This window comes from Streptomyces sp. NPDC000878, from assembly GCF_053599695.1.
The window spans coordinates 55,945-113,136 of record NZ_JBSFMT010000027.1 but is presented as its reverse complement, the minus strand read 5'-3'; the positions used below and the strand labels follow the sequence as shown (position 1 = coordinate 113,136).

Sequence of the window (57,192 nt, the reverse complement as noted above, 5' to 3'; positions counted from 1 at the left end):
CTCAACTGGGCTGTCGCCATTGGGTGTAGAAGCTGGCCGGGTTCATCAGGTACCGGACGGTGGGATACGGCAGATGCAGCACCCGGTGCCGACGCCCGTACCGCCGGATCAGCTCCCAGTCCTCCCGGGGCAGCACCTCCGGTGTCCGGCGCAGCCGGCTGAAGTACAGGGAGCGATTGCGGCGGGCGACAAAGGCGTTGGTGTCCAGGAAGGCCTCGCGGGCGGCGCGCCGCCGGTCATAGGGCACCGACAGGACGTCCTGCTCGCTGCCGTCGGGCAGGACACGGCGCAGTGCCGTGTAGACGCCGTCGGGCCTGTCGGACCCATCGGAACCCCCGGACCCATCGGAACTCCCGGACTCATCGGCACCCTCGGAGGCCTCCAGCACCGCCAACGCCCGTTCCAGATGGTCCGGTTCCCACAGGTTGTCGTCGTCCAGGAACGCCACATACCGCGACCGGGTGAGCCGGATGCCCACATTGCGCACGACACCTGCCACACCGGTGTTGTGGGCCAGCGAGACAGCGAACAGCCGGGGATCGTCCGGGAGTTCGGGCAGCCCTGCCCCGTCGTCGACCACGATCACGACCTGGCCGCGGACGGTCTGGTCCAGGGCCGAGCGAACCGCCGCACACAGCGCCTCGGGACGCCGGTGGGTGGCGATCACCGTGGCGACCAGCGCCGAGGGCGGCGATGGCAGGACACCGGCCAGCCGTCGGGTCTCGGCGTCCTCGAACCGGCGCAGCCGTACCGCGCCGGGGGCCAGCAGGACCTTGTTCCTGGCCTCGAACAGCACCAGCCAGCCGAACACCGACTTGAGCAGCGTCCAGGGCGCCCGCGCGACCCGGCGCGTCACGACGCCGACGCCGCTCACGAGGCGGGCTCCGGCGTGATCAGACGGCCGTCGGACATGCGGTTGTTCCGCCACACGTTCCCGGCGCCGCCCGCGTTCCAGTGGGCGACCACTCCGTATCCACCGGACGCGGGGTGGTACTCCGTGGAGAAGATGTTGTCGGTGACCCTGATCCCGGTGGCGCCGGTGCTGCCGCCGTAGAGGGCGTACGCGCCCCCGGCCACCCAGTTGTTGTCCACGGTGACGTTGCGGACCACCCCGGTGTCCGCGAACAGGCCGATGCTGCCCGAGGCACCCTGCTTGAGGCTGGTCGGGTTCAGCAGGGTGTTGTGGCGGATGATCAGATGCCCGGTGTTGCCGCCGCCGCTGATCACCGTGTTGGTGTGCTGCCACTCGCCGCCCAGGTTGATGAACGGCTCGATGTCGTGCACGTAGTTGTCGTGCAGGTTCCCCTGCCCCATGGACAGGGCGTCGCCGAACACCGAGACGTCGCACCAGCCGACCTCGATGGAACTGCCGCCCATGTTCGACACCGCGTAGTCCACGCCGCCGTTGTCAGGACCCTTGCCGGGCACGGCCGTGATCTCCGAGTGCAGGACCTTCAGACCGCTGAATCCGGGACGCAGGTTGATGCCCCACCAGTTGTCCGAGGTGATCTTCGTGTCGATGACGGTGACGTTGTTCGCGTAGATGTCCAGCGAGCCGGTGATGTCCTGGCCCCGGATGACGAGCCCGTCGGTACGGATGGCCCAGTACCCGGCCTTGTGGGGCTTGAGGGCGGTCCGCGGGCCAGTGGTGTCGGCGTCGGGGAAGCCGCAGTCGCCGGGGGACGCGCAGTCGGTCCTCGCCGCGGGTGCGCCGGACGCACTGCCGGTGCCCGCTGTCGCGGTGGGCTTGCCTGTCGGGGTGGGCTTCTGCGTCGGGGACGGCGAGGCGGTGGGGCGGTCCGTCGCCCCACTGGTCGCGGTCGACGGACCGGGTGTCGTCGGCGGGCCGGTGCTCGGTGACGCCGGGGGCCCGCTCGTACGGCAGGTCGGCGCGTCGTCCGGGCAGTCCGCCGACGCGGAGCCGTCCGACGATCCCGAGCAGGCCACGCCCAGGACCGTCAGCAGGGCCGCGAGCAGCAGTCCCGCGAGGGAGTTCCGGCTGATGTGCGGTGACATCAGGTTCACCTCAAGTCCTGTTGGGTGGGCCGGACAGGTGCGGCGGACCCGGGCGGGCCGCCGTGGGGCCGGTCGCCGCGCCCGACACCGCGCAGGAAGTCGCGGCTGGGCAGGACGCACAGCGCGTAACCGGCCAGGGCGACGGTGCTGATGGCGAGGAGTGCGAGCGTGCCGTCGCCGAGCAGGTGCTTCAGGCCGACGACGATCACGGCCATCACGGCCCCGCCGAGGAAGGGCCACGCACAGGCCCTCGCGATCAGGCCGACCCCGATGCCGCCACGGCTCAGGGCGACCAGGAAGACGGGCACCACCAGGCCGCCGGCGACCAGGACATGGGCCTGCGAGGCTCCGACGATGCCGTTCGTCCGGGCGCCGACGAGGAGCACCGGGATCAGGGCGACCAGCCACAGACCCTGCACCAGGAAGAGCGACCTGCGCTGTCCGATCGCGACCAGACAGTCGTACGCGAGTTCGCTGCCGATCCGGATCAGGCCCAGGGCCATCAGCCAGGGCAGTGCCGCGGCGGCGGGCGCCCAGTCACTCCCGTAGATCAGCTGGACGGCAGGACCCGCGAGGCCGGCCAGCAGGACGCACGCCGGGACGGTGCCCGTGACCACCACGCCCAGGGCGCGGCTGAAGCCCTGGGCGAGCGCCTGCGGTGAGTCCGCCAGACGGGAGAAGCCGGCGAAGGAGACCCGGCGGGCCGCCTCGGAGATGATCCGCACGGGCCAGCCGGAGATGTTGAAGGCGAGGACGTAGAAGCCCAGGGCGACATTGCCCAGGGTCGCGCCCACCACCATGGTGTCGACGTTGACCACCGCGAGGGCCAGCATGCTCGCCCCCGCCAGCGGAAGCCCGAACCGGAGCAGCGCCCGGGCCTGTTCGGGGTTCCAGCCGAACTTCAGGGTGCCGGGTGCGGCCAGCCAGCAGCCGATCAGTGTCACGACGTTGCCCGCGACGGCTCCCACGGCGAAGCTCATCGCGCCCCAGCCCTCGAAGGCCAGCAGCAGCGTCACCGAGGTGCTGACCAGGAAGTTGAGCGCGTCGATGATCATCCGCTTGCCCTGCGCGAACTCCCGGGTGAGGAAGTTGGCGGGCACCTGCGCCACCCCGTCGATCACCACGCAGAGGCACATCACCCGCAGTACGCCCGTGGCGTCCGGCGAGCCGAGCAGACTCGCCACCGTTGGCGCCGCCGCGAACAGCGCCACGTACAGCAGGCCGCTGGAGAGGGCGCTGAGGGTCAGTACGGTCGGCGCGAACCGCCGTGCGTCCCCTTCCCAGCGCACGATGGCCAGGCCCACGCCCAGCTCGTTCGCGGACAGCAGGACCAGCAGGACGGTCTGAGCGATGCCGTACACGCCCCATTCCGCGGGGCCCAGGGCGAAACGTGCCAGCACGATGCCGGTCGCGAAGTTGCCCAGGCGCATGACAACGGTGTTGATCAGACTCCAACGGGCCGCCGAACGGACCTTCCCGCCGAGGGAGACGGCAGCCGCAGGAGCGGGGGAGTCGCCAGGCTCAGCGGTCCCGCTGTCCGGTGTGCGAACGCTGTCCACTGGTCGGCTCCTCGTCGAGCGGCTCGGCGGCGGGGGCCACGGCCACGGCGGGCCGTCCCGCCCTCGGCTCCGCGGCTGACCTGTTCCCGGCGGACCGCGCCCAGGCGGGCGGTGTGCGCAGAGCGATCGTCTGTTCCGCGACCGACTCCTCCGACACCGACCGGGGGGCGGCGACGGCGGAATCGGTCGAATCCGTTGGATTGGCTGATTCAGCTGATTCAGCTGAATCCGTTGAACCGGTCGTGGACTCGGGGGTGTCGACCGGCTCCGCGGGCTCTTCCGGTCGCGCCGGGGGGTGTGACCGGCGGCGCGCCTCCACGTAGAAGACGGCGGCCAGGCTCAGGACCAGACCCAGACCCCCGGCCATGATCATGTACTGGAGCCGGGTCTTGGTCTGTGCCACCGGAGGCTGCGGGGCCACGATCGTCGTCAGCCGGATCATGGCCTGCGGGGCGACCGACTGCTGTTCCTGGAACTGCTCCAGCCGGTCCTTGGCGTACGAGGTCAGGATGCGGTCCGAGGCCAGGACGACGGCCTTGTCGGTGCCGGTGACGGTGAGCCACATCAGCGGCCCCTGGGCGTTGTCGGCGAGCTTGGCCTCGAACGTACCGGTGGCACCACGGGACTTGAGTTCCCGGACGGAGGCGTCGGAGTTGAGGTTGCGGGCCAGGCTGTCGGCCATGCCGGTGAGCGAGGTCTGGGTGCTGAGGAAGGGGTTGCCGTCGTAGGCGCGGGTGGCCTTCTCGGAGTTGAGAAGGACCACCGTGCTCTGCGACTGGTAGGTGACCGGGACCAGCACCACCACGGCGGCGATCAGACCGCCGGTCAGCAGCAGTCCGGGCAGCAGGACGTACCAGCGCCTGCGCATGACCCGGAAGATCTCAGCGAGATCCATGGCGGTCCCCCCTTGCAACCAAACGTTCTGCGACCAAACGTTCGACGAGCGTGTATTTCAAGCGGATCATATGGGGAACGTTCGATCCTCGGGTCTCGGCTGGTCGGTCGGTCTCGGCCGGCTGCTCGCCGTGCCTCCCGCCAACAGCACATCGGCGATACGGTCGCTCGCCCGGCCGTCCCACAGCTCGGGCCGGCGCGGCGCGGGCGGAGCGTCCAGCACCCGGTGCACGGTGGACACGATCCGCTCCGGATCCCGGCCGGCCAGCACATTGGTGCCCTGCTCGACGGTGATCGGCCGCTCGGTGTTGTCCCGCAGCGTCACACACGGCACGCCGAGCGCGGTGGTCTCCTCCTGGATGCCACCGGAGTCGGTCAGCACGACCCGGGCGGAGTCCTGGAGGGCGATGAAGTCCAGGTATCCGGCGGGCGGTACGAGCCGGATGCCGCCGGGGACTCCGATCTCGGCCAGCTTGTCCGCGGCCCGCGGATGCACGGGCAGCACGAGCGGGAGGCGGCCGGCGATCTCGCCCAGGGCCTTCAGGAGCCCGGAGAGGACTGCAGGATCGTCCACATTGGCGGGCCGGTGGAGGGTGACCAGGCCGAACTCGCCCTTGGTCAGGCCGTGTTCGTTCAGGACGTCCGAGGCCCTGGCCCGCTCCAGGTTGGCCAGCAGCGTGTCGATCATGACGTTGCCGACCAGGTGGATCTGGTCGTCCCGGTAGCCCTCCGCGCGCAGGTTCTCGGCGGCGTCGGGGGAGGGGGCCAGCAGATAGTCGCTGACCCGGTCGGTGGCGACGCGGTTGACCTCCTCCGGCATGCTCCAGTCGCGGCTGCGCAGCCCGGCCTCGACGTGGGCGAGCAGCGGGCCCGCCTTGGCGGTGACCAGGGCGCAGGCCAGCGTGGAGTTGATGTCGCCGACCACGACGACGATGTCCGGGGCCACCTCGCCGAGCAGCGGCTCGAACGCGGTCATCACGCGTCCGGTCTGCTCGGCGTGGGAGCCCGAACCGACCCCGAGGAAGCGGTCGGGCGGACGGATGCCGAGGTCGGCGAAGAACACGTCGTTCATGGCCGGGTCGTAGTGCTGACCGGTGTGGACGAGGACCACCTCGGCGCCCCGGTGTTCCAGGGCGTCCATCACCGGCTTGATCTTCATGTAGTTGGGGCGGGCCCCGGCGACGCAGACGACTCGCATGGGTCAGAGCACCTCGACAGTGGATCCCGACGACAGCCGACGACGGCAGTCGAGGACGAAGGGGGCGTGTTCGGCGACGAGTTCGTAGTCGAAGCTGTCGTGGTCGGTGAGCAGGACCACCACATCGGCGGCCGACAGCTCCTCCGGCACCGGTTCGACCCGCACCAGCCGGGTGTCCACCGGCAGGCTCTCGACGACGTGCGGGTCCGCCGCCCTGACCTGGGCGCCCATGTCGAGCAGGAGTTGGGCGATGCGCAGGGCGGGCGACTCGCGGGCGTCACCCGTGTTCTTCTTGTACGCCAGACCGAGCAGCAGGATGCGCGAGCCGTTCACGGACCGGCGTCTCTCGTTGAACAGGTCGCTGATGCGTCTCGCCACGTACTCGGGCATGTGGTTGTTGATGTCGTTGGCCAGCTCCACGAAGCGGAAGCTCTGGCCGAGTTCACGCTGCACGCGCCACGACAGGTACGAGGGGTCGATGGGCAGGCAGTGGCCGCCGACGCCAGGACCGGGCGTGAACCTCATGAAGCCGAAGGGTTTGGTGGAGGCGGCGTCGATGGCCTGCCAGACGTCGATGTCCAGGTGGTGGGCGAACATCGCGATCTCGTTGACCAGCGCGATGTTCACATGCCGGAAGGTGTTCTCCAGGAGCTTGGCGAGTTCGGCCTCCTTGGGCGAACTCACCGGCACGGTCGTGTCGACGAGTTGGGCGTAGAAGTCCTGAACTGCCTTGAGGGACGCCTCGTTGACGCCGGAGACGACCTTTGGGGTCTCCTTGAAGCCCCAGACGGCGTTTCCGGGATCGATCCGCTCCGGGCTGTACCCGAGGTGGAAGTCGGTGCCCGCGGTCAGCCCCGAGCCGTCCTCCAGGATCGGCGCGAACAGCTCCTGGGTGGTACCGGGATACGTGGTCGACTCCAGGACGACCGTGGCCCCGGGGCGCAGATAGCGGGCCAGGGCCACCGCCGACTCCTTGATGTAACGGAGGTCGGGAGTGCCCTCGTACAGCGGGGTCGGCACGGTCACCACGGCGATGTCGAAACCGCCGCAGTCGCGCGCCGACTCGCTCGGGCGGTACGAGCCGGCGTCCAGCGCCGCCCGGATCCGCTCGGAGGAGACGTCCTCGACGAAGGACTCACCCGCGGCGAGGCTCTTGACCCGCCGGGAGTCGACGTCGTACCCGATCACCTCGTGTCCGACCTCGGCGGCGCGGATGGCCAGCGGCAGGCCGACGTATCCCTGTCCGACCACGACGACGCGCATCAGTTGCTCCTGTTCGCGGAAGCGGGCGACGGGGTGAGCCGGATCAGCTCCCGCGCCGTCATGAGGACGAAGGCCGCGTTGGTGGTGAGGTAGCGGCGGCCCAGGCGGCGCGGTTCCTGCAGCGCGCGGTAGAGCCACTCGACCCCCCACCGCTGCCAGGACTCGGGGGCCCGCTTGGTGATCCCGGCGAGGATGTCGAAGGAGCCGCCGACTCCATGGACGACGCGGGCGCCGGTGCGGGCGCCGTACGCGGCGGTGAAGATCTCCTTTTTCGGCGAGGTCATGCCAAGGAAGAGCATCTGGGCGCCGCTGTCCGCGATATCGCCCGCGATGGCCTTCTGCTGGGAGTCGTCGAAGTAGCCGTTGCGGCTGCCCGCCACCTTCAGCCCGGGGAAGCGGTCGGCGACTCGGCGCAGCATCTCCTCCAGCACCTCCTCCTTGGCTCCGAGGAAGTACACCGACATGCCCGCAGACTCCGCCTCGGCCAGCAGCCGCAGGAACAGGTCGATACCGGCCACCCGTTCCGGCAGCGGGGCGCGCAGGATCAGGCTCGCCCAGACCACGGCCTGTCCGTCGGCGAGCACGAGGTCACAGCCGGACACGGCGTCCGCGAGGCGCGGGTCCCGCCGCATGTTCACCAGCTTGGCGGCGTTGACGACGCCGATCTCCAACTGCCTGCCGTCCCGCACCGCTTCGAGGCAGCGCTCGACGGTCTCGTCCATGGTCAGCGGGTCCAGCTCGACCCCGAACAGAGTCTGGCGCTCGCTCATATCCGTCCCCCCTGCCAGGCGTGCAGCATCCAACCGAACTCGTACGGACGGCATTCGCGGTCCACGGACAGGGGGCGGTACACCCGGTCCAGGGACTTCAGCCGGAGGTTCGGAGCGAGGCGGGTCCCGAGGCCCCGGGCGGCGCGTACGGCCTTCTTCGGGTCGCCCCGGTAGACCTTGCGCCAGGTGACGCCGAGTTCCTCGCGGATCATCGACTCCTCGTGCCCGGCGGCCAGTTCGGGTACGTCGGTCATCCAGCGCAGGCCCTTGCGGATCGCCGCGCCGAAGTCGCTGCCGCCGGCGTCGGTCAGGTCGAAGAGGGCGGTCGGCGCCATCGCGTGCTGGTGGACGCTGTAGACCGGGTAGCCCTCGACGACACCGCCGGTGCGCGCGTCGTAGTGCCACCACCACTGCCCGCCGTCGCCCTGCAGCCCGCAGATGCGCGCCGCGCACGCCTCGGACGCGGCCAGCGCCTCCGGGTCGCCGCCCCGGTCGTCGCTGGCGTGTGCGCGGGCCAGGGCCTGGAGCGGGTACGTCTGGTCGGCGAAGCAGCTCACATGTGACCGGTACCAGGGCACCAGACCGGGCCCGGTGGCGTGCGGGAACAGCGGGCTGTCGCCGATCCGGGCCCGCAGCAGCCGGTCGCGAGCTGCGGAGAAACGTCTCTCCACGTCGACCGTGCCGCGAGCCGCCGCGAGGGCCGACAGCACCCAGGCCGCCTCCACGGTGTACTGCGGCCGGTCCTCCTCGTCCAGGGCGTCGACCCGTGCGAGGGCGTCGGAGAGTTTGGGGTGCTCGGTCTCGGCGGCGGCCCAGGCGATGAGCGCCGCGTCACCGAGGTTGGTCACCGCGGGCAGCGACTCGACGAGCAGACCCGTGAACTCCTGGGCCGTGTGCCCGCCGAGCACCGCGTGCTGACGGTCCTCGGGGAGAAAGCGGGCACCCAGCACGGTGATGGCCGCGTACCGGGTGCTGATCCCGCGCCGCTCCAACGTCCAGGAACCGCCGGGAGTTTGCCGCCCGGACAGTGTGAAGACGAAGGCCTCACCGCCGGGGAGCAGCATCGACGGGAGCCCCGACTCGGCGACGGCGAGGAGCCGTTGGGCGAGCGGGAGCAGCGGCGGCTCGTCACGACCGAGCGCCGCCAGACGTGTTGTGGTCATCGTTTGGGCACACCAACCCCCCTGTGGGTCCTCTGCTTTTGAACAGCCTGGTGATCGCCGCGGCGCCAAGGGCCGCACGGCGGAAGGCAGACGTCAGACATCACGCGTCGGAGCGGTCCTGGCTCCTCGCTTCAGGCACAACTGTCCCTACCCGGTAACCCCCCCTGGGCACTGGTTTCGTGTGCTCATTGTGCTAGGTCTGCATAGTTCGCACACATGTTATGCCTGAGGATGTTCGAAGATTTGCGTTTTGTGGGAAACATGGGAAACAGGCGTCATGCGCGCTCCATGAGTTCGCCGTCCTTCTCGTCGAACAGCCCGCCTGTCTCGGGGCACTCCCACACGCCCGGCTCGCCTTCCCGTTCGACCAGCCGTACGCCGGCCCGGCCGACCCAGCCGATCCGGCGCGCCGGAACACCGACCACGAGCGCGAAGTCCGGCACGTCCCGGGTCACCACGGCACCCGCCGCGACCAGCGCCCAACGGCCGACGCGCACCGGCGCCACACACACCGAACGGGCCCCCAGCGACGCCCCCTCGGCGACCACCACGGCCACGGCTTCCCAGTCGTCGCCGCGCTTCAACTTGCCCTGTGGGTCGACCGATCGGGGGAAGTAGTCGTTGGTGAGGACCGCCGCCGGGCCGACGAACACCCCGTCCTCGAGCACCGCGGGTTCGTACACGAGTGCATAGTTCTGGAGCTTCACGTTGTCGCCGATCCGCACCCCGGGGCCGACATACGCCCCCCGGCCCACGATGCATCCGGTGCCCAGCCGGGCGTCCTCGCGGATCTGGGCCAGATCCCAGACCGTCGTTCCGTCGCCGACCGTGGCCGCCTCGTCGACCTGAGCGGTCGGCTGGACTCTGAAGCTCACCTGGTTGAACCCTTCTGTTCGTCGAGGCTCGTCGAGAGTCGTGGAGTCTCGTGGAGACGACAAAGGTGCTTTCACGAGATCACCATATGTACGCCGAACTCGGGTGCGGGAGAGCTCAAATGTGAACGTTTGCTGCCTGTCAGTTGGCGACGGTGATCAGCACCCGGCCTCGTCCGCCCGCGTCGACCCGGTCGTGGGCCTTGGCGATGTCGGTGAGTGGGTAGCGGTCGCCGATGTCGACGGTGAGGGCGCCGACCGCTGCCGCCGCGGTGAGGTCGCGGGCGGCCTGGCGTTTGGCGGCGGCGGGGAAGTCGTCGCTGCCGAGCAGGCGCAAGGTGATGTTGTTGAACAGCAGGGGCCAGAAGGGGAGTTCGGTGCGGTCGGTGTGGGTGCCGTAGGCGGCGATGACGGCATCGGGTGCGGTGACGGCGTTGTCGAGGTCGGCGTTGGCGGACAGGGAGACCTCGACGACGCGGTGCACGCCGCCGGGCGCGTACGCGCGGATGGCTGCGGCCGGGTCGGCGGTGTCCAGGGCGACGGCGTGGGAGACGACGGCCGGGTCCACCTGGTCCAGGTCGCCGCCGCGGCGGACGGTGCCGATGACAATGGCCCCGCCCCAGTGGGCGAGTTGGGCGGCGATGGAGCCGACGCCGCCGAGCACCCCGTGCACGAGGACGAGCCTCCCGTCGACCGGGCCGTCCGCGAACACCGCGCGGTGGGCGGTGATTCCGGGGATGCCGAGGCTCGCGCCGAGTTCGTCCCCGAGGTGGTCGGGCAGCCGGACGGCCTGCTGGTCGGGTACGACGGTGTACTGGGCGGCGGTGCCGGACGCGCGGTAGGACTGGGCGCCGTGGACCCATACCCGCTGCCCCACGCGGCGGGCGTCGACCCCGTCGCCGACCTGGTCGATGACTCCGGCGGCGTCGCTGTGCGGGATCACACGGGGGTAGGGCATCGAGGAACCGAGCCAGCCGCGCCGCTTCTTGGTGTCGCCGGGGTTGATGCCGGAGACGGTCACACGGACACGGACCTCGCCGGGTCCGGGCGCGGGGTCGGGAAGCTCGCCGACGTGCAGGACGTCGGCGGCGGGGCCCTGTTCGTCGTACCAGGAAGCCAGCATGGACGTACCTCCAGAGTCTTACGGGGCGGGGATCCAGAAGTTGCCGGGCGGGGGCGCCCCGCACTGCTTCACGGAATGCACACAGAAACACATCGGATCTTTAAGTTTCAAGCGCTACGCTCGGGGCAGTCGAGTGGCCGCCGGAGTCCACCCACCGCGCGGTGCTCGCTCCCCCCACCAGGCACAGGAGACCCGGCGTGCGTGACGGCGACGTAGTGGTGATCGGCGGCGGCTATGCCGGCGTACGGCTGGCGAGACGGTTGGACGAGACGGCGCGGGTCACACTGGTGGATCGCAAGGAGGTCTTCTTCCACCGTATTGCCTCCCTGCGGGCCGGCGTGCACCCGGAGTGGACGGTCGCTCCGTTCATTCCGTACGACCGGCTGCTGCGCCACGGCCGTGTCGCCGTGGGCAAGGCGGTCCGGGTCGAGACCGCCGAGCGGGAGGTGGTGCTGGCCACGGGCGAGCGCCTCCCGTACGACGTGGTGGTGATCGCCACCGGCGCCGACTACCCCGAACCGGCCCGCTTCACCGGCACCACCGTCGAGGAGGCGGCCGAGTCGTTCGCCGGGCACCAGAGGCAGATCGCCGCCGCGGATCATGTCCTCGTCGTCGGCGGCGGGCCCTCCGGTGTCGAGCTGAGCGCCGAGATCCGCCTGGCCCGGCCGGACGCCCGGGTCACCCTCGCCCACTCCGGGCCGGCGCTGCTGCACGCCACGGGCAGCGAACGGGCCGGACGCAAGGCCCGCGCCTGGCTGGAGGCCCACGACGTGGAGGTACGGCTCGACTCCTTCATGTCGCCCGGCAACGACTTCGGCACCTATCGCGACGCGCATGGGAACATCATCGCCGCCGACCGCTCCTTCTGGGCCACGGGCACCACCCCCAACACCTTCTGGCTGCGCATGGCCGGGCACAGCGACTGGCTGAACGCCTCCGGGCATGTGAAGGTCGACCGGACGCTCCGGGTCGAGGGACGGCCGGACGTGTTCGCGGTCGGGGACGTCAACGACGTCAGCGAACTCAAGATCACCCCCGTCGCGCTCGCCCAGGCGGACCTCGCCGTCCACAACATCCGCTCCTACCTTCAGAGTTCGGGCAGACACCGCCGACAGCCCCGCTTCTACCGGCCGATCCACCGCACCCCGCTCGTCGTGCCGTTCGGCTCCGCCGACGGAGTGACCATGGTGCCCGTGCCCGGCGGCGAGACCGCGGTCCTCGGCGGACGCACCGCCACCCTGGCCAAGGCCAAGACCCTCATGACGCCCTACATGAGGCGCCAGCTCGGCTACACGGCGGCCTGAGACCCCACGCGCGGCGACGGCGCCTCCGCCGGGATCGGCGGAATCGGTGGGACTGGCGGAACCTGTGAGTCCGGTGGGGTCGCGACTGTGGATTGCGCCCCCCTTGTTACCGCGCCGTACGCACTGCGGTATGGTCCCCAGCGTTTCCAACTACCGGCTGAACGTAAGCCGGTACGGGGAGTGTTGGAGGGGCGACGCGACGATGGAATCCCAGTGGGGCGACGGCGGATCCGTGGACCTGGACGGCGCACGGTTGGAGGAGATGTCACCTGAACCGTTGCTGACCAGGGACTACGAGACGCGGCCCTCGCTCGTGTACGAACGGCTGAGGCAGCGGCACGGCCCGGTCGCACCGGTCGACCTGCTGGGCGTACCCGCCTGGCTGGTCCTGGGCTACCAGGAGTCGCTCCAGGTCCTCCAGGACGACGACGGCTGGCCGAAGGGGCTGGAGAACTGGCGGGCCCGCTCGGAGGGCCGCGTGCCGTCCGACTGGCCGCTCGGACCGTCCCTTGAGGTCAACCATGTGCTGATCCAGGGCGGCCCCGGATACCGGCCGTTGCGGGCGGCGTGGGACATCGCGCTGAAGCCGTTCCAGGATCCCGGCCACCCCCAGGCGAGGCGGCTGAAGCGGGCCGTCACCGCCTACGCCGACGAACTGATCACCCTCATGGGACAGGGCGGCAGTACGGGCCTCGCCGACCTCTCCGCCCAGTTCTCCCGGCCGCTGCCGCTCATGGTGGCCAGCCATCTGCTCGGTATCCCCGGTTCACAGGGCGACGACGCGCTGATGGACATGTGGCGGGTACTGGACGCCGGTCCGGACGCGGAGCCCGCCCTGGAGCGGCTGCTGGCGACGCTGGCCGAACTGGCGGCGGCGAAACTGGACAAGCCCGGGGACGACTTCCCGTCGTACCTGCTGGCCGCGCACCCAGGGCTCTCGATCGACGAACTGGCGCGCGAGCTGTTCATGCTGCTGGGGATGACCTCCGACCATGTCGGGATCCTCATATCCAACACGGTGGTCGAGGTCATCTCGGGCGAGGGCAGCGTGCGTGCCAGTCTGTCCGCCGGGATGGTGAAGGAGACCATGAACCGGGTGGTCATGCGCAAGCCGCCGCTGGTCAACTTCGTGCCCCGCTTCGCGGCCAGGGACACTCCGCTGGGCAACTACACGATCCGGGCGGGCGACCCGGTGTGGGTCTCCGCTGCGGCGGCCCACGCCGACCCGCTCTTCGCCAAGAACGTGTGCCCGAGCACCACGGTCAGCACCCGGGCACATCTGTCCTGGGGCGCGGGCCCACGCCAGTGCCCGGCGCGCGAACTCGCGTCGACGGTCGCGGCGGTCGGAGTGGACCGGCTCTTCGAGCGCTTCACTCACCTGGACCTCGCGCTCCCGGTCGACCAACTGCCGTGGCGCTCCTCGCCGTTCATGCGCGGCCTGCGGTCACTGCCGGTGCGGTACGAACTCGCCCCGGTGGCTCCCGAGCGACGACTGGCGTACGACCAGTCGACGCCGTCGACGGAGTCGGAGTCGGATCTGCCGGATCCGTCGGCCCGGCAGCGGTCGTCGCTGTGGCGGTATCTGACGGGGCTGATCCGCACGGGCCGGTGAGTCGGGGCGCCGGCGTCGGTTCACCGGAGTGCGTGGTGCGTGGGCCGGGACCGGAAGTCCTGGCCCACACACGTACGTCCACGCACTTGCGTCAGGCCACCGTGCCGGCGATCCCCGTGCGGCCGTCCGGGACGCCGACGATCGTCACGATGATCTGCTTGCGGATGTCCTCGCCAAGGACGCCGACCAGTGCGTCGGTGGTGGTGGCGACCAGGCGGGCGGGAGCGTCCGGGATCGCCGGCAGGTGATAAGCGGCCTCGCGCATGCTGAGGGTGACGAGCGGGGCGTCGATCTCGGCGGGGACGCCGCCGATGCCCCGGCGGTGCTGGGGGATGCCGATCAGGTCCACCCCGACCAGGCGGCGGAAGTCCTCGCCGTAGACGGCGCCGACCGCGTCCGTTAAAGCGCTGATCAGCTTCGGTTCGACCGTCCCGTCGAGGGCTCCTTCGCGGATGTGCACGGTGAAGTGCGGCATGGTGGAATCTCCGTTCGCGTTGGTAGGTACCATGAAGAGAATTGGCTTTGTGGGCAAAGCTAAATGTCTTTGGGGTCAAAGGTAAGTGGGGAGGGGTGTGCGATGTCAACACCCAGGGCGCACGAAGCCGGCCAGAGTGACCAGAGCGACGGGAGCGACGAGACCGGAGTCGATGACACCGTCAGGGCCCTGCTGCTGCTCATGCCCCGGATGGTGGGCCGGGTCAAGAAGATTCCCGTGCCCGAGGCGCTGCGATCCTTCTCGCTGGCGCCGCGTCACCTCTCCCTGCTCTCCTACCTGCTCTTCGACGGGCCGATGACCGTGAACGAGCTGGCCGCTCGACTCCAGGTCGCCCCCACGACGGTGAGCCTGCTGGTCGGCGACCTGAGTCGGCAGGGAATCCTGGAGCGGCGCGAGGACGAGGCGGACCGGCGCCGACGGATCATCGGCATCGCGGCCGACCAACAACCCGCGATCACCTCCTGGCTCGCGCCGGGCGCGACCGCATGGCGCAAGGCGCTGGCTCCTCTGACACCGGATCAGCGGCAGATCTTCGTCGACACACTGCTCGCGTATGAAGCCGCGGTGAGTGGCGAGGAACCGGGCTGAGCCGAAGCCCCGCCCGCAAGGGCGCCATGGCGGGCTGTCGAGCATCGCCGCCCACGGCAGGGGGTGTCTGGCGCGGGGCCGACCGCGACCACCGGGGTGTCGCGTGTCGGGAGGTCGCGGTCGCGGTGACGGGGCGGGGGCGGACAGGCCCTGGCCGCCGGGGCGCTGGGCCGCCGAACGACCGGTGGATGACTGCGTTGGGGGCGCCGACCGGGATCTGTCGGCGCCGCAGGAGGGGTTGGGTCGAACTCTCCACGCACACCAGCCCGCGCGCACCAACCCTGAGCGCACCAGCCCCGCGCACACCAGCCCCGAGTACGCTGGCCGCCGCGCACGCGGGCAGGCGTCCCGGCCGGCAGAGCGCCGCCCAGGGCCGCGCACCCGCAGGCCGCGCTCAGGCTCCGTACACCGGCGCGGGCGAGGCCACTTCGGTGAGCAACTCGCGTACCGCCGGGCCGATCTCGCCGGGGGACCAGCGGCGGTCGCGTATCCGCCGAGGACCGTGCTGCCAGCCGTCGGCGACGGCGATCGTGCCGCCCTCGGCCTCGAAGACGCGCCCGGTGACGTCACCCGACTCGGCCGAGGCCAGCCACACCACCAGCGGGGAGACATTGCCGGGGTGCGGGGCGTCGAAGCCGGACTCCGGGGCGCGCATCTGCTCGGCGAAGGCCGTGACCGCCTCGGTCATCGGGGTGCGGGCGGAGGGGGCGATGGCGTTCACTGTGACGCCGTACCGGGCCAGTTCGGCGGCGGCGATCACGGTGAGCGCCGCGATACCCGCCTTCGCGGCGCCGTAGTTGCCCTGGCCGACGCTGCCCAGCAGCCCGGCGCCCGAGGTGGTGTTGACGACCCGGGCGTCGACCAGCCGGCCCTGTTTGCTCAACTCCCGCCAGTACGCGGCGGCGTGACGCAACGGCGCCGCATGTCCCTTGAGGTCGACCTTCAGGACCAGGTCCCAGTCGGCCTCGGTCATGGAGACCAGCATCCGGTCACGATTGATGCCCGCGTTGTTCACCAGCGCGTGCAGTGCGCCGAACTCGCCGACGGCCCGCCCGATCAGCCGCTCCGCGTACCCCCAGTCGCTGACGTCACCCAGGTCCGCGACAGCGGTACCCCCGGCCGCCCCGATCTCCTCGGCCACCGCCTTCGCCGCCTCGCCCAGATCGTTGACCACGACCCGGGCCCCCTCGGCCGCCAGCGCGAGCGCATGCTCACGCCCCAGGCCCTGCCCCGCGCCGGTGACGACGACGACCCGGTCCCGACAGATACCGCTCACGTGGCTGCTCCTTCGCTTCCTTCACTTCTTTCACTGGCGATGCCGAGTCCGAGCTGCCGCGCGATGAACTCCCGGTGCTGCGCGGGCCCGCCCCAGTCCGTGGCCAGTGCCCAGGCCCGTTTGGCGTACAGATGGAGGTCGTACTCCGTGGTGTAGCCCATGGCGCCGTGGCACTGGATCGCCGTACGGGCCGTCTTGCGGGCCGCGTCCGACGCGAGCACCTTTGCCATCGACGTCCGTACGGCGGCCTCCGTATCCCCGGCCGTCTGCGCCCAGCCCGCTGCGAGGACCGCCGGCCGGGCGAATCGCAGCGCCAACTCCACATCGGCCAGGGCGTGTTTGACCGCCTGGAACGAGCCGACCGGCACGCCGAACTGCTGGCGCTCCCGGACATGAGCCACCGTCAGTTCGAGCATCCGCTCGCCGAGCCCGATCAGTAGCGCGGCCGTGGCCAGCACCCCGTGCCGGTAGGCGACGGCCAGTTCGGTGGGCCCCTCGGCCAGCAACTGCCCGCCGCCCGCCGGGGCGTTGACCCGGGCCAGCCGCCGGGAGCCGTCCACCGAGTCGACCGGCTCCAACTCCACCTCGTCGCGCCTGTACAGGCGCAGCCCGTCGCCGACGGGTACGGCGATCAGGTCGGCCCGTGCGGCGAAGGGGACCGGGGAGCCCGGGGTGAGCGACACCGTGAGCAGCGCCGATCCCCTTAGCACGGACGGGAGTTGAGGGGAGCCCGCTCCGGCGAGCAGCGGGGCGCCGACGGCCACCGTCTCGGCGGCCGGTACCGGCAGGCCGCTGCGGCCGAGGGTCTCCATCAGCGGCGGAATCGCGTTCTCGTCGAGCCCGAGCCCGAGGCCGTCGGAACTCTCCGAACCCTCCGAACCCTCGGGGACCAGCGCACCGGTGACACCGACCCCCGCGAGAGTCCGCCACACCGCGTCCACGGCCTCCACCCGGCCCCCCGGCCACCCCGCCCGGATCTGCTCGGCGCCGGCCTGCTTGGCCAGCACCTCACCGGCCGCCTCGGCGAGAGCCGTGTCCCGTTCCGCTACGGCGAAGCGCATCGCTTCCGGTCACCTCCTCGGCAGGCCGAGCAGCCGCTCGGCGACGATGTTGCGCTGGATCTCGTTGGTGCCGGCGTAGATGGGGCCCGCCAGAGAGAAGAGGAAACCTCGGCTCCAAGGCCCGTCCAGCTCGGCCTCGGGGCCGAGCAGTTCGGCCGCCGTCTCGTGCAGGGCGATGTCGAGCTGGGACCAGAACAGCTTGTTCAGGCTGGACTCCGCGCCGACCGGCCGCCCCTCGACGATCGAGGTGACCTGCTCCAGGGTGAACAGCTCGTACGCCTGCGCCTCGATCCACGACTGCACGACCCGGTCCCGAAGCGCACCCGCACGCACCCCCGCCTCCATCCCCGGCCCCGCACCCGCCCCCGCTTCCGTCCCCGCCCGCATCCCCGCCCCCTTCGCCCGCGCCAGGTCGAGCAGTCGCTCGGCGGTGTGCAGGAAGCGGCCGGGGGAGCGCAGTGTCAGCCCGCGCTCGGACCCGGTCGTCGCCATCGCCACCCGCCAGCCCTCCCCGACCCCGCCCAGCACATCGGCGTCGAGCACGAGGACGTCGTCGAGGAAGACCTCCGCGAACCCCTCGTCACCGTCGAGGCGTTCGAACCCGCGCACTGTGACACCGGGCGCGTCCAGCGAGACGAGGAAGTACGTGAGCCCTCGGTGGCGCTCCGCCTCCGGGTCCGTGCGGAACAGACCGAACAGGTGGGTGCAGAAGGCGCCACGGGTCGTCCACGTCTTCTGGCCGGTCAACCGCCAGCCTCCGGCCTTCTCATCACGGACCGCCCGGCTGCGGATCGCGGCGAGGTCGCTGCCCGCGCCGGACTCGGACCAGCCCTGCGCCCACAGGTCCTGGGCGGCGGCCATCCTCGGCAGGATGCGTCGCTGTTGCTCCTCCGTACCGAACGCGAAGACCGTCGGGGCCAGCAGGAAGATGCCGTTCTGGGTGACCCGGGCGGGCGCCCCGGCCCGGTGGTACTCGTCCTCGAACACCAGCCACTGCCACAACGACGCGTCCCGCCCGCCGTACGCCTCGGGCCAGGACACCACCGACCAACGGGCCTCGAACAGCGCCCGTTCCCACTCCAGATGGGCGGCGAACCCCTCGCGGGTGTCACCCGACGGGAGCGGGTTCCGCGGCACGTTCGCCGCGAGCCACTCCCGCACCTCCTGCCGGAACGCCTGCTCCTCCGGGCTCCAGGTGAGGTCCATGGCTCACCCCTCCCCGTCCGGGCGCCCGCCGAAGGGGTCGCGGACCTCGGCGGCGACGCCCGAGAGGTTGATCTCGAAGGTGAAGCCCTGTTCGTAGCGGTAGCTGCGCTTGACGTCCCAGAGGTCGATGCCGTTGAAGGCCTCCTTGGCGGCGCGGATCACCGTCGGGTTCTTCCCGGCGATGTCGGCCGCGACCTCCAGGGCCCGGTCTCGGAGGCCGTCGGCAGGTACGACGTCGAACACCGAGCCGAAGGCATGCAGTTCGGCGGCGGACGCGGTGGCGCAGGTGTACATCATCGCCCTGGCCCGGTGCTGCGGGACGAGACGGGAGAGGTGCGTCGCGGCGCCCAGCGCGCCCCGGTCCACCTCCGGCAGCCCGAAGTAGGCGTCCTCGGCCGCGACGATCACGTCCGAGTTGCCGACCAACCCGATCCCGCCGCCGAGACAGAAGCCGTGGACCGCAGTGACGACCGGCACCGCACAGTCGTAGACCGCGGCGAAGGCGGCGAAGCAGCCACGGTTCGCCCCGATGAGCGCGGCGTGGCCGGTGTCGGCCTGCAACTCCTTGACGTCCACACCGGCGTTGAAACCGCGGCCCTCGGCGCGCAGTAGCACCACCCGTACGTCCGGATCGCGACCGAGCTGTTCGAGCGTCTCCGCCAGCTGCCACCAGCCCGCCACCGGGAGGGCGTTGACCGGCGGACAGTCGACGACCACCTCGGCGACACCGCGCTCGTCGACGGTGGCCCTGATGATTTCCGTGCCCATGCGCACTCTCCCGTCCTGGTCACCGTTCCCGTCCTGGTCACCGTTTGCTCCGTGCTGCGTCGGCCGTGGTCAGGCGGGTCAGGACCGCGTCTGCCTCCGCGACGATGCGTTCGACGAGTTCCGCGCAGCTGGGCAGGTCGTCGATGACGCCCGCGACCTGGCCGGAGGCGAGGGTGCCGAGGTCCGTGCGGCCGTCGACCATGCTGGCCCGCAGCATCATCGGAGTGTTCGCCGCCATCACGACCTGGGACCAGCCCAGTTCATGGCTGCGCCGCATCGCCAGTCCCTCGCGGACCAGGTCGGACCACGACGTCCCGGAGACCTTCCGGAACGCGACGGCGTGCCGCAGCGAACGGACGAGCCGCGCGGGCGCCCGTTCCCGCAGCAGCCGTTCCACCGCCTCGGTGCGCAGTACGCGTTGGGGTATGCCGTCGAGAACCGGGGTGACGACGGTGTCGGTGACGCCCCGCTTCAGGTACTCGGCCTTGACCGAGTCCCGCACGGTGCTGTCGCTGGTCAGCAGGAACCGCGTGCCCATCGCGATCCCCACGGCACCCTGCGCGAGCGCGGCCACCAGCCCCCGCCCGTCGCGGAACCCGCCGGCCGCGATGACCGGGATGTCCACGGCGTCCACGACCTGCGGGACCAGGATCGAGGTGGGCACGCCACCGGTATGGCCGCCGCCCTCACCGCCCTGCACGACGACCGCGTCCACGCCCCACGCCTGGACCTTCTCGGCGTGCCGGCGGGCGCCGATGGACGGGATGACGACCAGCCCGGAGTCCTTCAGCTCCCGGATGACGCGTTCGTGCGGCGCGAGGGCGAAGGACGCGACCTTCACGCCCTCGCGCACCAGGAGTCGGCCGCGCTCCAGGACGTCGGGCGCGTCACCGCGCATGTTCACCCCGAACGACGCGTCCGTGCGCTCCCGTACGGCCCGGACGGCATCGCGGGTCTCGTCGAGCGAGAGCGTCGCGCTGGCCAGGATGCCGAGCCCGCCGGCCGCCGCGGTGGCCGCCGTCAGCTCCGGGCCGGACACATACCCCATGCCGGTCTGCACGATCGGGTAGCGGACGCCGACCAGGTCGCACAGCGCGGTGTGCAGGGCCGGATGGACGGGGGCGATGGGGGCGCTCATGCCGGGACTCCTTCCGCTTCCAAGGGGTTGTCGGTCGACCCAACGTAACCTAACAATTGTTTGCTAGGTAAGGCTGTGGATAACTTGGACGCTGGGGAGGAACAGCCCATGGGCGACAAGTCGATGTCCCTGGAGGACGTCGCCGGAACCGTCGAGTCGGGCATGACGATCGGTATCGGCGGCTGGGGATCACGGCGCAAACCGATGGCGCTGGTGCGTGAACTCCTGCGCGGAGACGCGCGCGACCTGACCGTCGTCAGCTTCGGCGGCCCGGACGTGGGGCTGCTGTGCGCTGCGGGCCGGGTGCGCAAGCTCGTCTACGGCTTCGTCTCGCTGGACAGCATCGCGCTCGACCCGCACTTCCGCGCCGTACGGGAGCGGGGCGGAGTGGAGACCGCCGAGTACGACGAGGGCATGTTCGTCACCGGTCTGCGGGCCGCCGCGAGCCGGCTGTCCTTCCTGCCCACCCGCGCGGGCCTCGGCTCCGACGTCCTCACGATGAACCCCGACCTCGTGACGATCGCCTCTCCGTACGACGACGAGGAGTACGTCGCGATGAAGGCGCTGCGGCTCGACGTGGCGCTGGTGCATGTCAACCGCGCCGACGCGGCGGGCAACGCGCAATACCTGGGCCCGGACCCGTACTTCGACGACCTGTTCGCGATGGCGGCCGACCGCTGCTACGTCAGCACCGAGCGGATCGTGGAGCCGGGCGGCCTGCTCGCCGGCGGGCCCGCGCAGTCGTTGCTGATCAGCCGCCTCTTCGTCAACGGGGTCGTCGAGGCGCCCCGAGGTGCCCACTTCACCTCCTGCGACCCCGACTACGGGCGCGACGAGGCCTTCCAGGCGCACTACGCCTCCGCGGCGCGGGACGCCGACTCCTGGGAGCTGTTCCGCAAGACCTTCCTCGACGGCGACGAACAGGCGTACCAAGAGGCCGTGGTGGAGTTCCACGCCAACCGCGACGGACGACAGGGGGAGGGGCGATGACGGAGACCACCCGGGCCGGGGCGGGGAGCAACCAGGCCGAGCCGGAGACCACCCGCGCCGATACGGAGATCACCCGCGCCGAAGTGTGCGCCGTGGCCTGCGCCGACGTATGGCGCGGCGCCGGGGAGATACTCGCGCACACGGCCGGTGTGGTGCCCTCGATCGGCGCGCGGCTCGCCCGGCTGACGACCAGCCCGGACCTGGTCCTGACCGACGGCGAGGCCTACTTCATGAGCGATCCGCCACCGCTCGGCCGAACAGCCGCTGACGGAGGCGTAGTTGAGGGCTGGGTGCCGTACCGGAAGGTGTTCGACATCGTCGCCAGCGGTCGTCGGCAGAGCATGATGGGGGCCAGCCAGATCGACCGATACGGGAACCAGAACATCTCCCTCATCGGCGACTGGCGCCGTCCCAGGCGCCAACTCATCGGTGTACGCGGCGCTCCCGGCAACACCGCCAACCACCGCACCGACTACTGGGTGGCCCGGCACATCCCGAAGGTCTTCGTCGAGAAGGTCGACGTGGTCTGCGGTGTGGGCAACGACCGCGCGCGCGGCGCAGGCGGAAAGGGCCTGAGGTTCCACGACCTGGGTGTGGTAATCACCAACCTCGCGGTCCTCGACTACGGGGAGGACGGGCGGTTGCGTGTGCGCTCGCTGCATCCCGGTGTCACCGCGGAGGAGGTCCACGCGAACACCGGCTTCGAGATCGACGCGAGCGGCGCCACGCAGACCCGGCTGCCGGACGAGACCGAACTGCGGCTCATCCGCGAGGTCGTGGACCCGCGCGGCCTGCGCGACCGCGAGGTGAGCCGGAGCACCGGATCGTAGGACCGGCACCCCGGCACCCCGGCACATCACCTGAACCACGAGAACTACCAGAACAACTGGCAGGTCAGCAGGGCGAGTTGGTCTGAGTGAGCAGGCCGAGCCGCCACGGCAGGGTGTTGTAGTCGCCGGTCGCGCCCGGGTCGAGGCCCTGGTACACGTACTGGAGCCTGCAGCCGGGGATCGTCAGCGTCTGGTCGTTCCCCGCGCGGATCATCTCGCCGTGACTGATGTCCCGCGTCCAGGCCCCGGCCGGGAAGGTGACGTTGTTCGCCCGGGCGAACGGGTTGCTCTCCGTGGCGGCCAGCGCCGTCCATGACCCGGCGAGACTGGTGGACGTCCAGGAGCGGAACCAGCGTTTCCCGTCAGAGCCGATCGCCTCGACGAGCAGCAGATACTGGTTGGTGCCCTGCACCTTGTAGACGTTGGCGGCTTCGAACAGGGCGTACCTGTTGGCGTCCTGGGCCGCGATGACCGTGTTGGTGAAACCGTTGGGGAACTGGCCGACGGTCGTCTGCGAGCGGTACAGATGGCCGTTGTCGTCGGAGGAGAACAGATAGCAGTTGGCGCTGTCGCAGATCACCCACATGTCGACCCAGTAGCCGTTGCCGATGTTCTGCTTGATGATGTCCGGCATCGCCGAGTAGAAGTGGCGGGGCGCGGTCCAGCCGTTGGGGTTGCTGATGTCCGGGTTGGTGGAGAAGGAGGCGTTCCCGGTCTGGTAGACGAGGTACCACAGGCCCTGCGGCGCGTAGTAGAACACCTGTGGCGCGGCCCGGTACCCGGTGCCGATCGCGGAGCGGTCCAGATAGTGGTGCGTGGCCGAACCCGCCTGCGACCAGTCGGTGAAGTTCAGATACACCAGGTTGTACCCGGACGCGCTCGCGGTGCTCGCGAACACGTGGTACCTGCCGTTGTGGTACACGACCGACGGGTCCTTGATCCCGGCGATGTTGGGGTGCGTCGAGTCGGACTTCGGAGCGATCAGCGCACTGCTGGAGCTCCAGGTGAAGTTGCCGGGCAGGGCAGCAGCCGAGGCGGCCGATCGGGTGCTCGCGGCGGACTTCGCCGCCACCGTGGCCGCGCTGCCGCCCACCGTGGTTGCGCTGCCGCCCAGCGCGGTCAACGTCGCCTGGTAGGCCGCCTTCTTGTTGCCACTGCCGTCGAACAGCAGCGGATTCTCCCCGGCGCGCCAGGAGTCGGTGTCCCGGATGCCCCACACGGTGATCCCGGTGCAGCGTGACACGTTCATGCACGCCCGCACGGTGTTCGTGTACGCGGCCGACGGCGCCTGCGCGATGTCGAGTTCGGTGATCTGTACGTCCACACCGAGCGCCGCGAAGCTCGACAGCGTGGTCTGGAAGTTCGACGGCGGGCCGCCGGTGCCGAAGTGCGCCTGGAAGCCGACGCAGTCGATGGGCACGCCCCGCGCCTTGAAGTCGCGCACCATGCGGTAGACGCCCTGCGTCTTCGCGGCGGTCCAGTTCTCGATGTTGTAGTCGTTGTAGCAGAGCTTGGCGGCCGGGTCGGCCGTCCGCGCGGTGCGGAAGGCCTGCTCGATGAAGCCGTCGCCCAGCAGGTTCTGGAACACCGAGGCCCGGTGCGCGCCGCTGCTGCCGTCGGCGAACGCCTCGTTGACCACGTCCCAGGAGTGGATCCTTCCCTTGTAGCGGTTCATCACCGTGGTGATGTGGTTGTTCATCACGGTGCGCAGCGTGTTCGCGTCCGTGATCGAGCCGACCCAGCCGGGCAGTTGGGAGTGCCAGACCAGGGTGTGGCCGCGCAGCCGTTGCCCGTTCAACGAGGCGTGGTTGGCGATCCGGTCCGCGGGTGCGAAGTTGAACGTGCCGCGCGAGGGCTCCGTGGTGTCCCACTTCAGCTCGTTCTCGGGCGTGACCATGTTGAACTCACGGTTCAGGATGCCCGTGTAGGTGGCGTCGCCGAGCTTCCCGGCGGCCACCGCGGTCCCGAAGTACCGCCCGGACTGGGCCGCTTGGGCGCCCAGGGTGGAGGCCCGGACGTCCGCCGCGGGCTCGGCCGTGGCGGTGCCGGTCGCCAGCAGCATGGTCGCGGACAGCAGCCCCAGCGCCGGCGCCCGGCGCCACCCCACTCGTGTTTGATGTAGGCATGACATGCGAAATGCGCTCCTCTTGGGTGCGGGTTAAGAGGTGTGCGAGGTCGGCACGGATACTAGGAGGCGCCCGGCGTGCGTCAATCCCCCTCGCATCATTCGCATTTCACATCGAAATGTTTCGACACTTCTGGGCTTCTACGGTCAGCCCTTCCCGGTGAGCAGCCGTCGCGGATTGGCGATACGAAACGCGTAGGCCGCCGCTCCGCCCAGCCCGAACCCGGGATGCAGTGGCGGCTCCGCGTAGGGCCGGTCAGAGCCCTGGACGACGGCGCCGGTGCCGAGAGCGCGGACGACCGCGTCGACGGCACGGGGGCCGTAGGACGACGTGTCGACGAAGACGCCCGGGTCCACGTCCGTCTCCTCCAGACCGCCGGACCGGGCGGCGAAGCGCTCCCCGTGCAGCGGAGCCAGCCCGGCCAGCAGCGCGAAGCACACGCGCAGACGCGGATGGCGCGGCCGGCCGAAGGCACGGAAGGCGAACCAGGCGGCGTGCATCTGCTGGACGTACGGCACCATCGCGGGCCACCAGCCCGGGCCTTCCGACTCGCCGGCCGCCGGTCCCGGGTGGACGAACAGTGGCAGGTCGCGCTCTTCGAGCAGATCGAGCAGCGGGGCGCAGCGCGCGTAACCCGCCGCGTCGACAAGGGCGTTCGCCGGGAGCTGGAGGCCGGCGAACCCCCGGTCGAGGTCCTTGGCTGTCGCGTCCGCGTCGATGCCGCGCACGCAGGCCGCGGCCCAGGCGTCGAACGGTTTCGGAAGAGCGGCCGATCCTTCGTGGTACGCGTCCAGCAGGGGCCGGGCCTCGGCGGCGGGCAACCACTCCACGCCGATCGGGGCGGACAGCGAGACGAGCACCCGGCCCAGTCCGTCGGCGGCGGCGAGTTCCGTACGGCGGGCGATGTCGTGGTCGGCGGGCGGTATCTCGAAGGGCGGCTCACCGCGCAGGTGCAGGGTCCAGCCGTCCAGGAACGGTGGTTCGCGGCGGGCACGCAGGGCCGCCACCAGCGACGGGGTCCACAGATGCTGGTGTACGTCGACGCTGGTCATGACGTTCCTCCCGCCGAGGCTGACGCGTCTCCCAGCAACGCGCGGAGCGCGTCCCGGACGTCGTCGGACCCCAGGATGCCGTCACTCACCGCCGTCACGTCCACCCCGCAGGGCCGGTCGTCGTCGAGACGGGGCACGGCCGCCCGGATCGCCGTGTGCAGAAGGCGGGGTCCCCCGCCCAGCACCGGGGGTGCCGCCAGGTCCACCGCCTGCGCGGCGACCACGGCCTCCACGGCGAGCAGGTGCCGCAGCCGGACCAGGATCGTGGCCAGCCGCCGGGCACCCAGCGACGCGTTGGTCGAGTCGTCCTCGACGGCGTCCGCGCCATGGCGGGGATCGGTGGACACCGGTGTGGACAGCATGCGGATCTCGGCGACGAGTGCCTGCGCGGTCTTGGTCAGGGGCGCGAAGCCCGAACGCTCCGGCCCGTACGGGGAGAGGTTCGCGGGCAGCCCGCTGACACCGGGGTCCAGTAGCCGGCGCATGCGCTCGGCGGAGACCGCGGCCGTCTGGGTCAGGGCCAGCGCGAGCGTGTCGAGGGCGAGGGCCAGCCCGGGGGTGTGGAAGTTGCCGGAGGACAGGATCTCGCCGGTGTCGGGCAGCACCACCGGGTTGTCGCCGCAGCCGTTCAGCTCCGGATCCAGGGCGGCCCCGGCGAAGTCCAGGGCCGCGTACGCCGCCCCGTGCACCTGGGCGGCGCAGCGCAGACTGACCGGGTCCTGCACCCGTCGCGCGTTGCGGGGATCGCCCAGCTCGCCGCCGTCCAGCAGGGCGAGCAGCTCGCGCGCGGCGCGCGACTGGCCGGGGGCGGGGCGCAGGCCCAGTACCCGGGCGTCCAGCGGACTCGTGTTCGCCCGGAAACCCTCGTACGTCAGTGCTGTGACCGCCTGGGCCAGCGCGAGGAGGGCGCCGGCCTCGTGCAGGACGAGCGCGCCCTGTCCGGCCGCCAGCGGGCTCGCGCTGCACAGCACATGCCCGTCCTTCGGGCCCAGCCCGGCAGGCGCGAGACCGGCCCGCCGCAGTGCCGTCGCACCGTCGAGCACCTCCCCGTCGAACTCGGCGCTGCCCTCACCGATGACGACCAGGCCGACATGCGCCAGCTGGCACAGGTCGGAGGCGCCGATCGACCCCACCTCGGGGATCACGGGATGCACGCGCGCGTTGAGCATCGCCACGAGCAGCCGCACGATCTCCGGCCGCACTCCGCTGCCACCGCCCGCGACGCCGTTGACGCGGGCGAGGACGGCGGCGCGCACGACGGGCACCGGCAGCGGATCGCCGACCGAGTTCGCCCGGCCCCGTACCGTACGGACGCTGAACGCCTCCAGCTCGGCGCGCGGCAGGGCGTACGACGAACGGGTGCCCAGACCCGTCGTCAGGCCGTACGTCGGCACCTGGCGGTCGACGATGTCCTCGACGACGGCCCGCTCACGCACCAGCCGTGGCAGCACCTCGTCCGCGAGGGAGACCCGGGCGCCGTGGTGGGCGACGGCGACGACATCCTCGTACGACAGAGTCCGCCCGTCGACGACGACCGTACTGCCGCTGCCACCGATGTCCGTCATGAGAAGCGCAGCTTCTGGCCGAGGCCGCGCTCTTCGGCCTTCTTCAGCATGGCGGCGCCGAGTGCGATGTCGGAGAGGGAGAGTCCGCGGTGCCAGAACAGGTTCGTCTCCTCGGGGCTCTCGCGGCCGGGCTTGTGGCCCGCGACGATCTCGCCCAGCTCGCCGTGCAGGTTGTCCTTGTTGAGCCTGCCCGAGTCGACGTGGGTGCGCAGGGCGCCGAAGGGTCCGGCGTGGGCCTGGCCCCAGTCGTCGACGACGATCTTGTCCATGATGTCCGTGAGGCTGAGTTCGACCGCGCTGTTCGTGCCGTAGGGCACGACCAGGGCGCCGGGCGCGATCCACTCGGTCTTCAGAAGCGGCTCCGGGCGTTCCAGGCGGGACGCCTCCACCACGATGTCCGCGCCCTCCACACAGCTCTGCCAGTCCTCCGTCACGACGACCGGCTTGCCGAGGTCCCGCTCCAGCCGCTCCGCGAAGGCCTCGCGGCTCTCGGGGCGGCGCGAGTGGACGCGGATCTCGGTGAGGTCGAAGATCCGGTCGAGCAGACGGACGTTCCAGTACGAGGTGGCGCGGGCGCCGATGTGTCCGAGCACCCTGGAGTCCGGGCGGGCCAGATGACGCGCCCCCAGCGCGGTGAGGGCGCCGGTTCGCATCTCGGTGAGGGCGGTCGCGTCGACCACGGCCACCGGCATGCCGGTACGCGGGTCGAAGAGGTTCAGCAGGGCCATCTCGGACGGCAGACCGGCCTTGTAGTTGCCGACGTAGTCGCCCACGATCTTGACCCCGGCCAGCGCGAGGGGCGCGACATAGCCGCGCAGCACGTTGAAATGACCGTCGAACGCGGGGTCGGGGACGAGGTGGACGCGCGGTTCGATCACCGTCTCGCCCTGTCCCTGGGCGCGCAGACCCTCCTCGACGGCGTCGAGGATCTCGCCGTCGGTCAGCTCCAACTGGTCGATGTCCGAGCCGTTCAGAAAGGTGAACCAGACCGGATTCATGGAGGTGTCTCCCTATATTTCGGACGTCCCTGGCCTGATTTCGCGTGACTGTAACGTGCCGTTTACAGATGGGCATTGACTGTCATTCAGGCACGGATAACTCTGCATGACCATATGCAGTCGGGTAAGGGGCAGCTTTGATCAGATTCGACGCGGTGAGCAAAAATTATCCAAACGGCACCACTGCGGTGGACGATCTGTCGCTGGAGTTGGCCGAGGGTGGCATCACGGTCCTGGTCGGTCCCTCCGGCTGCGGCAAGACCACCACCCTGCGCATGATCAACCGCATGGTGGAGCCCACGGCAGGCACGGTGAGCCTGCGCGGCCAGGACATCCGGGAGGTGCACGCCCCCGAGCTGCGCCGCGGCATCGGGTATGTGATCCAGCACGCGGGGCTGTTCCCGCACCGCACCATTCTGGACAACATCGCCACCGTTCCGCTGCTGCTCGGCTGGAGCCGGAAGAAGGCGCGGGCGCGGGCGGCGGAACTGCTGGAGCTGGTGGGGCTGCCGGCCGAGATGGCCAAGCGCTATCCGAACCAGCTCTCCGGCGGACAGCAGCAGCGCGTCGGGGTGGCCAGGGCGCTGGGCGCCGATCCGCCGGTGCTGCTGATGGACGAGCCCTTCAGCGCGGTCGACCCGATCGTCCGGGCGGAGCTGCAGGCGGAGTTCATCCGGCTCCAGAAGGAACTCCACAAGACGATCGTGTTCGTCACCCATGACATCGACGAGGCGATCAAGCTCGGTGACAACATCGCGGTGTTCAGGACCGGCGGCAGGCTGGCCCAGTTCGACACCCCCGAGCGGTTGCTCGCCGATCCGGCCGACGACTTCGTGGCCGACTTCGTGGGGCACGACCGGGGCATCCGCCGGCTGTCCTTCGTCGACGCGGCCGACGTTCCGCTGCGCGACGGCCCGGTGCTGCCGGCGACCTCTTCAGTGGCCTCGGCCCGGACAGGCGACGAGCCCTGGGTGCTGGTCGTCGACGACGGCCGACGCCCGCTCGGCTGGGCCGCGGTCGCCGACCTGCCGGAGAGCGGCACCCTCGCGGACGCGACGCTGGCACCGCTCGGCCACACCTTCAGCCTCGTCGGCGACTCGGCCCGGGCCGCCCTCGACTCGGCGCTCCTGTCGCCCGCCCGGCTCGCGGTGGGCGTGGACGCGGACGGCGCGGTCGTCGGCGTCGCGGACGCCCACGAACTGTCCGCCGGGACGGCCGACGCCACCGACTCGGCCGATCCCGCCGGTACGGCGGACGAGGGCGCCGACGGGACGGGCGGTGCGAAACGATGAGTGACGACGAGCCCTTGATCCGGTGGCAGTGGATCGGCGACCACGCCGCCGAGCTGGCCGACTACACCGGAATCCATCTGAGACTCGGCCTGCTGCCGGTGCTGTTCGGGCTGATCATCTCGGTGCCTCTCGGCATCCTCTGCCACCGCTGGCGCTGGCTGTACCCACCGGTGCTGACCGTGGCCAACATCCTCTACTCGATCCCGTCGCTGGCCCTGTTCATGATCTTCGTCCGCTATACGGGGCTCACCGAACGCACGGTGATGATCCCGCTGACGCTCTACACGCTGTCGGTGCTGGTGCCCAACGTGGTGGACGGGCTGGCCTCGGTCCCCGAATCGGTCCGGCTCGCGGCCACCGCGATGGGGTTCGGCGCCATACGGCGTGTCGTCCAGGTCGAACTCCCGATCGCCGTACCCGTCGTGATCGCCGGTGTACGCGTCGCCGCCGTGTCGTCCATCAGTCTGGTGGCCGTGGGGCAGCTGATCGGGCAGGGCGGACTCGGGTACTACATCACCCGTGGCCTGCAACTCGACTTCCCGACCCCGATCATCACGGCGATCGTGCTGATCATGCTGCTCGCACTCGCCACCGACGCCCTGCTGGTTCTTGCCCAGCGGCTGCTGACCCCGTGGTCCCGGAACAAGGTGACGGCGCCATGAACGACTTCCTGAACCAGGTCGAGCTCGTGTGGGACTGGCTGACGTCCTCGCAGCAGTGGCACGGCGACGACGGCATCCCTCATCGGCTTCTCGAACACCTCACCTACAGCGGTATCTCCCTGCTGTTCGCCGCCCTCATCGGGCTGGCCTTCGGGCTGCTCGTCGGGCACACCGGCCGCGGGGCGTTCGCCGTGGCGAGCGTGGCGAACCTGGCGCGGGCGATCCCCACCTTCGGTCTGGTGGTCCTCGTCGTCACCCTCGCCGGGCTCAGCGTGACGCCCGTCCTCGTCGCCCTGGTCGCGCTCGCGGTCCCGCCGATCCTCATCAACACCTTCGAGGGCGTCCGGGGTGTCGACCCCGACACCAGGGACGCGGCACGCGGGGTCGGTATGACCGAGTGGGAGGTCCTGGTACGGGTGGAGGTGCCGATGGCGCTGCCCCTGATCCTCCTCGGCCTCCGGGTCGCCGCGATCCAGGTCGTGGCCACCGCCACCGTGGCCGCCTACCCCGGTCTCGGGGGCCTCGGCCGCTTCATCGTCGACGGGCTCTCCCGCAACGACTACGAACTGGTCATCGGCGGCTCGACCGTCGTCGTCGCACTGGCACTCGTCGTCCAGATCGCCTTCACCGCGCTACGGCGCGTCGTCGTCTCGCCGGGCCTGCGGGTCTCGGCGTCGAAGTCCTGATTTTCTTCCTCTGCAGAGTTGCCGAGCCTCCGGGCTCCGAGAAAGGAAACACCATGAGCACCATGCGAGGCATGTACCGTGGCGCCGCCTTCGGTCTGATCGCCGCACTCTCGCTGACCGCCTGCGGTGGCAGCGACAGCGACAGCAGCAACCCGCTGACGGGCGACAGCGCCGACAGCGGCGGCAGCGGGAAATCCATCGTCGTCGGCTCGGCGAACTTCCCCGAGAACCAGCTGCTCGCCGAGATCTACTCCCAGGCGCTTGAGGCCAAGGGCCTCAAGGTGACGCGGAAGTTCGACATCGGCGCTCGCGAGGTCTACTACGACCAGGTCGTCAAGGGAGGCATCGGGGTCTTCCCCGAGTACAACGGCGCCCTGCTCTCGGTGGCGGTCGACAAGAACAGCACCGCCACCAGCACGGAAGAGGTCAACGCCGAGCTGAAGGCGAAGCTCCCCTCGTCGGTGGAGATCCTCGACTCGGCCGCCGCCGAGGACAAGGACTCGGTGACCGTCACCTCCGAGACCGCCGCCAAGTACAACCTCAAGACCCTCGCCGACCTCAAGCCGGTCGCCAAGGACATGACGATCGGGGCCGGTTCGGAGTTCAAGACCCGCAAGCAGGGCGGTGAGGGCCTGAAGTCGGTCTACGGCGTCGAGTTCGGCAAGTTCCAGCCGCTGGACGCGGGCGCCCAGACCACCCTGGTGAAACTGCTCAAGGACAACGACGTACAGGCCGCGAACCTGTACACCACCGACCCCGCCATCGTCGAGGACAAGCTGGTCGTCCTGGAGGACCCGAAGAACCTCTTCTCCTCGCAGAACGTGACGCCGCTGGTCTACAAGTCGGCGGTCGACGACACGGCGAAGGCGGCGCTCAACGGCGTCTCCGCCAAGCTCACCACCGAGGACCTGCTGGAGATGATGAAGAAGCTCGTCAACGACAAGGAGGACTCCAGCGACGTCGCCAAGGAGTGGCTGACGAGCGCCGGTCTCGTGAGCTGACCCGGTTCGGCATCGGCTGTGGCAATACCGTCCGCCCTCTCTCCCGCCCGGCCCACAGGGCGGGAGAGAGGGCCCCGAACACGACCGGCTGGGGAGCAGATGAGCGACGGCGTCGGCACCGACACGGCCGAGGCGGCCGGTTCCTCCGTACGGCTGCACCAGCTCTTCGAGGGACGTCGGCTCACCCCGACACAACGCCGGATCGCGCACTGTCTGGTCCGGCAGGCGGCGGACGTGCCCTTCCTGTCGAGCGTGGAACTGGCCCAACTGGCAGGCGTCAGCCAGCCGTCGGTGACCCGGTTCGCGGTCGCCCTCGGCTTCGACGGCTACCCGGCGCTGCGCAGGCATCTGCGGGACGTCGCACCCGCCGGCGTGGAGCCGGGGGAGCGGTCGGACAACCCGTACCAGCAAGCCGTACAGGCCGAGATCGACAACCTGCGGCAACTGGCGTCCCTGCTCGCGGACCCCGGACCCGTGGAACGCGCGGGACGGCTGCTGGCCGCCTCCCGGCCGCTGCCGGTGCTCGGGCTGCGCGCCTCCGCCGCCCAGGCACGGGGGTTCGCCTACTTCACGGCCAAGGTCCATCCCGACGTACGGCTGCTCGACGAGGGCGGCTCACTGCTCGCCGACCGGATAGACGCCGCCCGCAAGGCCGGTGCGAGCGCCCTCCTGTGCTTCGCGCTGCCACGCCACCCGCGCGAACTCCTCGACGCCCTCGACCATGCCCGGGACGCGGGGCTGACGGTGGTGACGATCGCCGACGGTACGTTCGCCCCGGTGGCCGCGCACAGCGATGTGCTGCTTCCGGCGGCCGTGGGCACCGGTCTGGTCTTCGACACCGTGAGCGCTCCGATGCTGCTGGGGCAGGTCCTGCTGGAGGCCATGTGCGACGCCCTGCCGGACGCGCAGGCCCACTTGGAGGAGTTCGACGCGCGGGCCGTGGCGCGCGGACTGTTCGTCGAGTGAGCGCCTCATGCCCAAGCACCAGCCACCGAGAGGGAGTTCACACCCGATGACAGCCCACCTCGTCGACTCCTGCCCCCTCGGCGCCGAGACCACCCTCGCCGAACTCGCCGACGACCCGCATGCCCGCCTCGCCCTGCTCCGCGCACACGAACCCGTGTCCTGGCTACCGGAGTTGGGCGGCTGGCTGGTGACCCGGCGCGATCTCGCGCTGACCGTGATGCGGGACTCCGGGACGTTCACCGTCGACGACCCCCGCTTCTCCACCGCACAGGTCGTCGGCCCCAGCATGCTCTCCCTCGACGGCGACGAACACGCCCGTCACCGAGAGCCCTTCAACGCCCCCTTCCGGCCGAGGGAGGTACGCGAGGGCTTCACCGCCTGTATCGAACGCGAGACCGACCGGCTCATCACCGCACTCCCGCCGACCGGCGCCGCCGAACTCCGGCGCGCCTTCGCCGGACCCCTCGCGGTCGCCGTCGTGACCGAGGCGCTCGGCCTCACCGGTACCACCGCCGACACGGTCCTCGCCTGGTACGACGCCATCGTGCGGTCGGTCTCCGACATCACCGCCGGCCACACGGCGGGCCCCGCCGGCACCGCGGCCTACGCCCAGCTGCGGGCCGCCGTGGAAGCCACCGTCGCCGACCGGGACGCCGCCTCTCTCCTCGTCTCCGCCGCCGGACACCTGACCGTGCCCGAGGTGGCCTCCAACGCCGCCGTGCTGATGTTCGGCGGCATCGAGACCACCGAGGCGATGATCACCAACGCGCTGCTGCACCTGTTCCGGAACCCCGACCAACTCGCCCTGGTCCGGGCCGACTTCGACCTCCTCGACGGCGCGATCGAGGAGTCGCTGCGTCTCGAACCCGGCGCGGCGGTCGTGGACCGCTACGCCACCCGCGACACCGTCCTCGGCCCGGCCACGATCCGCCGCGGCGACCTGGTCACCGTCTCCCTGACCGGTGCCAACCGCGACCCGGACGTCTTCCCCGACCCCGACCGCTTCGACGTCCGCCGCGCGAACGCCCGCCTCCAACTGGCCTTCGCCCACGGCCCGCACTACTGCATCGCCGCGCACCTCGCCCGGCTGGAGACCCGTATCGCCCTTCACCGCCTCCTCGAACGCCTGCCCGCCCTGCGCCTCGACCCGGACCACCCGGTCACCCCGCAGGGCCTGGTCTTCCGCAAGCCGTCGACCCTGCATGTGCTCTGGGACGCTCCCGCCTGAAGCGGGGCCGGGCTGGGATGCTGATGGCTCCAGCAGCGTCCCAGGAGGCATCCATGTCCCAGCCGTCCGTCCTCGCTTCGTTGGTGTCGGGTCTGCGCGGCGGGTCGATCGAAGTCGTCGACCTCACCTCGCCGTTGTCGTCGTCCACCCCGGTGATCCAACTGCCTCCGCCCTTCGGCCAGACCGCCGCGTTCGAACTGGAGGAGATCAGCAGGTACGACGACCGGGGACCGGCCTGGTACTGGAACAACTTCCGCAGCGGTGAGCACACCGGCACCCACTTCGACGCACCCAACCACTGGGTCACCGGCAAGGACCTCGCCGATGTCGCCTCGGTACCGGCGGGCCGCCTCATCGCCCCGGCGGCGGTGCTGGACTTCACCGCCGAGGCGGCACAGGACCCGGACTTCCTGGTCGAGGTCGACCATGTGAAGGCCTGGGAGGCCGAGCACGGCCAACTCCCCGACGGGGGCTGGCTGTTGCTCCGTACGGGCTGGGACGCCCGCTCGCACGCCCAGGAGCCGTTCCTCAACGCGGACGAGAACGGCCCGCACACACCAGGGCTGTCCCCGGAGTGCGCCCGTTGGGTGGCCGAGGAGTCGCCGGTGATCGGCCTCGGCGTCGAGACGGTGGGCACCGATGCCGGACGCGCGCATTCGTTCGACCCGGCGTTCCCCTGCCACTCGTATCTGATGGGCAGCGGCAAGTACGGCCTGACCCAGCTGCAGAACCTGGCCGCGCTGCCGCCGACCGGTGCCGTGGTCGTCGCGGGGCCGCTGCCCATCGTCAGCGGGTCCGGGGCCCCGGCGCGCGTGCTCGCCCTGGTGGAGCGGTCATGAAGGTCGCGGAAGCCGTCGGACGGGCGCTGGCCGCCTCCGGGATCGACCATGTGTTCGGCGTCGTCGGCTCGGGCAACTTCCATGTCACCAACGCCCTGGTGGCGGCGGGCGCGCGGTTCGTCGCCGCACGGCACGAGGGCGGCGCGGCGACGATGGCCGACGCGTACGCGCGCATGAGCGGCACGGTCGCGGTGCTGAGCGTGCACCAGGGGCCCGGTCTGACGAACGCCGTCACCGGCATCAGCGAGGCCGCCAAGAGCCGCACCCCGCTGCTCGTCCTGGCGGCCGAGGTCACCGAGCCGAAGTCCAACTTCTACGTCGACCAGGAGGCCCTCGCCCGGGCGGTGGGCGCGGTCACGGCGCGGGTCACCTCGGCCGAGGACGCCGTCGACGTGACCTGCGCCGCCGTCCGACGCGCCCTGCACGAACGACGCACGGTCCTGCTCAACCTCCCGCTCCAGGTACAGAACCTGGACGTCCCGGACGGGGCGGTGGACCAGGTCGCGACACCATCCGAACGGCAGCCGGTCGTACCGTCGGCGGCCGACGTGACCGCGCTGGCCGACCTGCTCGGGCGCGCCCGACGCCCGGTCTTCGTCGCCGGCCGGGGAGCACGCGGGACCGGTGCCCGGGACGCCCTCCTGGACCTCGCCGAACGCCACGGCGCACTGCTCGCGACCTCGGCCGTCGCCCGGGGCCTCTTCCACGGCAGCCCCTGGTCGCTCGACGTCTCCGGCGGCTTCGCGTCACCCCTCGCCGCCGAACTGATCCAGGGCGCCGACCTGATCGTGGGCTGGGGCTGCGCCCTCAACATGTGGACCATGCGGCACGGCGCCCTGATCGGACCCGAGGCGACGGTCGTCCAGGTCGACGACGAGACGTCGGCACTCGGCGCGCACCGGGAGGTACGGCTCGGCGTCACCGGCGACGTCGAACTCACGGCGCTGCGCGTGCTCGACGCGGGAGGTGACGGACGGGAGGGCTACCGCACGGGCGAGGTCGGCGAGGCGATCGCCGCCCGGGTGCGGATGCGGGATGTGCCGTACGAGGACGAGGGCGGCCGGGAGCGGATCGACCCGCGCACACTCAGCATCGCGCTCGACGACCTCCTCCCCGCCGAGCGGGTGATCGGCGTCGACTCGGGCAACTTCATGGGCTATCCGAGCGCGTATCTGTCGGTGCCGGACCAGCACGGCTTCTGCTTCACCCAGGCGTTCCAGTCGATCGGCCTGGGCCTCGCGACCACGATCGGCGCGGCGCTCGCACGGCCGGACCGGCTTCCGGTGGCCACGCTCGGGGACGGCGGCGCGCTGATGGGCGCCGCCGACCTCGACACGGTACGGCGGCTCGGGCTGCCCATGGTGGTCGTCGTCTACAACGACGACGCGTACGGCGCGGAGGTCCACCACTTCGGGCCCGACGGGCACCCGCTCGACACGGTCGTGTTTCCGCCGACGGACATCGCCGCCGTCGCCCGGGGCTACGGCTTCGAGGCGGTCACCGTGCGCGCGCCGGCCGACCTGAAGGCCGTACAGGACTGGGTGGCGGGACCGCGCTCCGCGCCGCTGCTCATCGACGCCAAGGTGACGCGCGAGCACGGGTCGTGGTGGCTGGAGGAGGCGTTCAGGGGTCACTGAGCCCCGCCGACGGTGACGGAGTCCTGCCGAGCCATCAGAACCCGACAACCAGAACCGACCATCAGGATCCAACAGAGTCCGACAAGATTATTGCTTCGGCTGTGTTCGAAGTCCTAGGGTGAGGCTGGCTCGGCAGCTCCCACTGTCACCAGCAGTTGTGTGCTGACCCCATGTCAACTCCCGCACCGCCCAGGTGGGTTGAGCCGCCACCGATGACCACAGCGCTGCCGGATTCCGGGTCGGATTGTCAACAGGAACGAACAGGATCTGACGCTCCCTCAGTCCGTGCGGCGCACTGTCTGTCGTACCGAGGAAGGTCACGGTCATGCCGCACCCCCACGACTTCGCCGTCAGCCGCCGCCGTCTTCTGGAGGGAGGGGCCGCCGTCCTCGGCGCGCTCGCCCTGTCCGGACCGGCCACCGCCCACGGAGCCTCCGCTGCGGATGCCACGGACGTCACCCCCGAGTGGAACGGCCACATCGACGTCTTCCGCCTCGGCACCGAGCCTCCGCACACCACGCTGATGCCGTACGCGACCGTCGCCCAGGCCCTCGCCGCCGACCGCACCCGCTCCCCGTACCGGCTGACCCTCGACGGCACCTGGAAGTTCGCGTACGTCGACCGCCCCGACGACCGGGCCGCCGACTTCTACCGCCCCGATGTCGACGACAGCACCTGGGACACCATCCCCGTGCCCTCCGCCTGGCAACTGCACGGCTACGACAGCCCGATCTACATCAACAGCGACTACCCGTGGTGGGGTCCCAACGGCCGGGGCGAGGACGCGCAGCCGCCCGCCGCCCCGACCCGCCACAACCCCGTGGGCCAGTACCGGCGCATCTTCACGCTCCCGCGCGACTGGTCGGGACGCCGGACGTTCCTCCACTTCGAGGGAGTCAAGTCCGCCCACTACGTGTGGATCAACGGGCAGTTGGTCGGCTATCACGAGGACTCCTACGACCCCTCCGAGTACGACATCACCCCGCACCTGAAGCCCGGCACCAACCAGATCGCCGTGGAGGTCTACCGCTACTCCGACGGCGACTGGCTGGAGGACCAGGACATGATCCGGCTGAGCGGCATCTTCCGCTCGGTGTACCTGTACTCGACGCCCGCCGTGCGGCTGCGCGACTTCCGCCTCGACACTCCGCTCAGCGACGACTACTCGGCGGCGGAGCTGTCGGTCACCGCCAACGTGCGGGACTACGGCGGCCGGGGTGCCGGCCAGTACTCCGTCGAGACCCAGCTGTACGACGCGGGCGGGCACCCGGTCTGGTCGCGTCCGTTGCAGCAGACCGTCGCGCTCGGCGCCGGCGAGGAGACGTCCGTACAGGCCGCGAAGGCCGTACCCGCGCCTCGTCTGTGGTCGGCCGAACACCCCAACCTCTACACGGCAGTTCTGCGGTTGCGCGACCCGGCCGGCAAGGTGATCGAGACCCTCTCCCACCGGGTCGGCCTGCGCGAGTTCGCGCTCAAGGACGGGCTGATGCGCATCAACGGCAAGCCGGTCTCGTTCCGGGGCACCAACCGGCACGAGATGCACCCCGTGCACGGCTCGGCCCTCACCCGCGCGGACATGGTCGAGGACATCGGCATCATCAAACGGCTGAACTTCAACACCGTCCGCACCTCGCACTACCCCAACAACCCGCTGTGGCTCGAACTCTCCGACGAGTACGGCCTGTACCTCGTCGACGAGACCAACCTCGAAACCCACGGCATCCGGGGTGAGTACCCCGGCAATCACGCCGAGTGGACCACCGCGTGTGTGGCCCGCGCCCAGAACATGGTCCACCGCGACAAGAACCACGCCTCGGTCGTCATCTGGTCGCTCGGCAACGAGGCGGGCGGCGGCACCACCTTCAACGCCATGTACGACTGGATCCACTCCTACGACACCACCCGGATCATCCAGTACGAGGGCGACGACCGCCCCGGGATCAGCGACATCCGCTCCGAGATGTACGACAGTCCCGCGCGTGTCGAGCAGCGGGCCAAGGACACCGCCGACACCCGGCCGTACGTGATGATCGAGTACTCCCACGGCATGGGGAACTCCAACGGCAACTTCAAGAAGTACTGGGACCTCGTCCGCCGCTACCCCGTGCTCCAGGGCGGCTGGATCTGGGACTTCGTCGACCAGGCCCTCGCCTGGCCCACCCCGACGCGCAAGCTGTTCACCGAGTCCGGGCCCGCCGCGCTCGGGGGTGAGATCGTCGCCGGTGGCGGCACCTTCAGCCGCGACGAGGGCGTCTCCGGCGGGACCGTCTTCGCCCGCGACACGAGCCTCGACATCACGGGCTCGCTGACGCTGGAGGCGTGGATCACCCCGCACGTCCTCGGCTACCACCAGCCCGTCATCGCCAAGGGCGACACCCAGTACGCCCTCAAACAGTCGGACAGCGGCCTGGAGTTCTTCATCTACGGCGGCGGCCAGTGGATCAGCGCCTACTGGGCGCTGCCCGACGACTGGACCGGCACCGAGCACCACATCGCCGGTGTCTTCGACGCCACGACGGGCACCCTGACCCTCTACGCCGACGGCGTGGCCCGGGCCACCCGCACCACCACCCGGCGCCCCGACGTCAACACCGCGCCCCTGGCCCTGGCCACCGACGTCGACAACCCCACCCGCGAGTTCAGCGGCACCATCCGACGGGCCCGCGTGTACGCCCGTGCCTTGACCGCCGCCGAACTGGCCTCCGACAGCCGGGACCCCGGCGACGACGGCGTGCGGTTCTGGTTCGACGCGGCCACCGTCGGCCTCACCCAGAAGCGGCCCCGCGACAAGACGTTCTACGCGTACGGCGGCGACTGGGGCGACAACCCCAACGACGGGGCCTTCTCCGGCGACGGCATCGTCACCGCCGACCGCGGCCTCACCGGCAAGTCCGCCGAGGTCAAGCGGATCTACCAGGCCGTGCAGGCCACTTCGGGGTCGGTGCCGGGTGCCGTCACCCTCACCAACGAGTACCTGTTCACCAACCTGCGGGAATTCGACGGGCGTTGGGAGCTGGTGAGGGACGGAAAGGTCGTGCGGCGCGGCAGGTTGAGCCGTGCTCAGCTGGATGTGGCTCCGCTGTCCAGCAAGGACATCACCGTGCCCTTGGAGCTGCCGGACGACCCGGCGCCGGGTGCCGAGTACTTCCTTCAACTGTCGTTCACCACAAGGGAGTCCACGAAGTGGGCCAAGGCCGGCTTCGAGGTGGCCCGGCAGCAACTCCCCGTAGACGCAGGCAGTCCCGCCGTCACGCCCGTGCCCCTGGACAGCGTCCCGGTGCTCAGCCACGAGGACGGCGACGCGTCGGTCACCGTCAAGGGCAAGGGATTCTCGGTCACCGTCGACAAGAAGACCGGCGCCATCACCTCGTACAAGGCGGGTGGCGCCGAGCTGATCGCCTCCGGGCCCGTCCCCAACTTCTGGCGGGCGCCCACCGACAACGACCGGGGTAACGGGCAGCACATCCGCAACCAGACCTGGCGCGACGCGGGCGTGCTGCGCACGGTCACCGGCGTCACCGTCCGCGCCCTGCGCGACCGGGCCGTCGAGATCACGGTCGCCGGCACGCTGCCCACGACGACGGCATCGACGTACACCACCACCTACACCGTCTTCGGCAACGGCGAGATCAAGGTCGACAACACCCTGCACCCGGGGGCGAGTTCACTGCCGTACATCCCGGAGGTCGGCACCCTGCTGCTCCTGCCCGGGCGGCTGGACCGGCTGCACTACTACGGGCGTGGCCCCGAGGAGAACCACTGGGACCGCAACAACGCCACCGACGTGGGTCTGTACTCCGGCACCGTCGACGGGCAGTGGAGCGGCTATCTGCGCCCGCAGGAGAACGGCAACAAGACCGACGTCCGCTGGATCGCCCTCACGGACCGCCGGGGCTCCGGTCTGCTGGTCTCCGCCGAACCGCTCCTTGAGGTCAACGCCTCACACTTCACACCCGAGGATCTGTCCGTAGGAGCCCGCCACGACTACCAGCTCAACCCGCGCGACGAGGTCGTCCTGCGGCTGAGCCACCGGCAGATGGGCGTCGGCGGTGACAACAGCTGGGGCGCGCACACCCACGACGAGTACAAGCTGTTCGCCGACCGCGACTACTCGTACAGCTACCGGCTGCGTCCGCTGACGGACGTCGACGAGGCGACGGCGGCCTCGCGGCGGCCCACGGCAGGGGAGTAGCCAGGAAAGAGAAGGCGGGCGTCACCCCTCGTCGGGGATGGCGCCCTCGCCCAACTCGTCGGTCAGACAGGCGAGATACAGGGCCATCGTGGTCCGGTGTTCGCGCAGGGGGCGGCCGGTGAGCTGCTCGATCTTGTGCATCCGGTAGACGACGGTGTTGCGGTGGATGTGCAGGGCGGCGGACGTCCGTACGAGGTTGAAGCCGCTCTCGCACCAGGCGGTGATCGTGTCGCGCAGCACCGGCCAGTCCGGCTGGGCCCGCAGATTCGCGGCCGTCAGTTCGACGAGACGCCTCCGGGCGGGCTGGTTCACGGCCGCCAGGACCTGGTGGACGCGCAGCTCGGCGATCAGATGGACCCGGGGGCCGCCGGTCACCCGGGCGCCGAGGCGCAGCGCGTCGCGGGCGTCCTGCCAGGAGTCGCGCAGACCGGCGACGGAGACGGCAGGTTCGCCTATGCCCACTCGGGCGGTCAGGCCGTCCTGCGCCGCGATGACATCGGTGAGGCGTCGGCAGTCGGCGGCCAGGGAGTCCACCTCGGCGCGGGCCGGCAGGCGGCGCAGTACGCCGATCCAGCCGGGGGCAGTGGAAGCGACGATGTCCTGCGGATCGGCGAAGACCTCACGGACCGTACGCAGCAGCTCCGAGCGGATCAGCGCCATGTCCCGGGTGGGCGCGCTGCCCTGGCGTCGGGCGCCCGCGTCGGGCACGCTCACCTCGATCGCCACCGCGACCCGTTGCAGCCGCAGGTCGAAGCCCAGTTCGGCGGCCCGGAAGACGAGGAAGTCACCCTCCACGACCTGGGGGTCGTACGAGGCGATGTCGGCGAGCAGGGTCTCCGCCGCGCGTTCGGCGAGCAGCCGGGAGCGCAGCATCACGGACTCCCTGAGCAGGATCTCCGTCTGGCGTTTCACCAGCAGCCCGAACCGGCGCACCTGGGCGGGCGTCCCGGTGATGCCGACCGTGCCGACCGCCTGTCCGCCTGTGACCAGCGGCAAGGTCACCCCGGGGCGTACTCCGCGGAGCTGGTGGGCCTGCGTGGCGTTGTGCGTGGCGGGCTCCTGGGTGCGGATCACCTCGACCGACGCCTCGTGGAAGGTGCCGACCCTGCTGCTGTCACCGCTGCCGATGACCATGCCGTCCGCGTCGGTGATCAGCACGTTGAAGCCGATGACGGCGGAGGTGTCCCCGGCGATCTCCTGGGCGAGTGACGGGCTCAGCACGCGTGTTCCTCCCGTCTTCAGCCCCTCGGCGACTGGACGCAACGTACAGGAGATCGATCGAATTCAGCCACAAGTCCGTACGGAGTGACCGGTGACGCGCAGTGCCCAGGTGCCTAGCGTATGGGCCCAATCACCTCCCCCATCACTTCCCCGCCGGGGGCACAGCGCGGTGAAACGGCGGGCTCCTCCAGCTTCCTCGGCACCGGTACGGAAGGCCCACGCCCATGACCCGTATACGCCCACTCGCCGCCGCTCTGTCGGCCGCACTCCTGATGCTGACGGCCGCGGCCTGCGGCTCCGGCGACGACGACGCCCCGACCAACGTGTCCGCGAAGACCGCCGCACTGGGCACGCTCACGCCGGGTGTCATCAAGGTGGCCGTCCAGCCGTACGCCCCCTACACCACCGTCCAGGGAGACAAGATCGTCGGCCTGGACGGCGACATCCTCACCTACGTGGCCGAAAAGCTCGGTCTGGAGATCAAGCCCCAGGTGACCGACTTCGCCGGCATGCTCGCCGGAGTGCAGTCCCGCCGCGTCGACATCACCATCGGCGGCGTCGCCTGGTCCGCCGAACGGCAGAAACAGGGCCTGTTCACTGACCCGCCCTACTACTCGCCCCCGGCGATGGCCGTCCGCAACGGCAAGACGTACAAGAAGGTCGACGACCTGAAGGGCCTCGAACTCGGCACAGTCGAGGGCTATGTGTGGGTCAAGTCGATCCAGTCCGTCCCGGACGCCAAGCTGCACGCCTACCCGGACGCCAACGGGGTCTTCGACGACCTCGGCGCGGGCCGGGTCGACGTCGGCTTCCTCGACCCGCTGATCATCATCGCGGCGCAGAAGGAACGCCCGGAGCTGAAGATCAGCACGCAGTACCTGACCCCGCCGACCGCCGCCGAGGTCAAGGCCAAGCCCGACTACCAGTACTTCCAGCCCTACCAGACCGGCTTCTACCTCCCCAAGAAGGCCACCAGGCTGGAGCAGGCGATCTCCGCGCAGATCGACGCCATGTACACCAACGGCGAGATGGCGAAACTCGTCAAGAAGTACGGCGGCGATCCCGAGCAGTTCCTCAAGCCCGCCGCCGATGTCGCCACCGCCCGCCGGGGCGTGGACCGGCCCCAGGACTGGACCCCGCCGTCCGTCGCACAGTGAGGGGCTGACATGTCCGATCTCTTCCAAGTCCCCTGGTCCGACTATCAGTCCGACCTGCTCGACGCCCTCTGGCGCACCCTCTCCTACACTGCGGTGAGCTTCATCGGCGCGGTACTGCTCGGCCTGGCCGTGGCGTTGCTGCGGCTCAGCAGGGCATGGCCGGCGCGTGCCGTCGCCGCCGTCTACACCGAACTGTTCAAGAACATCCCGCTGCTGGCCATCATCTTCCTCAGCTACTTCGGGCTCGCCTCGGCGGGCATCCGGCTGGACGTCTTCACCGCCGGCTGTCTGAGCCTCGTCGTCTTCTACGCCGCCTACCTCTCCGAGATCTTCCGCTCCGCGATCAGTGGCGTGCACACCGGACAGACCGAGGCAGGGCAGGCCCTTGGCCTCGGCAGGGCGGGCATCTTCGGCCAGATCGTCCTGCCGCAGGCCGTACGGCAGGCGCTGCCCGGCACCAACACCATGCTCGTCGACCTGCTGAAATCCACCTCCCTGCTCGTCACCGTCTCCGCCGCCGAGCTGATGTCCGAAGGCCGGCTCATCACGTCGTCGACCTTCCGCGCGCTGGAGGTGTACCTGGTCATCTCGGCCATCTACTTCGCCCTCTGCTACCCCCTCTCCCAACTGCTCCTCCTCCTGGAACGGAAAGTGCGAGCGGGCGTCCCCCTCTCCCCGTGGCGCCGCCGACGCCTGCGGGCTGCGCGCGCCCTGCTCGCCCAGGACGCACCGGACGCGCCCGTGGGAGCCGACGTGAAGGCAGGTGCCGTATGACCGAGTCGCTCGCAGCGGCGCGCAGCACATCCCAGGCGCTCCCGGAAGAAGTCGTACGGATCGAAGGGCTCCGCAAGTCCTTCGACGGCCGGCTCGTCCTCGACGACGTCCACCTCACCATCGGCCGGGGACGCATCGTCAGCGTCATCGGCCAGAGCGGCGGCGGGAAGACCACCCTGATGCGCTGCGTCAACCTGCTCGAACAGCCGGAGCACGGCACGATCGAGGTCGCCGGCGAGGTCGTCCACCAGGACGGCCGCACGGTCTGCCGCGACCTGCCGCGTCTTCGCCGTACCGTCGGCATGGTCTTCCAGCGCTTCAACCTGTTCCCGCACCTCACCGCAGTGGAGAACGTAGTCCTGGCCCAACGCAGGGCAGGGGTAGCGGAGTCGGAGGCGCTGGAACGCGCCGTCGCACTCCTGCGCAGGGTCGGTGTCGCCCATCGGGCCCTCGCCCTGCCTGACCAGCTCTCCGGCGGCGAGCAGCAACGCGTCGCCATCGCACGGGCGTTGGCCCTCAAACCCGAACTGCTGCTCTTCGACGAGCCCACCTCCTCCCTGGACCCCGAGGCCACCCGGGAGGTACTGAGCGTGATGCGGGAACTCGCCGCCGACGGAATGACGATGATGCTGGTCACCCATGAACTCCCCTTCGCCCGCGAGGTGTCCGACCACGTCGTCTTCGTGGACGGCGGCCGGATCGTCGAGGAGGGCACCCCCGAGGACGTCCTCGGCGCCCCCGCACAGCCCCGCACCCGGGAGTTCCTCGCGTCGTACGGCTCCACCTCATGACCGGCGGTGTGCCGGACAGTCCTGTGGCCGTGGTGGGCGGCGGTGTCGTCGGACTGTGCACCGCGTACTACCTGGCCGCGGCAGGCCTGCCGGTGGTCGTGATCGAGCGGCGCGGACTCGGCTCGGGCGTCTCCCGGGGCAACGCGGGCTGGGTCTGTCTCAGCCACTCGACCCCCGTTCCGGCCCCCGGCGTCCTGCGCTACGCCCTGCGTTCGCTCGGCCGCCCCGACTCGCCGCTCTATCTCCGTCCGCTGCCCGACCCGGCGTTCGCCCGTTGGCTGTGGCGGTTCTGGCGCAGCAGCACACCGGCCGCGTTCCGGCGCGGCTATGCGGCGATCGCCGAGCTGAACCGGCCCACCTTCGACCTCTTCGACGGTCTGCGCGAGGCCGGGGTGGCCACGACCCTGACCCGGCCCGGCATGGTGCACGCGTTCCTGTCCGAGGCCGAGGCCCGCCACCACCTCGCGGTTCAGCGGGAGATGGCGGACGGCCACTATCCGATGCCCGAGGACGTCACCACCGGCGCCGAGGCGCATCTGCTGGACGAGGCGCTGTCGCCCCGGGTGCGCGCGGCCTACCTGGTCGAGGGGGAGGGGGTGGTGGACCCGGAGGCGTTCGCGCGAGGACTCGGCGAAGCGCTCGGCGCGGCCTGTGTGAAGGTCCACGAGAACGCGGAGGTGACGGGGTTCAGGACCGAGGGAGGCAAGGTCACCGCGCTGAGCACCGACCAGGGCGACATCCCCTGCTCGTCGGTCGTCGTCGCGGCCGGTATGCGCTCACCCGACCTGCTGCGCACCCTCGGACACCGGCTGCCGCTCCAGGCGGGCAAGGGCTACAGCTTCTCCGTCGACCTGGACCCGGCGCCCCGGCACACCCTCTACTTCGGCGAGCGCAGGGCCGTCGCCTCACCGATCGGCGGCACCACGCGGATCGCCGGCACCATGGAGCTGAGCGGCAACAACAACCGGCTCGACTGGCGCAGGATCGTCGCCGTGGCCCGGGCGAGCCGTCACTACCTGGGCCAGTGGTTCGACGACCCGGACGACCTGGTGAGCCTGATCCGCGAACCCTGGGTGGGCGGACGCCCGTTCCTCCCCGACGGACTCCCGGTGATCGACCGCCTCCCCGGGTACGACAACGCGTACGCGGCCACCGGCCACGGCATGCTCGGCGTCACCCTGGGCCCCGCCACCGGGCACGGGATCGCCGAGTACATCCGCACGGGCAGCCGCCCCGAGGCCCTCGCACCGTTCCGCTTCGACAGGCTGCGCGGGTCGCTGTGAACCAGGTCGCCGTGAACGAGGAGGCGACCGTGACCGTGCTCGCCCGCCGGTCAGGACGGCCGTGAACGGGCCGCCAGGACAGCGATGTCGTCCTCGGCGGGAGCGTCCGCGAGCTGGGCCAGTACGTCGTCGAGGATGACGTCCAGGGAGGCGCGCGGCGAGAGCCGCAGCCGGGTCAGACGGCGCAGCGAGACATCGATGTCCTCGCCGCGCCGCTCCACCAGCCCGTCCGTGTAGAGCAGCAGCACACCGTCCGGGACCGCCGGGCGGGTCAGCGTCGTGTAGCTGCCGAAACCGGTGCCCAGGGGCGGGCCGACAGGCACCTCGACGAGGGCGACCCGGCCGTCGGGGGAGAGGAAGGCGGGCGGGAGATGGCCGGCGTTCGCGTACGACATGGTCCGCCGGGCGGGATCCTCCAGGGCCAGCAGACAGCTGGCGACCCGGTCGAACCCGGAGTCGGCGACCGTGCGGTCGGCGTGCGCGAGCAGCAGATGCGGGGGGAGGCCCGCCATGGCGAGGGCGCGCAGTGCGGAGCGGTAGTGGCTCATCGCGACGGCGGCCTCGACCCCGTGCCCCATGACATCCCCGATGACCAGCAGGTTCCGGCCGTCGGGCAGCGCCAGGCGGTCGAACCAGTCACCTCCGATGAGGGCCACGTCGTCGGCGGGCAGATAGCGGAACGCCGTCCGCGCGTGCGGGTCCGGCGGCGCGGTGGTCTCGGTGAGCAGGGCGTGTTGGAGTTCCAGGGCCATGCTGTGCTCGCGGGTGTGCAGGGCGGCGCGCTCCAGGGCGCGGGCGGCCCGGTGCGCCAGCTCCTGGGCCACCGACACGTCGTCGACCGTGAAACCGGGGGAGTCGAACGCGCGCACGAGCGACAGGGTGCCCAGGGGGCGGCGGCCCGCGATCAGGGGCAGGACGAGGACCGAGTGGACGCCGATGTCCCGGTAGGCGGTGGCCCGCCGCGCGTGCACGGCCCCGGAGTGCCACTGCTGCTCGGAGATGCCGTTGCTCAGCCAGGGCCGGCCGGCGTCCAGACAGGCGCGGATCTCCGTGCCCGGCGGATAGTCCAGGGTGTCGCCGAGACCGGCCAGGGCCTGCACCGCGTCCTTGACGCCGGGCACCGCCGCGAGGGCCGTCCGGCGCAGCCGCAGCACTCCCGGCGGCGGCCGGTGCGGACCGGCCTTCACATCGAGGTTCAGCTCGACCCCGGCCGCGTCCGCCAGGTCCGGCACCATGAACTGGGCCAGCTCGCCGCAGGTCGCCTGGACGTCGGAGGTGGTGCCGATGCGCGCGGTGGCGGTGTCCAGCAAGGTCATCCGGCGGTGCGCGCGCTCCAGCTCGTCGACGTGCTGCTGCGGGGCGCTGATCTCCAGGAAGATCCCGGCGAGCCCCAGCACCCGGCCCCGCCCGTCCTGGAGCCGGTGATAGGTGGCGTGCCAGGCGCGGCGGGTGAAGGGCAGGTCCACGCGCGTGTGCCCGGTGCCCACCAGCTCACGGGGCTGCCCGTCGTACAGCACCTGCCGCAGCACGCTCTCGGGCCGGTCGACGTCCGGCGACGCCTCGGCCAGGGTCCGCCCCAGCAGCTCCTCCGCCGACAGGCCGCTGATCCGGACCATGTGCGGGTTGACGTACAGGAAACGCAGGTCCGGGTCGAGGACGACCACACCGGCGGCCGTGCCCTCGACGAGCCGGTGCAGCAGCCCGTACTCCTCGACCAGCCGGGGCAGGTCCGCGGCGGTGGGCCCGGCGAGCAGCGCCTCGAAGTTCCCGAAGAGCAGCGGCCGGAATGCGTCCATGGCCACCGCACCTCTCGTCGTCGTAGCACTTGCCGCACGGCAGAGACAATGATCGGCCACCCGGGGGACTCGTGCACGTCGAGCCGGTCCGTGAGCAGGCCGCACGACACGCGACGCGGATGCGGTGGCCCAGGGCCCATGCCTCGCGGCCCGGGCGGCCCGCACGAGTGTCACCGGGTGTGGCCCCCCCCATGGGCGGTCGGTGGGCGCGAGGCAGGCGCCGGGGCAGTTGGGTTCGGCTGCTCGGTGTGCCCGGGGCCCGTGCCGTGTGGCCTGGGCGGTCCCGCACGTGTGTGACCGGGTTACGTGGCCCCCCCCACGGGCGGTCGGCGGGCGCGAGGCAGGTGCCGGGCTGGTTGGGGTTCGGCTGTCCGGTGTGCCTATGGCCCATGCCGTGCGGCTTGGGCGGCCCCGCACGTGTGCGATCGGGTGACGCGGCCTCCTACGGGCGGTCGGCGGGCGCGAGGCAGGCGCTGGATCGGGCGGGTTCGGCTGTCCGGTGGTGTGCCCAGGTCCCATGCCATGCGGCTTTGGCGGCCCGGCACGTGTGTGACCGGGTTGCGCGGCCCCCCACGGGAATCCCGGCACCGCTCCGGGATCGTCACCTTCAGCACGGGGCGCGCTCCGTCCGACACCGCGCTGATGCGCGCGCTGCTCACGGCGGGAGTCGCCGTCAGCGTGCGCTACACCTCCGGGGTGGGCGGCATCCGCGTCAGCTGCCACCACTACAACACCCTCACGGACCTCGACCTGCTGCTGACGACCGTCCAGGCCTGGCAACGCCGTCCGCACAGCCCTCAACGACCCGTGTCCCGCCCCGAGTTGACCGGGGCACGCTCCGCCGTCGCCCAGGTCGCCCGCCAACGCGCCCTGATCGACGCCCTCGACGACGACCTGATGGGCCTGATCACGGCCCGTGGCGGAGTCAGCCGGGGTATCTGCGTCTCCCGCCTCGAAGGCGCCATGTCCCGCACCGACCTGGCCCGGGAGCGCGAGATCGTCGAGCGCTTCCACCACCGGCTCGGCCAGGACGGCACCCGACTGGCCCTGGAACTCCTGCGCATGTGCAAGGGCGACACCTGACACGCGTCGGCCGTCCCGCCTGACGGACCGTCACTCCTCTTCGCCCGCCCACCAGTTGTGCCCACCATGCCCCAGGAAGGGCCCGTCGTGAAAGATCACCGCAGCTGTCGCCGAAGGACCCCGGCAGCCCTTCGCCGTCCGCGAACTGGAACTCGAACAGCCGCGCCACGGCGAGGTGTTGGTGCGGCTCGCGGGCACCGGCATCTGTCACACGGACCTGATCTGCCGCGACCAGTGGTACCCGGTCCCGCTGCCCGCCGTTCTGGGCCACGAGGGCGCCGGCGTCGTCGAGGCCGTCGGCCCCGGCGTACGGCATCCACTCCCCGGCGACCGGGTCGTCCTCAGCTTCAACTCCTGCGGCAGCTGCCGGACTTGCCTGGCCGGCCGGTCCGCGTACTGCGACGACTTCGCCGCCCGCAACTTCGCCGGCACCCGCCCCGACGGCTCCACCCCGCTGCTCGACCGCACCGGAACCCGGGTCCACGGCACGTTCTTCGGCCAGTCGTCCTTCGCCACGCACGCCGTCGCCGCCGCCCGCTCCGTCGTCAAGGTCGACACGACCCTGCCCCTGGAACTCCTCGGACCGCTCGCCTGCGGCTTCCAGACCGGGGCCGGCAGCGTTCTCAACTCCCTGCGCTGTACGCCCGGCAGCAGCCTCGCCGTCTTCGGCGCGGGCGCCGTCGGCTGCGGTGCCGTCATGGCCGGTGCCGTCGCGGGCTGTACGACCATCGCGGTCGTCGGACGCAACCGGGCCCGCCTCGCCCGCGCGAAGTCCGTCGGCGCGACCCACGCCATCGACCTCACCGCCACCGACCCGGTGACCGCCCTCCGCGACCTCACCGGCGGAGCCGGCGCCGACTACAGCATCGAGGCCACCGGCTCGGCACAGGTACTGCGCCAGGCCGTCGACTGCCTTGCCCAGGAAGGCATTTGCGGCCTCCTCGGCGCGGCGGCCCTCGGCACGGAGGTGTCCCTCGACATGGCCGCCCTGCTCTTCGGACGCCAGGTGCGCGGCATCGTCGAGGGCGACTCCACCCCCGCCCTCTTCATCCCCAGACTGCTCGACCTGCACCGCGCCGGACGCTTCCCCTTCGACCGGCTGATCTCCCTCTACCGCCTGAGCCAGATCAACCAGGCCGTCGACGACATGCGCCACGGCCACGCCGTCAAACCGGTCCTGACCTTCCTCGGAGGCCCGGCATGAGCACCCCCTTCAACGCCGCCGCACATCTCGTCGACCGCCAGATCACCCGCGGCCTCGGCGACCGGCCCGCACTGATCGGCCCCCGCGCCACCCTCACGTACGACACCCTCGCCGCCCGCGTCGCCCGGGCGGGCGCGGGCCGGCGGGCGCTCGGCGTACGGCCCGAGGAACGCGTGCTGATCCATGCCGCCGACACCCCGGAGACGGTCGTCGCCCTCCTCTCCTTGCTGCGCATCGGCGCCGTCCCCGTCCCCGTGTCGACGATGAGCCCGCCCCGCGAACTGGCGGCACTCCTCGCCGACTCCCGCTGCCGCTACGCACTGATCGACGCGGAGTTCGGCCGGCACGCGCAGGGCGCCCTGGAGGATCCCTCGTACGTGCCCGATCTGCTCGGGGTCGTCGTCCTGGACGACGCGCCGGTGCAGCCCCCGGCCCCGGTCATCCGGATCAGATGGGAGCACCTGATGGCCGTCGGGGATGCCTGCGGAGACGCCGACCGGGCACCGGACCGCACCACCGAGGACTCACCGGCGCTGTGGCTCTACACGTCCGGGACGACCGGCACCCCCAAGGCCGCGATGCACCGGCACGGCAGCATCCGCGTCGTCGCCGACCGCTACGGACGCCAGACCCTGGGCCTGCGCCCCGAAGACCGCTGCTACTCGGTCGCCAAGCTCTTCTTCGCCTACGGCATCGGCAACTCCTGCTTCCTGCCGCTCGCCGCCGGAGCCGCCGCGATCCTCGACCCCGCCCCGCCCACCCCGGCGAGCATCGCCCGCCGCCTGTCCGAGGACGAGCCGACCGTCTTCTTCGGCGTCCCCACCTCCTACGCCGCCCTGCTGCGCGCCCCCGACCTGCCCGACGACGCCTTCCACGGCGTACGCCTGGCCGTGTCGGCCGGGGAACCGCTGCCACCGGAACTCCAGCACCGCTTCCGGGCCCGCTTCGGCACCGGCCTGGTCAACGGGATGGGCTCCACCGAGGCCCTGCACATCTTCCTGACCAACCGCCCCGGACACACCCGGCCCGGCACACTCGGCACCCCGGTACCGGGATACGAACTGCGCATCGAATCGGCGACCGACGGCGGCGAGGCCCCGCCCGGCGCCCCCGGCGTCCTCAAGGTGCGCGCCCCCTCGGCGGCCACCGGCTACTGGCGCCGTACGGACGCCACCCACACGGTGTTCCACGGCGCGTGGCTGAACACCGGCGACCTCTTCACCCGCGACGCCGACGGCCAGTACGTCTGCCTCGGACGCGCCAACGACATGATCAAGAGCGGCGGCATCTGGGTCGCGCCCACCGAGGTCGAGAACCGTCTCCTCGAACACCCTTCCGTCGCCGCCGCCTGCGTGGTCGCGGCCCCGGACGCCGACGGCCTCGACCGCCCCGTGGCCTGCGTGATCCCGGCCGTCCCCGGCGACTCCCTCGACCCCGACGAGCTGACCACGTTCTGCCGGGAGACCTTGGCCGCGTACGAATGCCCACGCCACGTCCTCACCTTCACGGCCCTGCCGACCACCGCCACGGGCAAGGTCAACCGACGCCTCGTCCAGCGAGAGGCGGCCACCCGCCTGGCCCACCCGACACCGAACCTGCGCGTCCCACTCCAGGCCCCACCGCCCCCACACGAGACCGAACCCACCGCGACCGTGACCCCCGTGACCGAATCAGCCCCAGGAGCCGACTGACATGCCCGTCCTCACCTCCGTCCTCGCACCTCCCGCCCCCAACCCCGTCGACCTGCTCTTCCACGCCGCCGGGCAGCATGCCTCGCATCCCGAGGCCGAGCCCAGGGTCGGAGCCGTGGTGCATCTGACGGGGAGTCCGCCCGACCTGGCGCAGTTGCGCGGGCGGGTCAGCCGGCGGCTGGACCGGCTGCCGTGCCTCAGCCATGTGCTGCGGGCCGACGACGGGCCGCCCCGCTGGGTCTCCGTACGGCCCGACCTGGAGCAGCACGTCGGCGCACACCGGTCCCGCGCGGGCGCCGACGGCGTCGACGACGCCGTACGCGAACTGCTGCGGCAGTTCCTGCCCGTCGGTGCGCCCGCCGTGGCGGCTGGTCGTCCTGGCCGGACACGCGGCCCACGAGTACTGCCTCGTCTATCTCACGCACCACTCGGTCCAGGACGCAGGGAACATCGTCTCCGTCCTGGAGACCCTCTTCGGCCCCGACGAGGGCAGCGGCCCCACCTCGTCCACCGTCCCCCGGTTCGAGGGCACGGGCCTGCCCGGGCCCCGCCAGGTCCTCGGCACCGTCGCGCACACCTGGCGCGGCACCCGCCCGCACGGACTGTGGACATCGAGCGCACAGCCGCTGTCCGGCCGCCGCCACACCCTCTGGCAGGACATGCCGAACCGGCTGCTGCGCGAGACCGCACGGGCGTACGGCGCCACCCGCAACGACGTCCACCTGGCCGCGCTCACCCACGCGATCAGCCAGTGGGCCGCCGAACACCGGCCCGAGTCCTGCCGGGACCCGCTCCCGATGATGGTCCCCGTCAATCTGCGCACCCACGACGAGACGGCCCTGCCCGGCAACCGCTTCTTCCTGGCCCGCCTCGACCTGCCCGGCGGCTCGATGCCGGCCCCCGTCCGGCTGCGCCGCACCCTCACGCCCACCGGCCCGCTCAAGGACCCGGCCTACCGGCAGTCCCTGTACCGGCTGACCCGGCACGCTCCCAGAACCCTCCTCGACCAGGTGATCGCCCGCAGCGCCCGACCGGACAGTCTGACGGCCGTCGGCTCGATCTTCACGGTCCGCAAGCCCTTGCGGTACCACGGCGACCCCGTCCACCGCTTCGCCCCGATCATCTGCTGCCCGAACGGCTTCCCCCTCGCCGTGGGCCTCTTCCTCTACGGCGAGACCTCCACCGCCTCGTTCCAGATCGACAGCGCGCTGACCGGCGCCGAGGCGATCCCCCGGCTGTGGCGGCAGGCCGTCGACGACATGGCCGCGGGCGTCGGTGCCGCAGTGGGCGGGGAGTGAGGCACGCCGTGCGACAGACCCTCGGTTACGTGACCGAAGCGGGCCCGCCGGTTCAGGACCCGGTCCTCACCCTGGCCGCCCTCGCCCGCGCCTCCGGCGACGACGACCCCTACCTCGCGTACGAACAGGGGGAGTCCTGGTTCTTCGCCCGGGCCGCCCTCGCCCGGATCACGGTCGGCCGGACCCACCTCCACTACACCTGCGGCACGGACCGCAAGGACATCCCGTGGCACGACCGGCCCCTGCCCGCCCTCGCGGGGCTCCTCGCGGCACTCCCCGTCGAGGACTGGCGCCTCTACGGCACGGCCTGCTTCGAACTGGCCCACGCCCAACAGACCGACACCGGCGGGGACTTCCTCGACCGGACTCCGCACCGGCCCCTCCTCCACCTCTTCGTCCCGCACGAGGAGGTACGCATCACGCCGGCCGGAACCCTGCTGCGCGCGAGCGATCCGCACCGGCTCCGCCGCCTCGCCGAGCAGCTCCGCACCCCGCCCGCCCCGCCGTTCACCCCACCGCCGATGCCCTGGCCGGACCCGCCCGCGGACCCCTCGTACACCGCCGCCGTCCGTGTGGCGGTCGACGGGATCCGGGCCGGGGCCCTCCAGAAGGTGATCCTTTCGCGCAGGATGCCCGTCGGCTTCGCGGTCGACTTCCCGGCGACCTATGTCACGGGGCGCCGCGCCAACTCGCCCGCCCGTTCCTTCCTGCTACACCTCGGGGAGACACGGGCCACGGGCTTCAGCCCCGAGACCGTCGTCGAGGTCACCCCGGACGGCACGGTCCGCACCCAGCCGCTCGCCGGGACCAGGGCCCGGCCGGCCGACCCCTGTGCCGCGGCGGCGCTGCGCGAGGTCCTGCGCCACGACGGCAAGGAGATCGTCGAGCACGCCATCTCCGTCCGGGCCGCCTACGAGGAACTGGCCGCGCTGGGTGAGCCCGGCAGCACGCACGTCACGGAGTACATGACAGTGAAGGAGCGCGGCAGCGTGCAGCATCTCGCCTCGACCGTCGAAGCCCGCCTCCCCGTCCAGCTCACCTGCTGGGACGCCCTCGCCGCGCTGTTCCCGGCCGTCACCGCCTCGGGTATCCCGAAGGCGGCGGCCTATCCCTGGATCAGGAGGCTGGAGGGGGAGGAGCGCGGGCTGTACGCGGGCGCGGTCCTCACCGCCGCGAGCGACGGCTCCCTGGACGCGGCGCTGGTCCTGCGCACCGTCTTCCAGGAGGGGGACCGCACCTGGGTCCAGGCGGGCGCGGGCATCGTCGCGGACTCACGCCCGGAACGGGAGACGGAGGAGACACGCGAGAAGCTGGCAAGCATCGCGCCCTACCTGGTACCGCGGCCCGGCGCGCCTACTGACCCTGCCGCTCCTGCTCCTGCTTGTCCTGCTGCAACTCCTTGACGCGCGCCGCTTCCTTGCGGACGTCGGCCTGCACGGAGCGCTCCCGGCGGAGCCAGCCGGGGTCGTCCTGCTTCAGCGCGTCGATCTGCTCGGTGGTCAGGGGCTCGGTGACCCCGCCCCGGGCGAGCCCCGCGATGGAGACGCCCAGTTTCGCGGCGACCACCGGACGGGGGTGCGGACCGTCGCGGCGGAGGTCGCTCAGCCAGGCCGGCGGGTCGGTCTGCAGCGCGGTCAGCTCGGCGCGCGTGACGACACCCTCCTGGAACTCCGCGGGGGTGGCCTGGAGGTACACACCCAGCTTCTTCGCCGCGGTCGCGGGCTTCATGGTCTGGGAGGTCTGGTGCGTCGTCATGGGGTCCAGGGTATCGAGCGTACGAACCAACGCCGACCACGGCGGACAGGGCAGGAGGCGGGGCAGGTAGCCTGGCGCGGTGACTGGCTCGGAAGATTCCCCCGCGTTCCGTCTCGCGTACGTCCCGGGAGTGATCCCCGCCAAGTGGGTGCGGATCTGGAACGAGCGGCGCACCGACGTCCGCCTGACCCTGCTCCAGGCGTCCCCCGCCGAGGCGCACGACCTGCTGCTGTCCGGCGACGCCGACGCGGGCCTCGTACGCCTGCCGGTCGACCGTACGGTCCTCAGCGCGATCCCCCTCTACACCGAGACCACGGTGGTCGTGGTCCCCAGGGACCATGTCGTGGCCGCCGTCGACGAGATCACCGCCGAGGACCTGGCCGACGACATCGTGCTGCACCCCCTCGACGACACCCTCGCCTGGGAGAACCTCCCCGGCCGCCCCGCGCTGGAGCGCCCCGCGACGACCGAGGACGCGATCGAACTGGTCGCCGCCGGGATCGGCGTCCTCGTCGTGCCCCAGTCCCTGGCCCGCCTCCACCACCGCAAGGACCTCACCTACCGCCCGGTCACCGACGCCCCCGAGTCCCAGGTAGCCCTGTCCTGGCCGGAGGCCCGCACGACCGACCTGGTCGAGGACTTCATCGGCATCGTCCGAGGCCGCACGGTCAACAGCTCCCGAGGCCGCAGGGAGGAGCCAAAGACGGACCAGCCGAAGCCCAAGAAGCGCCCCCAGCCTCCTGCGGGACGGTCGGCAGCCCGGGGCGGGGGCGCCGGGAAGGGCGGAGCAGCGGGTAAGAGCGCCCGAAGCGGCGGTTCCGGCAGGACAGGCGGCGCCCGCCAGGGCAAACCCCGCCGCAAGTCGTAGAGGGGCCCTGGGGAGGCGGCGCGGAACGCGCCCCGAAAGGGGCGCGGGGAACTGCGCGACCAGCCCCCACCGGGCCGCGGTGAAGAAACCGCCTATCCGGGCTCAGGCAACACCGCGAAGCAGTCCTGCACGGGGTCCGGAACCCGCGCACCGGAGTCCGCGGCGAACTCGATCTCGTACAACCCCGGCTCCAACACCCTCCGCACCTCGTACCGCCCCGGCGCGACCTCCCCCAGAACCAGAGAAAACGTCTCACCGTCCTCCCGCCTCACCGTCGCCCGCACCCGCTCCGGAGCCCGGGCCGCACCCACGACCCGGGCGCGCAAAACCACCGGCGCCGAGCAGACGTACGCATCGTCGACCTCGCTGCTGATGGCCGGAGGCACCCGCACCGCCGGATCCGACGGGCCGCGCACGTTCATCAGACCGGGCGCCTGGAGACGTACCAGGAGTTCGAGAAGCCGACCGGTCAGCACGCGCGGCGACTGGAGCGCGCCGTGCGCCTCCGGCACGAACCGGCACCGGTCCTCCGGCAGCGCGGGCGGCATCGCCGAGACCCGGGGTACCACACCGTCCCCGTCCGCCAGAACCGACGGGACCAGCGCTCCCGGCGGCTCGGCCGAGCAGACCACCCCCTGCCCGTTCCAGCGCGCCGACTGGAGCGTGCCGCCCTGGCGGGTACCCACCAGAGGAAGCGTCACATGCTGGTGCGCGTACGCGGGAAAGCTCTCGGCGTTGTACGAGGCCGCCGCCGCGATCTCCCGGTGGAAGCCCAGACCGTCACCCACGAGATCCCGGCGCACCCCCGGCAGGGGCGCCGCGTCCTCGATCCGGATGTGCCCCGCCCCGGTGTCGATGACCGAGTACACCGGCAGCAGTTGGTGCACCGAGGGGAACCCGCGGGTCAGGTTCCGTACGCCGGGCAGGTGCCGGAAGCCGTTGGCGAGCGTGTCGAGCGCGCGCACCGAACCACGGTGCGGGGTGCCCAGGGTGATCAGCGCCCGGCAGTCGCGCCAGCCGCCCAGCACCTCGACGTAGTAGCGGGCGATCAGACCGCCCATGCCGTGGGCGATGACGACGGCCTTGGTGTCCTGCGCGCCGGTCCGCTCCCGGAACTCGGCGACATGCAGGTCGATCACCTCGGCCAGCCGCCGGGCGTGCACCCGGTTGTCCAGCCGCCAGTCGTACGGGAACGTCAGCAGCCCGCCGCCCGGACCGTCCGTCACGTCGAAGTGCCCGCGCACCCAGTCGACGGTCTGTGCGTACCCCTTGCTCCGCAGCAGGCCGGGCAGCACGGCGACGTCGGGAAACAACCGTGACGCCCGGACCGACGACGTGTCGCAGCGCAGCGTCAGCGGATGCCCGGTGGTGTCCGGATCCCGCAGCTCGGCCAGGGACTGGAGCAACGGCTTGCCCGGCGCCCACAGCGGACCCGTCGGTCCCTCCAGGACACTGCCGAGGATTCCCGGGACCAGGACGATCGGATGTCTCACAGGACAACGCATGTGCCCGCCCCCGGTGGCCGGATGCGGAGGCCCCAGGTGCCCACCCCCGTGGGACACCCGGGACCTCCCCCTCGATACCCAGGACCAGTACCGAGGAGACTGAGAAAGCGGTGGAAGCACAGAAGACACGGAAGGCACGGAAGCCGCAGCGGGCACAGAAGGAACAGAAGGCGCAGAAGGCGGGAAACAGGAAGGGACGAGTCACTTCCTGCCCGGCCCGGCGACTCCCTTCGCCCGATCCTGATCCTCAATGCCTTCTCCCTGCATTCGACGGGACGCTCCGTACGCCTTTTGGGTCAGCTTTGTCCGATCTCGCCGTCGGAGGGAGAGATCCGGTGTTGCCAGGGCATATTTGGCAACACCGGGCAACGGGCGGGCGATTGCGGGCGGTCGGG

General features: G+C 71.1%; 48 protein-coding genes. 24 read left to right on the top strand and 24 right to left on the bottom strand.

Annotated elements, in window-relative coordinates; genetic code table 11:
* Window position 1: 1 nt before the first annotated feature.
* The 10 genes from ACWDR4_RS24245 to ACWDR4_RS24200 form a co-directional block, all read right to left on the bottom strand.
* Window positions 2-874, bottom strand: a complete 873-nt coding sequence (locus tag ACWDR4_RS24245) for a glycosyltransferase family 2 protein (protein ID WP_450411529.1) — start codon at window positions 872-874, stop codon at window positions 2-4.
* Entirely contained in the window at window positions 871-2,016 is a 1,146-nt protein-coding gene (locus ACWDR4_RS24240) for a hypothetical protein (RefSeq protein WP_450411527.1), read from the bottom strand. The genes ACWDR4_RS24245 and ACWDR4_RS24240 overlap by 4 nt, the downstream gene beginning before the upstream one ends.
* 5 nt (window positions 2,017-2,021) lie before the next feature.
* Entirely contained in the window at window positions 2,022-3,575 is a 1,554-nt protein-coding gene (locus ACWDR4_RS24235) for an oligosaccharide flippase family protein (protein ID WP_450411525.1), read from the bottom strand.
* Window positions 3,538-4,470: a chain length determinant protein gene (locus tag ACWDR4_RS24230; protein ID WP_450411523.1), complete on the bottom strand. Its 933-nt coding sequence runs from the start codon at window positions 4,468-4,470 to the stop codon at window positions 3,538-3,540. The genes ACWDR4_RS24235 and ACWDR4_RS24230 overlap by 38 nt, the downstream gene beginning before the upstream one ends.
* A gap of 66 nt (window positions 4,471-4,536) precedes the next feature.
* A complete protein-coding gene (wecB, locus tag ACWDR4_RS24225) occupies window positions 4,537-5,667 on the bottom strand; it encodes a non-hydrolyzing UDP-N-acetylglucosamine 2-epimerase (protein WP_450411522.1) in 1,131 nt (376 codons plus the stop codon).
* A gap of 3 nt (window positions 5,668-5,670) precedes the next feature.
* Complete coding sequence (locus ACWDR4_RS24220) at window positions 5,671-6,930, bottom strand: nucleotide sugar dehydrogenase (RefSeq protein WP_450411520.1); 1,260 nt, start codon at window positions 6,928-6,930, stop codon at window positions 5,671-5,673.
* Window positions 6,930-7,700: a WecB/TagA/CpsF family glycosyltransferase gene (locus ACWDR4_RS24215; RefSeq protein ID WP_450411518.1), complete on the bottom strand. Its 771-nt coding sequence runs from the start codon at window positions 7,698-7,700 to the stop codon at window positions 6,930-6,932. Before ACWDR4_RS24215 ends, ACWDR4_RS24220 begins: the two co-directional genes overlap by 1 nt.
* Window positions 7,697-8,863, bottom strand: a complete 1,167-nt coding sequence (locus tag ACWDR4_RS24210; RefSeq protein WP_450411516.1) for a hypothetical protein — start codon at window positions 8,861-8,863, stop codon at window positions 7,697-7,699. Before ACWDR4_RS24210 ends, ACWDR4_RS24215 begins: the two co-directional genes overlap by 4 nt.
* A gap of 275 nt (window positions 8,864-9,138) precedes the next feature.
* Window positions 9,139-9,738 (bottom strand): acyltransferase, encoded by a 600-nt coding sequence (locus ACWDR4_RS24205; protein WP_450411514.1) that lies wholly within the window; start codon window positions 9,736-9,738, stop codon window positions 9,139-9,141.
* Window positions 9,739-9,877: 139 nt separating this feature from the next.
* Window positions 9,878-10,858, bottom strand: a complete 981-nt coding sequence (locus ACWDR4_RS24200) for an NADPH:quinone reductase (protein WP_450411512.1) — start codon at window positions 10,856-10,858, stop codon at window positions 9,878-9,880.
* 197 nt (window positions 10,859-11,055) lie between these two features.
* Between ACWDR4_RS24200 and ACWDR4_RS24195 the strand changes: the two genes are divergently transcribed.
* Both ACWDR4_RS24195 and ACWDR4_RS24190 read left to right on the top strand, forming a co-directional pair.
* Window positions 11,056-12,162: an NAD(P)/FAD-dependent oxidoreductase gene (locus ACWDR4_RS24195; protein ID WP_450411510.1), complete on the top strand. Its 1,107-nt coding sequence runs from the start codon at window positions 11,056-11,058 to the stop codon at window positions 12,160-12,162.
* A gap of 202 nt (window positions 12,163-12,364) precedes the next feature.
* A complete protein-coding gene (locus tag ACWDR4_RS24190; RefSeq protein WP_450411508.1) occupies window positions 12,365-13,774 on the top strand; it encodes a cytochrome P450 in 1,410 nt (469 codons plus the stop codon).
* A 91-nt stretch (window positions 13,775-13,865) separates the two neighbouring features.
* On the opposite strand, the gene ACWDR4_RS24185 is transcribed toward ACWDR4_RS24190, so the two are convergent.
* Window positions 13,866-14,249, bottom strand: a complete 384-nt coding sequence (locus tag ACWDR4_RS24185) for a hypothetical protein (protein ID WP_450411506.1) — start codon at window positions 14,247-14,249, stop codon at window positions 13,866-13,868.
* 102 nt (window positions 14,250-14,351) lie between these two features.
* On the opposite strand from ACWDR4_RS24185, the gene ACWDR4_RS24180 reads away from it, so the two are divergent.
* On the top strand, window positions 14,352-14,858 hold the full coding sequence (locus ACWDR4_RS24180; protein WP_450411504.1) for a MarR family transcriptional regulator: 507 nt from the start codon (window positions 14,352-14,354) through the stop codon (window positions 14,856-14,858).
* A 394-nt stretch (window positions 14,859-15,252) separates the two neighbouring features.
* Here the strand turns inward: ACWDR4_RS24180 and ACWDR4_RS24175 are convergent, their stop codons facing one another.
* The 5 genes from ACWDR4_RS24175 to ACWDR4_RS24155 are packed head-to-tail and all read right to left on the bottom strand — an operon-like array spanning window position 15,253 to window position 20,307.
* Complete coding sequence (locus tag ACWDR4_RS24175) at window positions 15,253-16,134, bottom strand: SDR family oxidoreductase (protein ID WP_450411502.1); 882 nt, start codon at window positions 16,132-16,134, stop codon at window positions 15,253-15,255.
* The gene (locus ACWDR4_RS24170) at window positions 16,131-17,195 is read right to left on the bottom strand and encodes an acyl-CoA dehydrogenase family protein (protein WP_450411500.1); all 1,065 of its coding nucleotides are present in this window, start codon (window positions 17,193-17,195) and stop codon (window positions 16,131-16,133) included. The genes ACWDR4_RS24175 and ACWDR4_RS24170 overlap by 4 nt, the downstream gene beginning before the upstream one ends.
* Window positions 17,196-17,204: 9 nt before the next feature.
* Window positions 17,205-18,401 carry an acyl-CoA dehydrogenase family protein gene (locus ACWDR4_RS24165; protein WP_450411498.1) on the bottom strand — a complete coding sequence of 399 codons (1,197 nt, stop codon included), beginning with the start codon at window positions 18,399-18,401 and terminating at the stop codon, window positions 17,205-17,207.
* 3 nt (window positions 18,402-18,404) lie between these two features.
* Window positions 18,405-19,169: an enoyl-CoA hydratase family protein gene (locus ACWDR4_RS24160; RefSeq protein WP_450411497.1), complete on the bottom strand. Its 765-nt coding sequence runs from the start codon at window positions 19,167-19,169 to the stop codon at window positions 18,405-18,407.
* 37 nt (window positions 19,170-19,206) lie between these two features.
* The gene (locus tag ACWDR4_RS24155) at window positions 19,207-20,307 is read right to left on the bottom strand and encodes an NAD(P)H-dependent flavin oxidoreductase (protein WP_450411496.1); all 1,101 of its coding nucleotides are present in this window, start codon (window positions 20,305-20,307) and stop codon (window positions 19,207-19,209) included.
* A gap of 108 nt (window positions 20,308-20,415) precedes the next feature.
* Here ACWDR4_RS24155 and ACWDR4_RS24150 point away from each other — a divergent pair, with 108 nt between their 5' ends.
* Both ACWDR4_RS24150 and ACWDR4_RS24145 read left to right on the top strand, forming a co-directional pair.
* Window positions 20,416-21,297, top strand: a complete 882-nt coding sequence (locus ACWDR4_RS24150; protein ID WP_450411494.1) for a CoA transferase subunit A — start codon at window positions 20,416-20,418, stop codon at window positions 21,295-21,297.
* Entirely contained in the window at window positions 21,294-22,127 is an 834-nt protein-coding gene (locus tag ACWDR4_RS24145; RefSeq protein WP_450411492.1) for a CoA-transferase subunit beta, read from the top strand. Before ACWDR4_RS24150 ends, ACWDR4_RS24145 begins: the two co-directional genes overlap by 4 nt.
* A 64-nt stretch (window positions 22,128-22,191) precedes the next feature.
* Here ACWDR4_RS24145 and ACWDR4_RS24140 read toward each other — a convergent pair whose 3' ends face one another.
* From ACWDR4_RS24140 to ACWDR4_RS24125, 4 genes are all read right to left on the bottom strand, one after another.
* Window positions 22,192-24,258, bottom strand: coding sequence for a non-reducing end alpha-L-arabinofuranosidase family hydrolase (locus ACWDR4_RS24140; RefSeq protein ID WP_450411490.1), 2,067 nt, complete (start codon window positions 24,256-24,258; stop codon window positions 22,192-22,194).
* Between the two features lie 141 nt (window positions 24,259-24,399).
* Window positions 24,400-25,305 carry an amidohydrolase gene (locus ACWDR4_RS24135; RefSeq protein WP_450411489.1) on the bottom strand — a complete coding sequence of 302 codons (906 nt, stop codon included), beginning with the start codon at window positions 25,303-25,305 and terminating at the stop codon, window positions 24,400-24,402.
* Window positions 25,302-26,870: an HAL/PAL/TAL family ammonia-lyase gene (locus ACWDR4_RS24130; protein ID WP_450411487.1), complete on the bottom strand. Its 1,569-nt coding sequence runs from the start codon at window positions 26,868-26,870 to the stop codon at window positions 25,302-25,304. The genes ACWDR4_RS24135 and ACWDR4_RS24130 overlap by 4 nt, the downstream gene beginning before the upstream one ends.
* Entirely contained in the window at window positions 26,867-27,868 is a 1,002-nt protein-coding gene (locus ACWDR4_RS24125) for an ornithine cyclodeaminase family protein (protein ID WP_450411486.1), read from the bottom strand. Before ACWDR4_RS24125 ends, ACWDR4_RS24130 begins: the two co-directional genes overlap by 4 nt.
* Window positions 27,869-28,005: 137 nt before the next feature.
* On the opposite strand from ACWDR4_RS24125, the gene ACWDR4_RS24120 reads away from it, so the two are divergent.
* From ACWDR4_RS24120 to ACWDR4_RS24080, 9 genes are all read left to right on the top strand, one after another.
* Complete coding sequence (locus ACWDR4_RS24120) at window positions 28,006-29,160, top strand: ABC transporter ATP-binding protein (protein ID WP_450411484.1); 1,155 nt, start codon at window positions 28,006-28,008, stop codon at window positions 29,158-29,160.
* Window positions 29,157-29,822, top strand: coding sequence for an ABC transporter permease (locus ACWDR4_RS24115; protein WP_450411482.1), 666 nt, complete (start codon window positions 29,157-29,159; stop codon window positions 29,820-29,822). Before ACWDR4_RS24120 ends, ACWDR4_RS24115 begins: the two co-directional genes overlap by 4 nt.
* Window positions 29,819-30,508, top strand: a complete 690-nt coding sequence (locus ACWDR4_RS24110; protein WP_450411480.1) for an ABC transporter permease — start codon at window positions 29,819-29,821, stop codon at window positions 30,506-30,508. Before ACWDR4_RS24115 ends, ACWDR4_RS24110 begins: the two co-directional genes overlap by 4 nt.
* Before the next feature lie 71 nt (window positions 30,509-30,579).
* Window positions 30,580-31,509 (top strand): ABC transporter substrate-binding protein, encoded by a 930-nt coding sequence (locus ACWDR4_RS24105; protein WP_450411549.1) that lies wholly within the window; start codon window positions 30,580-30,582, stop codon window positions 31,507-31,509.
* Window positions 31,510-31,608: 99 nt separating this feature from the next.
* Entirely contained in the window at window positions 31,609-32,475 is an 867-nt protein-coding gene (locus ACWDR4_RS24100) for a MurR/RpiR family transcriptional regulator (protein ID WP_450411478.1), read from the top strand.
* Window positions 32,476-32,521: 46 nt separating this feature from the next.
* On the top strand, window positions 32,522-33,703 hold the full coding sequence (locus ACWDR4_RS24095; RefSeq protein WP_450411476.1) for a cytochrome P450: 1,182 nt from the start codon (window positions 32,522-32,524) through the stop codon (window positions 33,701-33,703).
* 53 nt (window positions 33,704-33,756) lie between these two features.
* A complete protein-coding gene (locus tag ACWDR4_RS24090) occupies window positions 33,757-34,542 on the top strand; it encodes a cyclase family protein (RefSeq protein WP_450411474.1) in 786 nt (261 codons plus the stop codon).
* Window positions 34,539-36,179 (top strand): thiamine pyrophosphate-binding protein, encoded by a 1,641-nt coding sequence (locus ACWDR4_RS24085; RefSeq protein WP_450411472.1) that lies wholly within the window; start codon window positions 34,539-34,541, stop codon window positions 36,177-36,179. The genes ACWDR4_RS24090 and ACWDR4_RS24085 overlap by 4 nt, the downstream gene beginning before the upstream one ends.
* A gap of 325 nt (window positions 36,180-36,504) precedes the next feature.
* On the top strand, window positions 36,505-40,371 hold the full coding sequence (locus ACWDR4_RS24080) for a glycoside hydrolase family 2 TIM barrel-domain containing protein (RefSeq protein ID WP_450411470.1): 3,867 nt from the start codon (window positions 36,505-36,507) through the stop codon (window positions 40,369-40,371).
* Between the two features lie 21 nt (window positions 40,372-40,392).
* On the opposite strand, the gene ACWDR4_RS24075 is transcribed toward ACWDR4_RS24080, so the two are convergent.
* Entirely contained in the window at window positions 40,393-41,592 is a 1,200-nt protein-coding gene (locus ACWDR4_RS24075) for a CdaR family transcriptional regulator (RefSeq protein WP_450411468.1), read from the bottom strand.
* A 224-nt stretch (window positions 41,593-41,816) separates the two neighbouring features.
* On the opposite strand from ACWDR4_RS24075, the gene ACWDR4_RS24070 reads away from it, so the two are divergent.
* Genes ACWDR4_RS24070 through ACWDR4_RS24055 form a run of 4 tightly spaced genes read left to right on the top strand, consistent with a single transcriptional unit; the run spans window position 41,817 to window position 45,597 of the window.
* Complete coding sequence (locus tag ACWDR4_RS24070; RefSeq protein ID WP_450411466.1) at window positions 41,817-42,749, top strand: substrate-binding periplasmic protein; 933 nt, start codon at window positions 41,817-41,819, stop codon at window positions 42,747-42,749.
* Window positions 42,750-42,758: 9 nt separating this feature from the next.
* Entirely contained in the window at window positions 42,759-43,523 is a 765-nt protein-coding gene (locus tag ACWDR4_RS24065; protein ID WP_450411465.1) for an amino acid ABC transporter permease, read from the top strand.
* A complete protein-coding gene (locus ACWDR4_RS24060; protein ID WP_450411463.1) occupies window positions 43,520-44,314 on the top strand; it encodes an amino acid ABC transporter ATP-binding protein in 795 nt (264 codons plus the stop codon). Before ACWDR4_RS24065 ends, ACWDR4_RS24060 begins: the two co-directional genes overlap by 4 nt.
* Complete coding sequence (locus ACWDR4_RS24055) at window positions 44,311-45,597, top strand: NAD(P)/FAD-dependent oxidoreductase (RefSeq protein WP_450411461.1); 1,287 nt, start codon at window positions 44,311-44,313, stop codon at window positions 45,595-45,597. The genes ACWDR4_RS24060 and ACWDR4_RS24055 overlap by 4 nt, the downstream gene beginning before the upstream one ends.
* 50 nt (window positions 45,598-45,647) lie before the next feature.
* On the opposite strand, the gene ACWDR4_RS24050 is transcribed toward ACWDR4_RS24055, so the two are convergent.
* Window positions 45,648-47,393 carry a SpoIIE family protein phosphatase gene (locus tag ACWDR4_RS24050; protein ID WP_450411459.1) on the bottom strand — a complete coding sequence of 582 codons (1,746 nt, stop codon included), beginning with the start codon at window positions 47,391-47,393 and terminating at the stop codon, window positions 45,648-45,650.
* Window positions 47,394-47,915: 522 nt separating this feature from the next.
* Here ACWDR4_RS24050 and ACWDR4_RS24045 point away from each other — a divergent pair.
* The 5 genes from ACWDR4_RS24045 (at window position 47,916) to ACWDR4_RS24025 (ending at window position 54,072) form a co-directional block, all read left to right on the top strand.
* A complete protein-coding gene (locus tag ACWDR4_RS24045; protein WP_450411457.1) occupies window positions 47,916-48,476 on the top strand; it encodes a hypothetical protein in 561 nt (186 codons plus the stop codon).
* Window positions 48,477-48,570: 94 nt separating this feature from the next.
* Window positions 48,571-49,680 (top strand): NAD(P)-dependent alcohol dehydrogenase, encoded by a 1,110-nt coding sequence (locus ACWDR4_RS24040; protein ID WP_450411547.1) that lies wholly within the window; start codon window positions 48,571-48,573, stop codon window positions 49,678-49,680.
* The gene (locus ACWDR4_RS24035; RefSeq protein WP_450411455.1) at window positions 49,677-51,371 is read left to right on the top strand and encodes a benzoate-CoA ligase family protein; all 1,695 of its coding nucleotides are present in this window, start codon (window positions 49,677-49,679) and stop codon (window positions 51,369-51,371) included. The genes ACWDR4_RS24040 and ACWDR4_RS24035 overlap by 4 nt, the downstream gene beginning before the upstream one ends.
* Window positions 51,372-51,721: 350 nt before the next feature.
* Entirely contained in the window at window positions 51,722-52,669 is a 948-nt protein-coding gene (locus ACWDR4_RS24030) for a hypothetical protein (protein ID WP_450411453.1), read from the top strand.
* 29 nt (window positions 52,670-52,698) lie between these two features.
* A complete protein-coding gene (locus tag ACWDR4_RS24025; RefSeq protein WP_450411451.1) occupies window positions 52,699-54,072 on the top strand; it encodes a salicylate synthase in 1,374 nt (457 codons plus the stop codon).
* Here the strand turns inward: ACWDR4_RS24025 and ACWDR4_RS24020 are convergent.
* Complete coding sequence (locus ACWDR4_RS24020; protein ID WP_450411449.1) at window positions 54,023-54,424, bottom strand: DUF5997 family protein; 402 nt, start codon at window positions 54,422-54,424, stop codon at window positions 54,023-54,025. The genes ACWDR4_RS24025 and ACWDR4_RS24020 overlap by 50 nt on opposite strands.
* Before the next feature lie 79 nt (window positions 54,425-54,503).
* On the opposite strand from ACWDR4_RS24020, the gene ACWDR4_RS24015 reads away from it, so the two are divergent.
* Window positions 54,504-55,292, top strand: a complete 789-nt coding sequence (locus ACWDR4_RS24015; RefSeq protein WP_450411448.1) for a LysR substrate-binding domain-containing protein — start codon at window positions 54,504-54,506, stop codon at window positions 55,290-55,292.
* Window positions 55,293-55,384: 92 nt separating this feature from the next.
* Here ACWDR4_RS24015 and ACWDR4_RS24010 read toward each other — a convergent pair whose 3' ends face one another.
* A complete protein-coding gene (locus ACWDR4_RS24010) occupies window positions 55,385-56,785 on the bottom strand; it encodes an esterase/lipase family protein (RefSeq protein WP_450411446.1) in 1,401 nt (466 codons plus the stop codon).
* Between the last annotated feature and the right edge of the window lie 407 nt (window positions 56,786-57,192).

Coding starts and splice junctions, on each gene's coding strand:
- ACWDR4_RS24240 (WP_450411527.1), bottom strand. CDS start 2,016: ATGTCACCGCACATCAGCCGGAACTCCCTCGCGGGACTGCTGCTCGCG.
- ACWDR4_RS24230 (WP_450411523.1), bottom strand. CDS start 4,470: ATGGATCTCGCTGAGATCTTCCGGGTCATGCGCAGGCGCTGGTACGTC.
- wecB (WP_450411522.1), bottom strand. CDS start 5,667: ATGCGAGTCGTCTGCGTCGCCGGGGCCCGCCCCAACTACATGAAGATC.
- ACWDR4_RS24220 (WP_450411520.1), bottom strand. CDS start 6,930: ATGCGCGTCGTCGTGGTCGGACAGGGATACGTCGGCCTGCCGCTGGCC.
- ACWDR4_RS24215 (WP_450411518.1), bottom strand. CDS start 7,700: ATGAGCGAGCGCCAGACTCTGTTCGGGGTCGAGCTGGACCCGCTGACC.
- ACWDR4_RS24210 (WP_450411516.1), bottom strand. CDS start 8,863: ATGACCACAACACGTCTGGCGGCGCTCGGTCGTGACGAGCCGCCGCTG.
- ACWDR4_RS24200 (WP_450411512.1), bottom strand. CDS start 10,858: ATGCTGGCTTCCTGGTACGACGAACAGGGCCCCGCCGCCGACGTCCTG.
- ACWDR4_RS24190 (WP_450411508.1), top strand. CDS start 12,365: ATGGAATCCCAGTGGGGCGACGGCGGATCCGTGGACCTGGACGGCGCA.
- ACWDR4_RS24185 (WP_450411506.1), bottom strand. CDS start 14,249: ATGCCGCACTTCACCGTGCACATCCGCGAAGGAGCCCTCGACGGGACG.
- ACWDR4_RS24180 (WP_450411504.1), top strand. CDS start 14,352: ATGTCAACACCCAGGGCGCACGAAGCCGGCCAGAGTGACCAGAGCGAC.
- ACWDR4_RS24170 (WP_450411500.1), bottom strand. CDS start 17,195: ATGCGCTTCGCCGTAGCGGAACGGGACACGGCTCTCGCCGAGGCGGCC.
- ACWDR4_RS24165 (WP_450411498.1), bottom strand. CDS start 18,401: ATGGACCTCACCTGGAGCCCGGAGGAGCAGGCGTTCCGGCAGGAGGTG.
- ACWDR4_RS24160 (WP_450411497.1), bottom strand. CDS start 19,169: ATGGGCACGGAAATCATCAGGGCCACCGTCGACGAGCGCGGTGTCGCC.
- ACWDR4_RS24155 (WP_450411496.1), bottom strand. CDS start 20,307: ATGAGCGCCCCCATCGCCCCCGTCCATCCGGCCCTGCACACCGCGCTG.
- ACWDR4_RS24150 (WP_450411494.1), top strand. CDS start 20,416: ATGGGCGACAAGTCGATGTCCCTGGAGGACGTCGCCGGAACCGTCGAG.
- ACWDR4_RS24145 (WP_450411492.1), top strand. CDS start 21,294: ATGACGGAGACCACCCGGGCCGGGGCGGGGAGCAACCAGGCCGAGCCG.
- ACWDR4_RS24140 (WP_450411490.1), bottom strand. CDS start 24,258: ATGTCATGCCTACATCAAACACGAGTGGGGTGGCGCCGGGCGCCGGCG.
- ACWDR4_RS24135 (WP_450411489.1), bottom strand. CDS start 25,305: ATGACCAGCGTCGACGTACACCAGCATCTGTGGACCCCGTCGCTGGTG.
- ACWDR4_RS24130 (WP_450411487.1), bottom strand. CDS start 26,870: ATGACGGACATCGGTGGCAGCGGCAGTACGGTCGTCGTCGACGGGCGG.
- ACWDR4_RS24125 (WP_450411486.1), bottom strand. CDS start 27,868: ATGAATCCGGTCTGGTTCACCTTTCTGAACGGCTCGGACATCGACCAG.
- ACWDR4_RS24115 (WP_450411482.1), top strand. CDS start 29,157: ATGAGTGACGACGAGCCCTTGATCCGGTGGCAGTGGATCGGCGACCAC.
- ACWDR4_RS24110 (WP_450411480.1), top strand. CDS start 29,819: ATGAACGACTTCCTGAACCAGGTCGAGCTCGTGTGGGACTGGCTGACG.
- ACWDR4_RS24105 (WP_450411549.1), top strand. CDS start 30,580: ATGTACCGTGGCGCCGCCTTCGGTCTGATCGCCGCACTCTCGCTGACC.
- ACWDR4_RS24100 (WP_450411478.1), top strand. CDS start 31,609: ATGAGCGACGGCGTCGGCACCGACACGGCCGAGGCGGCCGGTTCCTCC.
- ACWDR4_RS24095 (WP_450411476.1), top strand. CDS start 32,522: ATGACAGCCCACCTCGTCGACTCCTGCCCCCTCGGCGCCGAGACCACC.
- ACWDR4_RS24090 (WP_450411474.1), top strand. CDS start 33,757: ATGTCCCAGCCGTCCGTCCTCGCTTCGTTGGTGTCGGGTCTGCGCGGC.
- ACWDR4_RS24085 (WP_450411472.1), top strand. CDS start 34,539: ATGAAGGTCGCGGAAGCCGTCGGACGGGCGCTGGCCGCCTCCGGGATC.
- ACWDR4_RS24080 (WP_450411470.1), top strand. CDS start 36,505: ATGCCGCACCCCCACGACTTCGCCGTCAGCCGCCGCCGTCTTCTGGAG.
- ACWDR4_RS24070 (WP_450411466.1), top strand. CDS start 41,817: ATGACCCGTATACGCCCACTCGCCGCCGCTCTGTCGGCCGCACTCCTG.
- ACWDR4_RS24065 (WP_450411465.1), top strand. CDS start 42,759: ATGTCCGATCTCTTCCAAGTCCCCTGGTCCGACTATCAGTCCGACCTG.
- ACWDR4_RS24060 (WP_450411463.1), top strand. CDS start 43,520: ATGACCGAGTCGCTCGCAGCGGCGCGCAGCACATCCCAGGCGCTCCCG.
- ACWDR4_RS24055 (WP_450411461.1), top strand. CDS start 44,311: ATGACCGGCGGTGTGCCGGACAGTCCTGTGGCCGTGGTGGGCGGCGGT.
- ACWDR4_RS24050 (WP_450411459.1), bottom strand. CDS start 47,393: ATGGACGCATTCCGGCCGCTGCTCTTCGGGAACTTCGAGGCGCTGCTC.
- ACWDR4_RS24045 (WP_450411457.1), top strand. CDS start 47,916: ATGCGGCTTTGGCGGCCCGGCACGTGTGTGACCGGGTTGCGCGGCCCC.
- ACWDR4_RS24035 (WP_450411455.1), top strand. CDS start 49,677: ATGAGCACCCCCTTCAACGCCGCCGCACATCTCGTCGACCGCCAGATC.
- ACWDR4_RS24020 (WP_450411449.1), bottom strand. CDS start 54,424: ATGACGACGCACCAGACCTCCCAGACCATGAAGCCCGCGACCGCGGCG.